The 56932-nt window shown below is 68.5% G+C and carries 49 protein-coding genes, 2 tRNA genes and 1 other RNA gene; 25 read left to right on the forward strand and 27 right to left on the reverse strand.

Going from position 1 to position 56932, the window contains the following annotated elements; genetic code table 11:
- The 5 genes from tnpC to ssrA all read right to left on the reverse strand — a co-directional run.
- Nucleotides 1-1090: IS66 family transposase (gene tnpC / locus BM214_RS12350; protein WP_143096325.1), on the reverse strand; the 1090-nt coding region annotated here is incomplete at its 3' end.
- A gap of 59 nt (nt 1091-1149) precedes the next feature.
- Nucleotides 1150-1515 carry an IS66 family insertion sequence element accessory protein TnpB gene (gene tnpB / locus BM214_RS01435; protein WP_090483432.1) on the reverse strand — a complete coding sequence of 122 codons (366 nt, stop codon included), beginning with the start codon at nt 1513-1515 and terminating at the stop codon, nt 1150-1152.
- Entirely contained in the window at nt 1512-1892 is a 381-nt protein-coding gene (gene tnpA / locus BM214_RS01440) for an IS66 family insertion sequence element accessory protein TnpA (protein ID WP_143096326.1), read from the reverse strand. The genes tnpB and tnpA overlap by 4 nt, the downstream gene beginning before the upstream one ends.
- A 368-nt stretch (nt 1893-2260) precedes the next feature.
- Nucleotides 2261-2608, reverse strand: a complete 348-nt coding sequence (locus BM214_RS01445) for an Arm DNA-binding domain-containing protein (RefSeq protein ID WP_244887803.1) — start codon at nt 2606-2608, stop codon at nt 2261-2263.
- A gap of 153 nt (nt 2609-2761) precedes the next feature.
- Nucleotides 2762-3116: a transfer-messenger RNA gene (ssrA, locus tag BM214_RS01450) on the reverse strand.
- A gap of 145 nt (nt 3117-3261) precedes the next feature.
- Here ssrA and purL point away from each other — a divergent pair.
- The 7 genes from purL to BM214_RS12915 all read left to right on the forward strand — a co-directional run bounded on the left by purL (nt 3262) and on the right by BM214_RS12915 (nt 16411).
- Entirely contained in the window at nt 3262-7137 is a 3876-nt protein-coding gene (gene purL, locus BM214_RS01455) for a phosphoribosylformylglycinamidine synthase (protein WP_090483434.1), read from the forward strand.
- Between the two features lie 11 nt (nt 7138-7148).
- On the forward strand, nt 7149-7799 hold the full coding sequence (locus tag BM214_RS01460; protein WP_177217546.1) for a TIGR04282 family arsenosugar biosynthesis glycosyltransferase: 651 nt from the start codon (nt 7149-7151) through the stop codon (nt 7797-7799).
- A gap of 32 nt (nt 7800-7831) precedes the next feature.
- A complete protein-coding gene (locus BM214_RS01465) occupies nt 7832-8563 on the forward strand; it encodes a glycosyltransferase (protein WP_090483436.1) in 732 nt (243 codons plus the stop codon).
- 184 nt (nt 8564-8747) lie between these two features.
- Nucleotides 8748-10205: a nuclease-related domain-containing protein gene (locus tag BM214_RS01470; RefSeq protein WP_090483437.1), complete on the forward strand. Its 1458-nt coding sequence runs from the start codon at nt 8748-8750 to the stop codon at nt 10203-10205.
- Nucleotides 10206-10348: 143 nt separating this feature from the next.
- Nucleotides 10349-10912, forward strand: coding sequence for an alkyl hydroperoxide reductase subunit C (ahpC, locus tag BM214_RS01475; RefSeq protein ID WP_090483438.1), 564 nt, complete (start codon nt 10349-10351; stop codon nt 10910-10912).
- A 113-nt stretch (nt 10913-11025) separates the two neighbouring features.
- On the forward strand, nt 11026-12582 hold the full coding sequence (ahpF, locus tag BM214_RS01480; protein ID WP_090483439.1) for an alkyl hydroperoxide reductase subunit F: 1557 nt from the start codon (nt 11026-11028) through the stop codon (nt 12580-12582).
- Nucleotides 12583-12691: 109 nt separating this feature from the next.
- A complete protein-coding gene (locus BM214_RS12915) occupies nt 12692-16411 on the forward strand; it encodes a sensor domain-containing protein (protein ID WP_090483440.1) in 3720 nt (1239 codons plus the stop codon).
- Between the two features lie 7 nt (nt 16412-16418).
- Here BM214_RS12915 and BM214_RS01490 read toward each other — a convergent pair whose 3' ends face one another.
- The 3 genes from BM214_RS01490 to BM214_RS01500 form a co-directional block, all read right to left on the reverse strand.
- A complete protein-coding gene (locus BM214_RS01490; protein ID WP_090483441.1) occupies nt 16419-16697 on the reverse strand; it encodes a type II toxin-antitoxin system RelE/ParE family toxin in 279 nt (92 codons plus the stop codon).
- Entirely contained in the window at nt 16694-16927 is a 234-nt protein-coding gene (locus BM214_RS01495) for a ParD-like family protein (protein ID WP_090483442.1), read from the reverse strand. Before BM214_RS01495 ends, BM214_RS01490 begins: the two co-directional genes overlap by 4 nt.
- 145 nt (nt 16928-17072) lie before the next feature.
- The gene (locus BM214_RS01500; RefSeq protein ID WP_090483443.1) at nt 17073-17720 is read right to left on the reverse strand and encodes a peroxiredoxin; all 648 of its coding nucleotides are present in this window, start codon (nt 17718-17720) and stop codon (nt 17073-17075) included.
- 228 nt (nt 17721-17948) lie between these two features.
- Here BM214_RS01500 and BM214_RS01505 point away from each other — a divergent pair.
- A tRNA-Arg gene (locus BM214_RS01505) sits at nt 17949-18025 on the forward strand.
- Between the two features lie 67 nt (nt 18026-18092).
- Here the strand turns inward: BM214_RS01505 and modD are convergent.
- The gene (gene modD / locus BM214_RS01510; protein ID WP_090483444.1) at nt 18093-18941 is read right to left on the reverse strand and encodes a ModD protein; all 849 of its coding nucleotides are present in this window, start codon (nt 18939-18941) and stop codon (nt 18093-18095) included.
- 277 nt (nt 18942-19218) lie between these two features.
- Between modD and modA the strand changes: the two genes are divergently transcribed.
- Nucleotides 19219-19995 (forward strand): molybdate ABC transporter substrate-binding protein, encoded by a 777-nt coding sequence (gene modA, locus BM214_RS01515; protein ID WP_244887804.1) that lies wholly within the window; start codon nt 19219-19221, stop codon nt 19993-19995.
- A gap of 91 nt (nt 19996-20086) precedes the next feature.
- On the opposite strand, the gene modC is transcribed toward modA, so the two are convergent.
- From modC to BM214_RS01530, 3 genes are all read right to left on the reverse strand, one after another.
- Complete coding sequence (gene modC, locus BM214_RS01520) at nt 20087-21154, reverse strand: molybdenum ABC transporter ATP-binding protein (RefSeq protein WP_090483445.1); 1068 nt, start codon at nt 21152-21154, stop codon at nt 20087-20089.
- Nucleotides 21151-21837 (reverse strand): molybdate ABC transporter permease subunit, encoded by a 687-nt coding sequence (gene modB, locus BM214_RS01525; protein ID WP_090483446.1) that lies wholly within the window; start codon nt 21835-21837, stop codon nt 21151-21153. Before modB ends, modC begins: the two co-directional genes overlap by 4 nt.
- A 183-nt stretch (nt 21838-22020) precedes the next feature.
- A complete protein-coding gene (locus BM214_RS01530) occupies nt 22021-23289 on the reverse strand; it encodes a glycosyltransferase (protein WP_090483447.1) in 1269 nt (422 codons plus the stop codon).
- 183 nt (nt 23290-23472) lie between these two features.
- On the opposite strand from BM214_RS01530, the gene BM214_RS01535 reads away from it, so the two are divergent.
- The 13 genes from BM214_RS01535 (at nt 23473) to BM214_RS01600 (ending at nt 35285) form a co-directional block, all read left to right on the forward strand.
- On the forward strand, nt 23473-24120 hold the full coding sequence (locus BM214_RS01535; RefSeq protein ID WP_090483448.1) for a cytochrome b/b6 domain-containing protein: 648 nt from the start codon (nt 23473-23475) through the stop codon (nt 24118-24120).
- 32 nt (nt 24121-24152) lie between these two features.
- Entirely contained in the window at nt 24153-24482 is a 330-nt protein-coding gene (locus tag BM214_RS01540; RefSeq protein ID WP_090483449.1) for a PepSY domain-containing protein, read from the forward strand.
- A gap of 5 nt (nt 24483-24487) precedes the next feature.
- On the forward strand, nt 24488-25831 hold the full coding sequence (locus BM214_RS01545; RefSeq protein WP_218149022.1) for an ATP-binding protein: 1344 nt from the start codon (nt 24488-24490) through the stop codon (nt 25829-25831).
- Nucleotides 25832-25851: 20 nt separating this feature from the next.
- Entirely contained in the window at nt 25852-26520 is a 669-nt protein-coding gene (locus tag BM214_RS01550) for a response regulator transcription factor (RefSeq protein WP_090483451.1), read from the forward strand.
- Nucleotides 26517-27452 (forward strand): YbgA family protein, encoded by a 936-nt coding sequence (locus BM214_RS01555; protein ID WP_090483452.1) that lies wholly within the window; start codon nt 26517-26519, stop codon nt 27450-27452. The genes BM214_RS01550 and BM214_RS01555 overlap by 4 nt, the downstream gene beginning before the upstream one ends.
- A gap of 28 nt (nt 27453-27480) precedes the next feature.
- On the forward strand, nt 27481-28953 hold the full coding sequence (thiI, locus tag BM214_RS01560; protein ID WP_090483453.1) for a tRNA uracil 4-sulfurtransferase ThiI: 1473 nt from the start codon (nt 27481-27483) through the stop codon (nt 28951-28953).
- A gap of 400 nt (nt 28954-29353) precedes the next feature.
- Nucleotides 29354-30220 carry a nucleotide-binding protein gene (locus BM214_RS01570; protein ID WP_090483455.1) on the forward strand — a complete coding sequence of 289 codons (867 nt, stop codon included), beginning with the start codon at nt 29354-29356 and terminating at the stop codon, nt 30218-30220.
- Nucleotides 30217-31116, forward strand: coding sequence for an ATP-binding protein (locus BM214_RS01575; protein ID WP_090483456.1), 900 nt, complete (start codon nt 30217-30219; stop codon nt 31114-31116). Before BM214_RS01570 ends, BM214_RS01575 begins: the two co-directional genes overlap by 4 nt.
- Complete coding sequence (locus BM214_RS01580) at nt 31113-31454, forward strand: NifB/NifX family molybdenum-iron cluster-binding protein (RefSeq protein ID WP_090483457.1); 342 nt, start codon at nt 31113-31115, stop codon at nt 31452-31454. Before BM214_RS01575 ends, BM214_RS01580 begins: the two co-directional genes overlap by 4 nt.
- Before the next feature lie 219 nt (nt 31455-31673).
- Nucleotides 31674-32639 carry a radical SAM protein gene (locus BM214_RS01585; protein WP_090483458.1) on the forward strand — a complete coding sequence of 322 codons (966 nt, stop codon included), beginning with the start codon at nt 31674-31676 and terminating at the stop codon, nt 32637-32639.
- A gap of 96 nt (nt 32640-32735) precedes the next feature.
- Nucleotides 32736-33701 (forward strand): substrate-binding domain-containing protein, encoded by a 966-nt coding sequence (locus BM214_RS01590; RefSeq protein ID WP_143096327.1) that lies wholly within the window; start codon nt 32736-32738, stop codon nt 33699-33701.
- A gap of 23 nt (nt 33702-33724) precedes the next feature.
- Nucleotides 33725-34462 carry an ABC transporter permease gene (locus BM214_RS01595; RefSeq protein ID WP_177217547.1) on the forward strand — a complete coding sequence of 246 codons (738 nt, stop codon included), beginning with the start codon at nt 33725-33727 and terminating at the stop codon, nt 34460-34462.
- Nucleotides 34455-35285 carry an ABC transporter ATP-binding protein gene (locus BM214_RS01600; protein ID WP_090483461.1) on the forward strand — a complete coding sequence of 277 codons (831 nt, stop codon included), beginning with the start codon at nt 34455-34457 and terminating at the stop codon, nt 35283-35285. Before BM214_RS01595 ends, BM214_RS01600 begins: the two co-directional genes overlap by 8 nt.
- A 40-nt stretch (nt 35286-35325) precedes the next feature.
- Here BM214_RS01600 and BM214_RS01605 read toward each other — a convergent pair whose 3' ends face one another.
- The 4 genes from BM214_RS01605 to glgB form a co-directional block, all read right to left on the reverse strand.
- On the reverse strand, nt 35326-35985 hold the full coding sequence (locus BM214_RS01605; RefSeq protein ID WP_090483462.1) for an META domain-containing protein: 660 nt from the start codon (nt 35983-35985) through the stop codon (nt 35326-35328).
- A gap of 43 nt (nt 35986-36028) precedes the next feature.
- Complete coding sequence (locus BM214_RS01610; RefSeq protein WP_090483463.1) at nt 36029-37027, reverse strand: calcium/sodium antiporter; 999 nt, start codon at nt 37025-37027, stop codon at nt 36029-36031.
- 137 nt (nt 37028-37164) lie between these two features.
- Nucleotides 37165-37240, reverse strand: a tRNA-Ala gene (locus BM214_RS01615).
- Nucleotides 37241-37258: 18 nt separating this feature from the next.
- Nucleotides 37259-39460, reverse strand: coding sequence for a 1,4-alpha-glucan branching protein GlgB (gene glgB, locus BM214_RS01620; RefSeq protein ID WP_090483464.1), 2202 nt, complete (start codon nt 39458-39460; stop codon nt 37259-37261).
- Nucleotides 39461-39729: 269 nt separating this feature from the next.
- On the opposite strand from glgB, the gene glgC reads away from it, so the two are divergent.
- Genes glgC through malQ form a run of 3 tightly spaced genes read left to right on the forward strand, consistent with a single transcriptional unit; the run spans nt 39730 to nt 44252 of the window.
- The gene (gene glgC / locus BM214_RS01625; RefSeq protein WP_090483465.1) at nt 39730-40995 is read left to right on the forward strand and encodes a glucose-1-phosphate adenylyltransferase; all 1266 of its coding nucleotides are present in this window, start codon (nt 39730-39732) and stop codon (nt 40993-40995) included.
- Nucleotides 40985-42727 carry a glycoside hydrolase family 57 protein gene (locus BM214_RS01630; RefSeq protein WP_090483466.1) on the forward strand — a complete coding sequence of 581 codons (1743 nt, stop codon included), beginning with the start codon at nt 40985-40987 and terminating at the stop codon, nt 42725-42727. Before glgC ends, BM214_RS01630 begins: the two co-directional genes overlap by 11 nt.
- A 37-nt stretch (nt 42728-42764) precedes the next feature.
- Nucleotides 42765-44252, forward strand: a complete 1488-nt coding sequence (malQ, locus tag BM214_RS01635) for a 4-alpha-glucanotransferase (RefSeq protein WP_090483467.1) — start codon at nt 42765-42767, stop codon at nt 44250-44252.
- Here malQ and BM214_RS01640 read toward each other — a convergent pair.
- The 11 genes from BM214_RS01640 to bchF form a co-directional block, all read right to left on the reverse strand.
- Nucleotides 44237-46951 (reverse strand): sensor domain-containing protein, encoded by a 2715-nt coding sequence (locus tag BM214_RS01640; RefSeq protein WP_090483468.1) that lies wholly within the window; start codon nt 46949-46951, stop codon nt 44237-44239. The genes malQ and BM214_RS01640 overlap by 16 nt on opposite strands.
- A 25-nt stretch (nt 46952-46976) precedes the next feature.
- Nucleotides 46977-48548 carry a mucoidy inhibitor MuiA family protein gene (locus BM214_RS01645; protein ID WP_143096328.1) on the reverse strand — a complete coding sequence of 524 codons (1572 nt, stop codon included), beginning with the start codon at nt 48546-48548 and terminating at the stop codon, nt 46977-46979.
- Nucleotides 48548-49153 carry a bacteriochlorophyll 4-vinyl reductase gene (bchJ, locus tag BM214_RS01650; protein WP_090483470.1) on the reverse strand — a complete coding sequence of 202 codons (606 nt, stop codon included), beginning with the start codon at nt 49151-49153 and terminating at the stop codon, nt 48548-48550. The genes BM214_RS01645 and bchJ overlap by 1 nt, the downstream gene beginning before the upstream one ends.
- 19 nt (nt 49154-49172) lie before the next feature.
- Nucleotides 49173-50045, reverse strand: a complete 873-nt coding sequence (gene puhE / locus BM214_RS01655) for a putative photosynthetic complex assembly protein PuhE (protein WP_090483471.1) — start codon at nt 50043-50045, stop codon at nt 49173-49175.
- A 208-nt stretch (nt 50046-50253) separates the two neighbouring features.
- Entirely contained in the window at nt 50254-50745 is a 492-nt protein-coding gene (gene puhC / locus BM214_RS01660; RefSeq protein WP_090483472.1) for a photosynthetic complex assembly protein PuhC, read from the reverse strand.
- Nucleotides 50742-51419 (reverse strand): photosynthetic complex putative assembly protein PuhB, encoded by a 678-nt coding sequence (puhB, locus tag BM214_RS01665; protein ID WP_090483473.1) that lies wholly within the window; start codon nt 51417-51419, stop codon nt 50742-50744. Before puhB ends, puhC begins: the two co-directional genes overlap by 4 nt.
- Nucleotides 51416-52243: a photosynthetic reaction center subunit H gene (gene puhA, locus BM214_RS01670; RefSeq protein WP_090483474.1), complete on the reverse strand. Its 828-nt coding sequence runs from the start codon at nt 52241-52243 to the stop codon at nt 51416-51418. Before puhA ends, puhB begins: the two co-directional genes overlap by 4 nt.
- A gap of 393 nt (nt 52244-52636) precedes the next feature.
- A complete protein-coding gene (bchM, locus tag BM214_RS01675; protein ID WP_425319144.1) occupies nt 52637-53368 on the reverse strand; it encodes a magnesium protoporphyrin IX methyltransferase in 732 nt (243 codons plus the stop codon).
- A gap of 27 nt (nt 53369-53395) precedes the next feature.
- The gene (gene bchB, locus BM214_RS01680; RefSeq protein ID WP_090483476.1) at nt 53396-54982 is read right to left on the reverse strand and encodes a ferredoxin:protochlorophyllide reductase (ATP-dependent) subunit B; all 1587 of its coding nucleotides are present in this window, start codon (nt 54980-54982) and stop codon (nt 53396-53398) included.
- Nucleotides 54983-54986: 4 nt separating this feature from the next.
- Nucleotides 54987-56273, reverse strand: coding sequence for a ferredoxin:protochlorophyllide reductase (ATP-dependent) subunit N (locus tag BM214_RS01685; protein WP_090483477.1), 1287 nt, complete (start codon nt 56271-56273; stop codon nt 54987-54989).
- Nucleotides 56270-56758, reverse strand: a complete 489-nt coding sequence (gene bchF, locus BM214_RS01690; protein WP_238619066.1) for a 2-vinyl bacteriochlorophyllide hydratase — start codon at nt 56756-56758, stop codon at nt 56270-56272. The genes BM214_RS01685 and bchF overlap by 4 nt, the downstream gene beginning before the upstream one ends.
- Between the last annotated feature and the right edge of the window lie 174 nt (nt 56759-56932).

The raw sequence follows: 56932 nt of genomic DNA on the forward strand, positions 1-56932 counted from the left end.
GGGCGATCTTTTCGAACGAGCGCCGGGCATGGGACCAGCAGGCACACCAGATCAGCGCCGCCTGGGTCCGTTCGGCATTGAGGTAGCCCGCATAGGCATCGGCTTGCAGATATCCCTGGTAGTCACGCAGGTGTTCCAGTGGACCTTCCTGGGATCGGTTGGTGGTGTAGTCGTAGAACACCGGGATGATGCCGTCCTCCCGCCCGCGACCCAGGTAGAGCCACAGGCGACAGGTTCGGGTTTGTCGTCGACCCTTCTCCAGTTGCGGCACCGTGGTGTCGTCGCTGTGCAACACCGGACTGGCCAGGGCATCCTGGCGGATGAGGTCGGCCAGCGGGGCCAGGACCGAGGCGGACAGCAGCACATAGTCGCACAGCCGCTGGCGGGGAACGTCATAACCATCCCGGGCCAGCTGCTGACTGATGCGGTTGAGCGGCAGGTGATCCGCGAACTTGCTGATCACGGTATGGGCCAGCAGGCTGGCACCCACCTGAGCGCCGGGGATCGGCGGCGAGGGCCGAGGTGGGGAGACGATGGTGCGCTCACCCTGATCACCCCGGATTGCATACTTGGGCACTTCATGGCGCTTGACGTACAGATGCCCGGGGGCGTACTCGAGGGTCTCGGTCACCTCGACGCCGATCTCTTCCAGCGGGCCACCGTTCTGTGCCTCCAGCTGGGCCCGGGTTTCATCGTCGTAGTCGTAGCGCATCGTCTCCCGGGGCAGTTCCGGTGGCAGGGCACGGCGGCCCCGGGGCGGTTGGGTCTTGCGCCGTTGCGTCGGCGCCTGGGCGGCGGCCTCTTCTTCGTCCTGCTCGGGGATTGGTGCCTCCAGCGGATGGAATAGATCCTCCTGGAGGTAACGGCCGCGTTCGGAGCTTTGCCCGAAGTGTTTGCGTTGTGCTTCAAGGACCTGATCCTTGAGGCGCTGCAGTTGTTCGCTCAGTTCATTGACCGTGGACTGCAGTTGAACGAGCTGCTGGGACTGCTGCGTGATGACCTCATCGCGCTCTGCCACGGCGGCGCGAAGTTGAGACTCGCGCAGGTTGGGAGGGGGCGTCGGCAGGCCTTGTGCAGCGGTGTTCGACATGCCCGCATTTTACCATTCATGGCGCGCTAAGCGGCTGACTTATAGATAATAATTATCTATTAACCGGTGGCGGTGGCAAGGCATCGTGGGGGCATTTCCAGGCGCCGCCAGTCGATGCCCTCGAACAAAGCCTGCAACTGGCTGCGGGAGAGTGGAACCTCCTCCTCTGCATCACCATCGGCGTGGTGGGGCCACTTGAAGCGCCCCTTCTCCAGGCGCTTGTAGATCATCACGAAGCCCTGACCATCCCAGTACAGGGCCTTGAGCTTGTCGCCGGCCCGGTTGCGGAAAACGAACAGCTCGCCGCTGAGTGGATCCCGCTCCAGCACCTCAACAATCTCGATACACAAGCCATCGAAGGCCTTGCGGAAATCCACAGGCGCCACTGCCAGGTGGATGGCCATCCCCGTGGGCCAGCCGATCATGCCTCCAGCACCTGCATGGCCCGTTTCAAGGTCTGCGCGCAGAACCCCGGATACAGTTCCAACCGTCGGCCATTGCCCAGCGCCACGACCACCGGTCCAACCCCAGGCTGCAGCGACAGGGCCACAGGATCGGGCTTGTCCTCCACCGTGCGGACCGCCAAAAACCGCTGCGGCACGGCTGTCGGCTTCGAAGGCGTGCGCCCTGGCTCAGCCTCGCCCAGCACCCACTCCGGGTACCGCGCCGCCCATTGCGATAACTGGCGGGGTGTGACCCCATGCTGACGGGCGAAGGCCGCCTTGCTCTGGCCTGAGGCCGCCCACTGCTGGACCAGATCCTTCCAGAAAGTGCGCTTGCGCTGTCGGATACCTCTGCTCATCCGCCACATCCCCTCTATTGCTTGAGATCGTACCGGTGACGATGGAGGATCAGTGGGGGCTATGGAATACGGGGGCTACCGGACAGGTACAAAATGGCTGCATAACGATGTGCTCTCAGGCGACAACCACCTTGACAGCCGCCGCGCCCAGCCTGCCGCGCCCCCGCACGGCGCTGCGCTTTGGTGCGCGCCAACCTTGGCGCGCCCCCTTCGGGCGCACTACGTGCGTCCAAATCCACTCCCGGCGGATTTGTCCCGCCCCCAATTGCCTGCGGCTTCGGTAAAGGTCCGGTGCGGCCTACTCAGCCAGGGTCGGTGGTCGGCAATGGAACATAATGCTGGAAGGGGTCGGGGCTCCTTCAAAGCGGTCAGGCGCTGCGGTTCTCGTGGAGGGAGGTCACCTTCGCGCCGGCCTCGAAGCTGTTCGCCACCCGGTCTTCCTTCGCGGCCTTCTGCGCTTGGCGGTGCTCGCTGGGGTCGATGTCGTTGGCCAGCAGCTTGCGCGCCTCATCGCGGCGCTCGCGGGCATCCTTCAGGGGCACATCGGGGTAGACGCCAAGCGAAAGCCGCTTCTCCTTGCCCCCGTAGCGGTACTTCAGTCGCCACCACTTGCCCCCGCTTGGGGCAACTTCCAGATACAGCCCGCCACCGTCAAACTGCTTGCGGGCCTTGTCGGCGGGCTTGGCGTTGCGGATGGCGGTGTCGGTCAGCGGCATGGGGGGAACTCCCTGCGGAGGCAACTCACTTGCCCCGAATGTTGCCCCCGGATGTCAACGAATCCTGTTGCCCCTTGCTGGATGGCCGGACAAAGAAAAAGCCCGCTTTTACGCGGGCTTGAGGACTTCGTTGGATGGTGCTGGATGTTGAATTGGTGGAGGCGGCGGGAATCGAACCCGCGTCCGCAGGACCTACGCCCTTGGTACTACATGCTTAGTCCGTCTTTTCGGTTAACGCCGCGGCCTCCGACGGACAGGATGCCTTGGCGCGAGCCCGCTCGGTTTTAACGGTTAAGACCCGGGCAGGTCCGCTCCGCGAGCTTGTGTGCGATGACCACCGAGTAGAACCCACAAGCAAGTCCCGTCGGTGGCTGACCGGTTTTTAAGCGGCCAGAGCGTAGTTGTCGTCGTTGGCAACTATTAGCGTTACAGCATGATTTACGAGGTAAGCTGTATCCTCGGCATGCACCTCAGGTTTCGCGACCCACGTCGAAGCCAGGTCGCCCCCGGTGTTGTTTCATTGGACAGGATACCCGCCCCGTGGTTCCGTGTCACCCATCCATGGGATCCGCTCGCCACGGGGGACCCGGGGGCGGGCGGTTTCCAGTATCATTGGGGCCTTTTCCCACCGCTTCAACCCCCGGGGTGACTCCATGCTGTCTCTTTCTGGTCCCGCCGCCCTCTCCGCCTTCCGTCGCGAGCGTCTGCTGCAGGCCCTGCGCCAGCGGGTGCCGGCCGTATGTGGCGTGGCGGCGCGCTTTGTGTACTTCGTGGACACGGAGCGGGAGCTGGACGAGGCCGAGCACGCGCTCCTGGAGCGGCTGCTGACGGAAGGGGAGGGGCCCGGTGCGGACGGTTGCGGGGCGGCCCTGTGGGTGGTGCCGCGCCTGGGCACCATCTCCCCCTGGTCCAGCAAGGCCACGGACATCATTCACCACTGTGGCCTGGAGGCGGTGCGGCGCATCGAGCGTGGTCGGGTCTATTGGATCGACAGCGAAGGGGCGCTGGAGGATGGGGAGCTGCAGGCGCTGCTGCCCCTGCTGCATGATCGCATGACCGAGACGGTGCTGCGCGGGGAGGAGCAGGCGGAGGGGCTGTTCGCCACCGCGCCGGCGCGGCCGCTGCGGGTGATCCCCCTGGGGGACGAGCCCCGCCGGTCCCTGGCGGAGGTGAACGCCGAGTTGGGGCTGGCCCTGAGCGAGGACGAGCTGGATTACCTGGTGGAGGCCTACGAGGCCCTGGGGCGGGATCCCTCGGACGTGGAACTGATGATGTTCGCCCAGGCCAACTCCGAGCACTGCCGCCACAAGATCTTCAACGCCAGCTGGATCATCGACGGCCGCCCCCAGGAGCGTTCCCTGTTCGCCATGATCCGCAACACCTACGATCAGGCCCCGGATGGGGTGCTCTCCGCCTACCGGGACAATGCCTCGGTGATCGAGGGCCACGTGGCCCGCCGCCTGATGCCCGATGCCGATACGGGGGAATACCGCCCGGTGACTGGCGATCTGCCCATCCTCATGAAGGTGGAGACCCACAACCACCCCACGGCCATCTCTCCCTTCCCCGGGGCGGCCACCGGCGCGGGCGGGGAGATCCGCGACGAGGGGGCCACCGGCCGCGGTTCGAAGCCCAAGGCGGGGCTCACCGGGTTCTCCGTGTCCAACCTGCGCATCCCCGGGTTCGAGCAGCCCTGGGAGCGGGATTTCGGCCGTCCGGGGCGCATCGAATCGGCCCTGGAGATCATGCTGGAGGGGCCCATCGGCGCCGCCGCCTTTAATAATGAGTTCGGCCGTCCGGCCCTGGCGGGCTATTTCCGCACCCTGGAGATGCAGGCCCCGGGGCCCGACGGCGAGGCGCTCAAGGGCTATCACAAGCCCATCATGATCGCCGGTGGCATGGGCAGCATCCGCCGCGAACACGTGGAGAAGGCGCCGCTGCCGGAGGGGACGCCCATCGTGGTGCTGGGGGGGCCGGCCATGCTCATCGGCCTGGGCGGCGGCGCGGCCTCGTCGGTGGCCAGCGGCGAGAGCGCCGAGGACCTGGATTTCGCCTCGGTGCAGCGGGGCAACCCGGAGATGCAGCGCCGCTGTCAGGAGGTCATCGACCGCTGCACCGCCCTGGGGACGGACAACCCCATCCTCTCCATCCACGACGTGGGGGCCGGGGGGCTGTCCAATGCCGTGCCGGAGATCCTGGATGATGCCGGCCGGGGCGGGCGCATCGAGCTGCGCGCCGTGCCCTCCGCCGAGGCGGATCTCTCCCCCATGGAGATCTGGTGCAACGAGGCCCAGGAGCGCTATGTGCTGGCGGTGGACGCCGACCGCCTGGAGCGGTTCGCCGCCCTGTGCGAGCGGGAGCGGGCACCCTATGCCGTCATCGGCACGGCCACCGCCGACCGCCAGTTGCTGGTGGGGGATGCCCAGGGGCAGAACAATCCGGTGGACCTGCCCATGGAGGTGCTCCTGGGCAAGCCCCCCAAGATGCTGCGGGACGTGCATCACCGCACCTTCCACCGCCCGGAGGTGGATGCCTCCGGGTACCCCCTGGAGGAGTTGGTGCGGCGGGTGCTGCGCCTGCCGGCGGTGGCCTCCAAGGAGTTTCTCATCACCATCGGCGATCGCAGCGTCACCGGCCTGGTGGCCCGGGACCCCATGGTGGGGCCGTGGCAGGTGCCGGTGGCGGACGTGGCCGTCACCGCCAGCGACCACGACGGCTACACCGGCGAGGCCATGGCCATGGGCGAGCGCGCCCCGGTGGCCCTGGCCCATCCCGCCGCCTCCGGGCGCATGGCCATCGGCGAGGCCATCACCAACATCGCCGCGGCGGCGGTGGAGGCCCTGGGGCAGGTGCGCCTGTCGGCCAACTGGATGGCCGCCGCCGGTCATCCCGGCGAGGATGCCGCCCTGTTCGACACCGTGCGCGCCGTGGGCGAGGCCCTGTGCCCGCGCCTGGGGATCTGCATCCCCGTGGGCAAGGATTCCCTGTCCATGCGCACCGTCTGGGAAGTGGACGGGGAGGAGCGGGAGATGACCGCGCCGCTGTCCCTGGTGGTGTCCGCTTTCGCCCCGGTGGCGGACATCCGCCATACCCTGACGCCGCAACTGCGCACCGATCTTGGCGATACGGACCTGATCCTCATCGACCTGGGCAAGGGGCACAACCGCCTGGCCGGGTCCGCCCTGGCCCAGGTGCTGGGGCAGGTGGGCCACCACGCCCCGGATCTGGACGATCCGGAGATGCTGGCGCGCTTCTTTGCCGTGATCCAGGACCTGCGCCGGGAGGGCCTCTTGCTGGCCTATCACGACCGCTCCGATGGCGGGCTTTTGGCCACCCTCTGCGAGATGGCCTTCGCCGCCCGCACCGGTTTGGAAGTGCACCTGGACGACCTGGGGGAGGATCCCGTGGCGGCCCTGTTCAGCGAGGAGCTGGGGGCGGTGATCCAGGTGCGCCACGAGGACACCGAGGAGGTCCTCTCCGCCCTGCAGGAGGCGGGTCTGGCCCACCACAGCCATGTCATCGGCCGCCCGCACGGCAGCGGGCGCATCGTCTTGCGCCACGGCCACCGGGAGCTCTTTGCCGAGACCCGCGCCGCCCTGCAGCAGTGCTGGGCCGAGACCAGCTACCGCATGCAGGCCCTGCGGGACGACCCGGACTGCGCCCGGGAGGCCTTCGAGGCCCTGGCCCGGGACGACGATCCGGGGCTGTCGGCCCGGCTCACCTTCGATCCCGCCGTAGACCCGGCGCCCCAGGTCCACACCGGTGCCCGTCCGCGGGTGGCCATCCTGCGGGAGCAGGGGGTCAACGGCCAGCTGGAGATGGCCGCCGCCTTCCACCGCGCCGGGTTCACCGCCGTGGATGTGCACATGACCGATCTGTTGGAGGGGCGCGTGCACCTGTCTGCGTTCCAGGGCCTGGCCGCTTGCGGCGGGTTCTCCTACGGGGATGTGCTCGGGGCCGGCGGCGGCTGGGCCCGGAGCATCCTCTTCCACGCCCGCCTGCGGGAGGACTTCGAGGCCTTCTTCCACCGCCCGGACACCTTCGCCCTGGGGGTGTGCAACGGCTGCCAGATGCTCTCCCGGCTCAAGGACCTGATCCCCGGCGCGGCCCACTGGCCCCGGTTCGTGCGCAACCGTAGCGAGCAGTTCGAGGCCCGCCTCTCCCTGGTGGAGGTGGTGGACAGCCCCTCCGTGCTGCTGCAGGGCATGGCCGGTTCGCGCATGCCCATCGCCGTGGCCCACGGGGAGGGGCGGGTGGTCTTCTCCGATGCGGGCGACGCGGCCTCCGCCGCCGTGGCCCTGCGCTACGTGGATCATGATGGGCGGGCCACGGAGCGCTATCCCTTCAATCCCAACGGCTCCCTCGGGGGCATCACCGGCCTGACCAGCGACGATGGCCGCGTCACCCTCATGATGCCCCATCCGGAACGGGTCTTTCGCAGCGTGCAGTACTCCTGGCATCCGCAGGAATGGGGTGAGGACGGGCCCTGGATGCGCCTGTTCCGCAACGCCCGGGCCTGGGTGGGCTGAAGGGGATGGCCATGCAGGAGCAGGGCATCCCCGTCCTCGTCTTCACCCGTGCCCCCGTGCCCGGGCGTACCAAGGTGCGGCTCATCCCGGTCATCGGCGCCGAGGACGCCTGTCGGGTGCACAAGGCCCTGGTGCGCCATACCCTCACCGTGGCCTGTGCCGCCGACTGCGGTTCGGTGATCATCCACGGGGCGCCGGATTCAAGGCATCCCTTCCTGCGCAAGCTGGCGGTGGACTACGGCGTGGCCCTGGCCTCCCAGGAGGGCGTGAACCTGCAGGCCCGCCTGCACGAGGCCCTGGAGCGGGCCCTGGAGTGCTTCCCCGCCGCCATGGTCATGGGCACCGACTGCCCGGAGACCACCGTACAGGATATCCGCGAGGCCGCCGCGCAGCTGCGCGCCGGGGCCGATGCCGTGCTCGGGCCCGCCCATGACGGCGGTTGCGTGCTGCTGGGGCTGCGCCGCGCCGATCCCGGTCTGTTCCAGGCCCTGGAATGGGGGTCGGACCGGGTGATGGCGCAGCTGCGCCCGCGCCTGCAGGCCCTGGGCTGGCGCTGGCACGAACTGCCGCCCCGGCACAACCTGGGTACGCCGCAGGACTGGGAGGCCCTGCGCGAGCATTACCCCTGGCTCAGCCCGGCGGCCCTGGCCCTGAACGAGTGACACCGCCGCTGCGGGACGCTACCCTCGAAGCCATGGGCGATCCCACCGAGGCCCCCGAGCTCTCCGTCATCCTCCCCGCCTGGAACGAGGCGGAGTGGATCGGTGGTGCCCTGGATGCGGTCTACGCCGCCTGTGCCGGGGCCCGGGTGCAGGCGGAGGTGATCGTGACCGACAACGCCTCCAGCGACGCCACGGCCCGCATCGCCCGGGAGCGGGGGGCGCGGGTGGTATACGAGCCCGAACGCCGCATCGCCCGCGCCCGCAATGCCGGGGCGGCCGCCGCCCGGGGCCGGTTCTTGCTGTTCGTGGATGCCGATACCTGGCCCGATGCGGAATTGCTGAACGCCACCTTGCGCGCCTTGCGCAGCGGGGAGGTCTGCGGCGGCGGGGCACAGGTGCGGCTGGACCAGCTGGACCGGGCCTTTTACCGCTGGGGGCAGGCGCTCTGGAACCACCTGTCCAGGGCCCTGGGCGTGGCCGCCGGTTGCTATCTCTTCTGCACCCGCGAGGCCTTCGATGCGGCCGGCGGCTTCAGCGAGCGGGTCTATGCCGGCGAGGAGGTGTTCCTCTCCCGCCGCCTCGCCCGCCAGGGCCGCCGGCGCGGCCAGGCGTTTCGCATCCTCGCCCATCCGGTGCAAAGCTCCGGGCGCAAGGCCCGCTGGTTCTCCCCCTGGCGGCACCTGTGGACCACCCTGGTGCTGCTGCTGGTCCCCTTCGCCCTGCGCTCCAGGCGCTTCACCCGCTTCTGGTACCACCGCCCCTGATCCCCCGCCAGCTGCAAAAGATTTATTGCAAGAGATGTGCCGAATTTTAAATAATAAGTAATTGATTGTGTGGGGGAAATATTTTACTTTTGGGTTAGTCCATCCCGATTGCAGGGTTGGGACACGGCGTTGCACCGGCGCCCCGGCTTTGCCCAGTCCATGAGCCGTCTTCAAGGAGTCTCACATGTTGATAAAACAACCGGATGATCGGTCCCCCCACCTGATGGAGCTTGAGCGCATCAAGGAGGCCTATCCCGATCAGGCGGGGTTGGTGGATTCGGAGATGCTGCGTATCTACCTGAAGGACGCACTGCACATGTTCGCCGAGTCGGTGGATCTGCATCTGGGGGAGCTCTCCGACGATGTGGCCGTGCTCCACGATCTGCGCCTGCCCTACGGCGAACAGGTGGTGGAGATCGATCATCTGCTCATCAACCGCAGCCTGCAGTTCACCTTGGTGGATTCCGGGTTCATGGGGGCCGAGCGGGTGAAGGTGAACGCCCTCGGCGAGGTGTTCGTCTGGTCCGACGAGGGTCAGGAATGGGTGGGCGTGCGCCGCGCCTTCCCCGAACTCTTCGAGAAGGCCGATCTGCTGGAGAAGATCCTGGCGGAGGAGCCCTGGCCGCGGCGCCTGGGGATGCGCCTGTCCCATTCCCTGGAGGTCTGCCTGGTGCTGGGGGATGACGATCAGGTGGACGTGGAGAACGTCAGCCGCTGGGGGGACCGGGTGTTCAAGCTCAGCGAGTTCGTGCGTCACTACGAACGCGAGCGCCTGAAGAAGATCTCCCTCTCCCAGGGGGTGGTGAATGCGGTGCAGGCGGCCTTCAATCGTGTGAGCCGGGAGACGCTGCAGAATGTCGCCCAGGGACTGGCGGACCTGCATGAGCTGGAGCCCTTGGACTATCTGGAACGCTGGGAACTGGATCAGATCCCGCCGCAGGCGGCTGCGGAAGAGGCGGCCCCCGCGCAGGGCCTGTCGGAGGCCCAGACCCAACCCACCACAGAGGCACCGCCCGCGGCCCCGGAGACGGCCGATACCCCAGCCCAGGAGGGCGGCGAGGGTGCCCCGGCCGGTAAGAAGGGCGGGGGCGGTCGATCCCGCCGCTCCCCGCGCAAGGGCAAGGGGGGCAGCGGACAGGGTGCGGCGCAGCCCGCCGATGCCCAGGCCCCCACCGGGGTGGGCGAGGCCCCGCCCGCATCCCCTTCCGGGGAGGCGGCCCCGGCCGCGGGGACCGATCCCGCCCAGGCGGGTGGGCAACCCCAACAGCAAGAAGGTGATCGTCCCGCCGCGGCCCAGGGCGAGGCGGAGGCCTCCACTGCCGCGCACAAGCCGTCCTCCGCCGGGGGCGGCAAGGCCGCCACCAGGGGTAAGGGCCGGGGCAGCGGTGGGCAGGGCAAAGGCCCGTCCCGCTCCGGCAAGGGCGATGCAGAGCTGCTCCCCTCGTCCCGCATCGCCAGTTCCCTGAAGATGAAGACCCCTGCGTTCCTGGAGATGATGCAGGAACGGGGCTTCCTGCAACGGGATGCCGAGGGGCATCTGGAGTTGACGGAGAAGGGGCGCCAGCATGGTGGCCGGGCCAGGGGCAAGGGCGGCAACCGCTCCTTCTCCTGGCCCCGGGAGATCCGGGACGTCCTGAAGTAGGCCCGTTCCAGTGGTACCTCCCGCGGCATGCTCCACGGGATGTACCACCATAAAAAATTCTTATTTGCCTCCCGGAAGCTGCCGTTTAGAATGCGTCTAGGTATCTGGCGTATCCTATTTACATGCAGCGAGGAGGTGATTCCATGTCCCTGATCCACACCCAGGTCAAGCCCTTCAAGGCCACCGCCTATCACAACGGTGAGTTCATCGAGGTGACCGATGAGAGCCTCAAAGGGCAGTGGTCCGTGTTCTTCTTCTATCCCGCCGACTTCACCTTCGTCTGCCCCACGGAGCTGGGGGATCTGGCGGACCAGTATGAGGAATTCAAGAGGCTGGGGGTGGAGATCTACAGCGTCTCCACGGACACCCATTTCACCCACAAGGCCTGGCACGACAGCTCCGCCACCATCGGCAAGCTGCAGTTCCCCATGCTCGCCGATCCCACCCTGCAGATCTCCCGGGATTTCGAGGTGCTCATCGAGTCGGACGGCCTGGCGGAGCGGGGCACCTTCGTCATCGACCCGGAAGGGAAGATCCAGATCGTGGAGATCAACGCCGGCAACATCGGCCGCAACGCGGAGGAGCTGCTGCGCAAGGTGAAGGCGGCCCAGTACGTGGCGGCGCATCCCAACGAGGTGTGCCCGGCCAAGTGGCAGGAAGGGGAGGAGACCCTGGAGCCGTCCCTGGACCTGGTGGGCAAGATCTGAGACCCGCCTTCTCCCCACCGTGGGGATCGCCACGACGCCCGGGTCCTCCCGGGCGTCGTCACGCCGGGGGCGCGCCCCCGCTACGCAGCATCACACGATGAGGTCCCGCCGGCATGCTGGATGCCCGACTCAAGGAACAACTCAGGCAGCACCTGGACAAGATCAGCCAGCCCGTGGAGCTGGTGGCCACCCTGGATGCGGGGCAGAAGTCCCGTGACCTGCACGCCCTCCTGCAGGAGATCGCGGAACTCTCGGAACGGGTGACCCTGCGCACCGACGGGGATGAGGCCCGGACCCCGTCCTTTGCCATCCGTCGTCCCGGGGAGGAAACGGGGGTGATCTTCGCCGGTATCCCCCTGGGACACGAGTTCACCTCCCTGGTGCTGGCCCTGCTGCAGGTGGGGGGGCACCCGCCCAGGGTGAGCGATGCGCAGGCACAGCGCATCCGCGCCCTGGACGAGGACCTGCATTTCGAGACCTATTATTCCCTGTCCTGCCAGAACTGCCCGGATGTGGTGCAGGCCCTGAACCTGATGGCGGTGCTCAACCCCCGCGTGCGCCACGTGGCCATCGACGGGGCCCTGTTCCAGGAGGAGGTGTCGGCGCGGGAGGTGATGTCGGTCCCCGCCGTGTTCCTCAACGGCGAGCCCTTCGACCAGGGGCGCATGACCCTGGATCAGATCCTGGCCCGGGTGGACAGCGCCTCCACGGCGCGGGAGACGGAACGCCTCAATGCCATGTCCGCCTTCGACGTGCTGGTGGTGGGGGGTGGTCCCGCCGGGGCGGCGGCGGCCATCTACGCCGCGCGCAAGGGGGTGCGCACGGGCCTGGCGGCGGAGCGCCTCGGCGGTCAGGTGCTGGACACCCAGGGCATCGAGAATCTGATCTCCGTGTCCCATACCCTGGGGCCGAAGCTGGCCGCCGACCTGGAGGCCCATGTGCGCCAGTACGACGTGGACCTCATGGATCTGCAGCGGGCGGTGGCCCTGGTTCCGGCGCAGGATGCCTCCGGCCTGCATGAGGTGCGTTTCGAGTCCGGGGCCTGCCTGCGCAGCAAGTCCGTGATCCTGGCCACGGGGGCCCGCTGGCGGGAAATGGGGGTGCCCGGGGAGCGGGAGTACCGGGGCCACGGGGTGGCCTATTGCCCCCACTGCGACGGCCCCCTGTTCAAGGGCAAGCGGGTGGCTGTGATCGGCGGAGGGAATTCCGGTGTGGAGGCGGCCATCGATCTGGCGGGCATGGCGGCCCAGGTCACCCTGGTGGAGTTCATGAACGAACTGCGGGCCGATGCCGTGTTGCAGGAAAAGCTCCGCGCCCTGCCCAACGTGCAGGTGATCCGCCATGCCCAGACCACCCGGGTGGAGGGGGACGGCAGCCGCGTGACGGGGCTGACCTATAAGGACCGGGATACCGATGCCGTGCATACCCTGTCCCTGGACGGGATCTTCGTGCAGATCGGTCTGGTGCCCAACACCGAATGGCTGCAGGGGGGCGCCGTGGAGCTCTCCGGGCGCGGGGAGATCGTCACCAATGCCCATGGCATGACCACGGTGCCCGGGGTCTTTGCTGCCGGGGACGTAACCACCGTGCCCTACAAGCAGATCGTCATCGCCATGGGGGAGGGGGCCCGGGCGGCCCTGGGGGCCTTCGATCATCTGATCCGCCGCTGACGCGGCCTCCCCGCCGGTGACCGCGGGGCATATCCCTGCCGCAAGGATGGCCATTGCCGCATCTCCAAGGCTATCATCTAGACTGATTTGAGGATCCCCCGGCCCCGGGATGCGCCCGGAAACGGGAGGGCCCCAGGCAGGCGGAACGGAGAGACCGGCGATCATCCTGCGCACGTCCAAAGCGAAGCAGTGGCCCACGCTCCTACCGTCCTCCCTGGCGGCCCGGGTCACCCTGCTGTATGCCGCCCTGGCCGGGGTGTGGATCCTCTCCTCGGGCCGCCTGCTGGCCATGGCGGTCACCGATCCGTCCCTGCTGGCCCGCCTGGAGCTGATCAAGGGGCTGGGGTTCGTGGTGGCCACCGCCGTGCTACTGTTCTTCCTCCTGCGCACCTGGCAGGAGCGGCAGCGCCCGGATGCAGCGGCGGTCGCCGCCCGCCCGCCCCGCTTTGCCCGGGCCACCGTGGGCCTTTCCCTGATCCTGCTCTGCCTGATGTTGCTGGCCCCGGCCCTGGGGGTGATGGTGCACCGCATCCACGCCCCCCAGCTGCTGCACGAGGCCCAGGACGACCTGGAGGCCCTGGCCTGGCAGAAGGTGCGCCACGTGCAGCAATGGGTGGGGGAACGGTACAGCGATGGGCGGGCCCTGGCGGGGCATCCCGGATTCGTGGCCCAGGCGGCCGCCCTGGCCGGGGAGACCCCGGGAAGCCTCCAGAGCCGGCGGGAGGACCTGCGCACGCGCCTGGAGGCGGTGCGTCGGCATTACGGCTACCGCGGTGTGGGGCTGCTGGATGCCGATGGGCGATGGCTACTGGAGACGGGGACCTGGGCCGCGGGGGTGGCGCCGGAGCTGTTGTCGCAGGCCACCCGCCAGCAGGCAGCGGTGCATGGACCTGCCAACCTGCCCGGGGCCTCCGCGCCCCATGCGGATTTCGTCATCCCCCTCTACCGGGATCCTCAGGGCAAGGATTCCCCGGTGGGATACCTTGCCCTGCGCATGCCCCTGCAACCGCTCCTGGAGGGGGTGTTGGGGGGGTGGTCCTCCCTGATGAAGCACGGGGAGACGCTGCTGCTGCGACCCCTGCCCGAGGGCGGCCGGCAGCGGCTGCATGCGGACGGGCGCGTCACCCTGGACCCCGCCCGCGACGCGGAGGACGGGCGCTGGTTGCAGGCGCAGCGGGGGGTGCCCGGCACGCAGTGGCAACTGCTGACCCGGGTGCGCCGGGACGAGGTGCTCCAGCCCCTGCAGACCCTGGTCTTCTGGATCACGGCCCTCACCTTCGGCGGGGTGGGACTCATCGGGCTGGCCCTGCTGCTGGTGTGGCGGCAGCAGGGACGCCTGCAGGACCTGGCCTTGCAGGCGCAGCGGGCCGAGTCGGAGCGGGCCGCCGAACAGGCCCTGCGGGAGAGCGATGCCCGCTACCGGGCCCTGTTCGAGAACAATCATACCATCATGATGCTGCTGGATCCGCAGAGCGGCACGATCATCGATGCCAACCCCGCCGCCTGCCGTTTCTATGGCTGGGACCGGCAGACCCTCTGCGGCATGGCGATCCGCCAGATCAATCAAGCCCCGCCCGGCGAGATCCAGCGCAAACTGGACCGGGCCCGGGCCATGGCGCAACACTATTTCGCCTTCCGTCACCGCAAGGCGGACGGCTCCGTCACGGACGTGGAGGTCTATAGCGGCCCCATCGTCTTTCAGGGTCGTACCCTGCTGTATTCCATCGTCCACGACATCAGCGAGCGCATGGAGGCGGAGCGCAAGCTGCGGGACCGGGAGCGGCTCCTGGGCATGGCCTCCCGCCTGGCCCATCTGGGGGGCTGGGCCATGGACCTGCCCGACGGGGCCCTGGAGTGGTCCGACGAGGCCTGCCGCATCCACGGTCTACCGCCGGGGACGGAGATCAACCCGGAGACGGCCCTGGACATGGTGGACCCTGCGGACCGGGAGCGGTTGGAATCGGCGCTGCGGTCCTGTGCGCAGTCGGGCCGGGTCTGCGACGAGGAGGTGCGGGTGCACACGGCCCGGGGCCATACCCTCTGGGTACGCACCCTGGCCCAGGCGGTGCGCGACGAACAGGGGCGCATCACCCGCCTGCAGGGGGCCTATCAGGACATCAGCGAGCGCAAGCGCAGTGAGGAGAGCCTGCGGCAATGGGCCACGGTGTTCGAGGCCACCAGCGAAGGGGTGATCATCACCGACGCCCATGCCCGTATCCTGGCGGTGAACCGGGCCTTCACACGCATCACCGGCTACACCGAGGCGGAGGTGGCGGGGGGCACGCCGGCGCTGCTGCGCTCGGGTCGCCATCATCGCCTGTTCTACCGCCGCCTGTGGGATGAGATCAGCCTCCATGGCGATTGGCGCGGGGAGATCTGGAACCGGCGCAAGAACGGAGAGGTCTATCCCCAGTGGACCGTGATCAACGCCGTGCGCTCGGAGACGGGCCAGTTGACCCACTTCGTCGGGGTCTTCTCCGATCTCTCCGACATCCAGCAGAGCCGGGAGCAGATCGACCGCCTGGCCCACCGCGATGCCCTCACCAATCTGCCCAACCGCCTGCTCTTCCAGGCCCGCCTGGAGCAGGCCCTGGGCTGGTGCCGTGACCACCGGGGCGAGTTGTCGGTGGTGCTGGCGGATCTGGATGGCTTCAAGCACATCAACGACAGCCTGGGCATCGGCGTGGGGGATGCCCTGCTCATGGAGATGGCGACCCGTTTCCGGGGGGTCCTGCAGGGCAACGAGGTCCTGGCGCGTCTGGGCAGTGACGAGTTCGCCGTCCTCTTGCAGGAGGAGGAGGGGGGCAGATGCCGGGCCGATCTGGTGGCGGAATCCATGCGCCAGGTGGTGCAGACCCCGGTCCAGATCGGCGAGCATGAGATCTTTGTCACCGCCAGCATCGGCATCGCCGACTTCCCCCGGGATGGGCGGGACATGCGGCAGTTGCTGCAGTTCAGCGATGCCGCCATGCACCATGCCAAGGCCCTGGGCGGCAATACCTATTGCCACTACACCGAGGATCTCACCGACTATGCCCGGGAGCGGGTCACCCTGGCGGCCGAGCTGCGCAGGGCCCTGGAGGGGAACGAACTGGTGCTGCACTACCAGCCCCAGGTGGATCTCATCGACGGCCGGGTGGTGGGCCTGGAGGCCCTGGTGCGCTGGCACCATCCGGAGCGGGGCATGATCTCCCCGGCCCGTTTCATCCCCATGGCGGAGGAGACGGGGCTCATCCTCCCCCTGGGCCGCTGGGTGCTCACCGAGGCCTGCCGTCAGGCCCGGGCCTGGGCCGAGACGGGTCTTGATTTCGGCAGCGTGGCCGTGAACGTCTCCGGGGTGCAGGTGCAACGCAGCGATATGGTGCAGACGGTGGCCGATATCCTCTCCGAGACCGGCCTGGATTCAGAACTCCTGGAATTGGAGATCACCGAGACCTTCGTCATGGACCGGCGCCGGGGCGCGGCGGGCTTCCTGCGGGAACTCAAGTCCATGGGGGTGCAACTGGCGGTGGATGACTTCGGCACCGGCTATTCGTCCCTGTCCTATCTCAAGGGGCTGCCCTTCAACACCCTGAAGATCGACCAGGGCTTCATCCGCGGCATCCCCGGCGATCACCACGACATCGCCATCGCCCGGGCCATCACCACCCTGGGGGAGAGCCTGGGCATGGAGGTGCTGGCGGAGGGGGTGGAGACGGAGGCGCAGCGGGAGGGGCTTCTGGACATGGGCTGCCACCGGGCCCAGGGCTATCTCTTCAGCCGGCCGGTGCCCGCCGCGGAGATCCCCGCACTGCTGGCGGCCCGCAGTGGTTTGCCGGCATCCCGCTGACCCCGATTCAGCGTTTCAGGTCCCGGTAAAAATTCTCATGCGGGCCTACGGCCTCAAGATAGATCAGCCGTAGGCCGCTATCCCGGGTATAGCCCAGCAGGTAGTCTTGATTCAGGCAACGGAATTTGTAAACCCGCAATGCGGCGAGGTCGCCCTTTTTCCTCTTCCCGATATCGGGATTGCGCGCCACCTCTTCGATGGCCGCGTCCACATGGACTACTACATTGTCGTGCAGTTTCTTGTAGGAACGGGCAAAGCGACGGGTTTGGCGAATGCCCCAGGTCACGTTTGGTTTGCTGAGCGGGGCACGAAGGGCATGCTCTCATCCCGGGGTTCGGCCATGCTCATGAGGCTCTCGGCGATGAACGAGGTGGGCAGATCGGGATTGTCCATTGCCGCCCGGCCCAGCCTGGCCCAGAACTCCAGTTGACCCTGTACGGTGCGAAACTCCGCCTTGGCCGTCGTGCGGGCGGCCTGGATCAGCTCTTCATCAATCCGCACGGAAACCGTGCCCATGCCATTATCCTCCTGTTGCAGAGGACTACAATTGTAGTCATCGGATGCGGCGAGTGCGAGCAGAAAAAAGCCCCCCGCCGCTCGCGGCAGGGGGCCTGGGTCGTGCGCACCCTCAGGGTGCGCACGGTTCGGACAGGACCCCGGGTTACAGGGACTTGCGGGAGAAGTACCAGTCCACGTAATCGAAGCCTTCGTTCTCCCGGGCCTTGGCACCTTCGGCGGTCTTGGGCGGCGGCACGATCACCGGCTGGCCGGGGCACCAGGCCTCCGGGGTGGCCACGCCGTGGGCGTCGGAGGTCTGCAGGGCGTCCAGCAGGCGTACGAACTCATCCACGCTGCGGCCGTTGCTCATGGGGTAGTAGACCATGGCCCGCAGGATGCCTTCCGGGTCGATGAGGAAGGTGGCCCGCACGGCGGAGGTGTCGGCGGCACCGGGGTGGATCATGCCGTAGGCCCGGGCCACCTCCATCTTCAGGTCCTCGATGATGGGGAAGGGGATCTCCACATTGAACTTCTCCTGGATGTTGCGCGTCCAGGCCAGGTGGGAGAAGACGCTGTCGATGGACAGGCCCAGCAGTTCACAGTTGCGCTTGGCGAATTCCCCGGCCCGTTCGGCGAAGCCGATGAACTCGGTGGTGCACACGGGGGTGAAGTCCGCCGGGTGGGAGAACAGCACCAGCCACTTGCCGCGATAGTCCTCCAGGGCGCGTTCGCCGTGGGTGGTCACTGCCCGGAAGTGGGGGGCCGGGGCGTTCAGCTGGGGGAAGCCGGGGGTCTGTTCCTGGTTTTCCATGTCGTGCTCCTCGATGGGATGTTGTGGGTGATTTGCGATCTCGACGGAACTAAGACTAATTCCATTCTTAAATCAGGTCTAATTGTATGTTGCGATGCGAAGGATAGTCAAAGGCTATTGATTGATATATATCAATAGCGCGTATCCGGGATGCGCCATGCTGCGATGCGGCGGCTCAGGGGGTTGACGCCGGGGGCGTGGATCAAGATAATACGCGCTTCCAATGCAGCGCCCGTAGCTCAGCTGGATAGAGCATTCGGCTACGAACCGAAAGGTCGGAGGTTCGAATCCTTCCGGGCGCGCCATATTCATCGAGAGGCCCGCATCTTCCTGAGAAGGTGCGGGCCTTTTGCGTTGGGGGGGTGCGCGGCCTCAGTCCCCGGGGGTGAGGCGTACGCTGACATCCCGGGGCGGCGCGGTGTAGGGGGCCGAGGTGACCAGGATCCGCGCCCCGGCGTGGACGTGATCGGCGGCATTGTCGGCATGGATGCCCCCGGCGGCGGCCAGGCGAACCCCGGGAAAATCCCGCAGGGCATGGGCCAGTCGGGCCAGGGCCTCCAGGGGAAACTTCTCTGCCTGGATCACATCGGCCCCGCCCCGGGCCGCCTCCAGGGCCTCTTCATGGGAATCCACTTCCACCACCACGCGGCGCTCGGGGCAGCGGGTGCTGAGCCTGCGGATCTGCACCGTCAGCCCTTCCTGCGGGTCGGCCAGGTGTCGGTGCTCGGGGAACAGGAGCAGCGTGTCCGAGAGCCCGGTGCGGTGGATCTCGGCGCCACCGGCGGTGATGGCCTTCAGGGACAGGGCGCGGGTTCCGGGTACGGTCTTGCGGGTGCATGCCACCATGGCCTCGGGGTCGGCCATCCGGGCGGCCCGGGTGATCCGTGCGGCGGCGGTGCTGATGCCCGAGGCCCACTCCACCAGGGTTTGAGTGACCTTCCAGCCCAGCAGCAGGGCCTCAGCGGGGCCGCGGGCCTCCAGGAGGCGGGCGTCCGCCGGCACTGCGTCACCGGAGCGGGCCCGGAGCGTGACACTGCACCCCAGGAGTTCCAGCAGGCGGGCGGCCTCCTCCAAGCCACAGGCCGTCATGGCGTACCGGGCCGTGAAATGCATCCACGCACTTCCATGGGGGATCTCCAGGGCCCGTGTGGTGAGGTCACCGTAGGGGGCATCTTCTCGCAGCAGGTCATGGAGGTCGTCGTCGCTCTGTACTCGCATCATGGAGGTTTCCTGGTTTGGGTTTGAGGTCCCCGAAAGGGGGGGATGGATTCACGCAAGATGGGGGCCCTTCACAGAAGCGCCCAGCGGAGGGGATGGCCCAGGATCCCATGGCGTTTTCTGTACACGGGGTATGGGTAATGTGGCCTTTTGGACATCCCTTTTATACGATCGGACGGGCATGCAACACAGGCATGGAATGTGCAATGAGCCTGGGGACGCCGGAGCGGAACGGTCTGCGCTGGCGGTCTCTCACGCAAAACCTCAAAAGGAGATCGGGATGAAACGCATGTTCATGGGCTTGTTTATGTGTACAGGGGTCCTGCTGGCCCCGGCGGTCTCGGCGGAGGAGATCCGTGTGGCGGTGGCCGCCAATTTCCTGGGCACCCTGGAGCGCCTGGTACCGCTTTTTGAGGAGGAAAGCGGCCATGATCTGTTGCTGAGCGCCGGATCCTCCGGGGCCCTCTATGCCCAGATCGTCAATGGCGCCCCGTTCCATGTCTTCTTCTCCGCCGATGACCGGCGTCCCAAGGCCCTGGTGGACGAGGGGTTGGCGGTGCCCGATTCCCGACAAACCTACGCCATGGGGGTGCCGGTGCTCTGGTCCGCAGGGGAGATGGATATGGAAGACCCCCGGGCGCTGCTGACCGAGGGGGACTACCGCTTCCTGTCCGTAGCCGATCCGCGCAATGCCCCCTATGGTGAAGCGGCCCGGGAGATCCTGCAGTCCATGGGGATGTGGACGCGGCTGCAGGAGGAGGGGCGTCTGATCCGGGCCCGGTCCATCGGCCAGACCCACAGCCAGGTGGCCTCGGGCGCGGCGGAGCTGGGTTTCGTGGCCCTCTCCCAGGTGCGCCGGCCCGACGGTTCGGTGTCCGGCAGCCAATGGATCCCCCCGAAGGCGTTCTATGCCCCCATCGAGCAGCAGCGGGTGCTGCTGCAATCGGCGGCGGATTTTGCCCCGGCCCGGGGGTTTCTGGAGTGGATGACCTCGGACACCGCGCGGCGGGAGATCGAGGCGGCGGGCTACGCCATACCGGACACCGGCTCCCCCTGAGGCGTCCATCCCCAGCGGCTGGCCCCAGGATCCTGCATGGCCGCCCTGCGGGCCAACGGGGAGGCGCGATGCCTCCCCTTCCTCGGCGCCTTCAATCCAAGGCCACGCCCTTGATCAGGGCATGTACCGCCATGCCGGGGGCCAGCCCCAGTTGCTCCCGTGAGCGGCGGGTGATGCGTGCCAGCAGGGGTTGGCCGCCGGTATCCAGCCGCACCAGGACATGCCCCGGGTGGGGGTCATCCAGGATGGCCGCCACGGTGGCCGGAAGGTGGTTGAGGATGCTGGTGTCCCGGGGTGGGGTCAGGGCGAGGGCCACGTCCCGGGCCGGGATGCGCAGGCGCAGGGTGTCCGTGACGGGCGGCGCTGGCCGGGGCATGAGCAGTGTGCCACCGCCGCAGGCCAGTTGCGTGAGCTGGTGCGCCGGGTCGTGGCCGCGCACCGTGGCCCGCAGCACCGAGGCGGCCCCCTCGGATCGGCCAAAGGGCAGGTCGGATCGGGCCAGGAGCTCCGGCAGCGGGCCCCGGGCGCGGATGCGGCCGTCCTCCAGCAGCACCAGGTGGTCCGCCAGGCGTGTCACCTCGCCCACGGCATGGCTGACGTAGATCACGGGGATGGAGAGTTCATCCCGCAGGCGCTCCAGGTAGGGCAGGATCTCCTGTTTGCTGGTGTCGTCCAGGGAGGCCATGGGCTCGTCCATGAGCAACAGGCGGGGGCTGGTGAGCAGGGCCCGGGCGATGGAGACCCGCTGGCGCTGCCCGCCGGAGAGGGCATCGGCGGGACGCCCCAGCAGGTTCTCCAGACCCAGCAGGCGCACCGTCTCCTCGAAGGCCACCCGCCGCTGGTCCCTTGGGATGCGTCTTTGCCCGTAGGTTAGGTTGCGGCGCACGTCCAGGTGCGGGAAGAGGCGGGCCTCCTGGAAGACGTAGCCCAGGGGGCGGCGGTGCACCGGGAGTTGCCAGTGGCCGTCCTGCCAGGTCTCGCCGCGGAAGGTCAGGTGGCCGCTGTGGGCCGCCTCCAGGCCCGCCAGGCAGCGCAGCAGGGTGGTCTTGCCGGAGCCGGAGCGGCCGAACAGGGCGGTGACCCCGGTGCCCGGGATCTCCAGGTCCACGTCCAGGACGAAGTCCCCCCGGTCCACATGAAAGGCGGCGCGGATGCTCATGCCGCCGCCCCCACCACCTTGAAGCGCCGGTTCAGGGCGTACACCGCCAGCAGCAGGGTGAAGGAGAGGACCAGCAGCACCAGGGACAGGCGATGGGCCGCGGCGTAGTCCATCGCCTCCACGTGATCGTAGATGGCGATGGAGGCCACCTGGGTCTGCCCGGGGATGTTGCCGCCGATCATGATGATGACCCCGAATTCCCCCAGGGTGTGGGCGAAGGAGAGTACCGCGGCGGTGAGAAACCCTCGCCGTGCCAGGGGCAGGACCACCGTGAGGAAACGGTCCAGGGGCGAGGCCCGCAGGGTGGCCGCCGCCTCCAGCAGGCCGCGGCCCGTGGCCTGGAAGGCGTTGGTCAGGGGCTGCATGACAAAGGGCAGGGAGTAGATCATGGAGCCGATCACCAGCCCGGTGAAGGTGAAGGCCAGATGGTTCAGCCCCATGGACTCCAGGCTACCGCCCACCCAGCCCCTGGGGCCCAGCAGGATCAGCAGGTAAAAGCCCAGCACCGTGGGGGGCAGCACCAGGGGCAGGGCCACCAGGGCCTCCACCAACACCTTGCCGCGCCAGCGGCTGTGGGCCAGCCACCAGGCAGCGGGGGCGCAGACCACCAGCAGGATGGCCGTGGTGATCAGGGCCAGTTTCACGGTGAGCCAGAGGGCGGTGGCGTCCTGGGGCGTGAGCATGGTTTCTCCTTTTCCTGGGATCGGCCAGGGACCGGGCCGATCCATCTTTTCCATGAAATGCAAATTTAATGCCGTATCCCTGGAGGGCCGTGCACAGGCCCTCTTGGGACCCGGATCGGGTCCCATCGGGTGGGATTGGCCCCATTTTGGTGCGGTAATGTCCGTTTCCCAACAGGGAAGGGATCAGGGTCGGGCGCCGTCCCAGGCCCCCTCCCCACGGCGTTCGGGCCGGGCCCGGGCGGCGGGGCGAAGATCCAGGGCCCCGGCGTAGAGGGCCAGCAGCCGCTCCAGGGTCTGATCCCAGGCGTAGCCGGCCTCCAGGACATAGCGCCGCGCCGCGGCCCCCAGTTCCCGGTGCTGGCCGGCCACCTCCAGGATCTGTCCGGCCAGGGCAGCGGCGTCCCCCACGGGGGCAAGGCGACCCCGGTCGGGGCGCACGTGCTCCCGCAGGGCGCCGGCATCCACCCCCACCACCGGCAGGCCGCTGGCCTGGGCCTCCACCACCGACAGGCCGAAGGTCTCGTGGGGGCCGGCGGTGACGTAGATGTCGGCGCTGGCCAGGGCGCGGGCATAGGCGCTGCGGTCCGTCTCGTAGTCCAGCAGCAGCAGCCCCGGCAGCTCCCGGGCCCGGGCCTCCAGGGCCGGGCGGTGCGGTCCCGCGCCCATGAGGGCCAGGACGAAATGTGGCGCGTCGGCGGGGAGGCGTTGCTGCAGGAGGGCGAAGGCCAGGGCCAGGGTGAGCACGTCCTTCTCCCCGTCCAGACGGCCGCAGTAGAGTAGCAGCAGGTCCTCCGCTGCCACCCCCAGCTCCGCGCGCCAGTCCGGGTCCCGGCGCCCGGGATGGAACCGTGCGGTGTCCACCCCCAGGGGAAGGATATGGGTGCCCGTGATGCCGTATTGCCGCAGCCGGTCGGCCTGCTGCGCCGTGGCCGCCAGGGTGAGGTCACAGCGGCGGAAGACCCCACCGAAGAGCCGCCGGGCCGCGGCCTCCGCCAGGCGTCCCATGCGCCCCCCCCATTCCCCCGGCAGCCCGGTCAGGGCCTGGGCCACCGGTGCGCCGGCGTAGGCGTTGGCGATGTCCGTGTGGAAGTAGGCCGATACCACCACGGGCCGCCCTGCGCGCCGCTGGGCGGCGCGGTAGCGGAAGGCGGCCCAGGGACAGGTGAAGAAACTCCCCAGTTCCACCGTGTCCGGGGCGGTCTGGCGTAGCGCCTGCAGTACCCGGTGGGGGCGGGTGAAGAAACGGTAGGGATGGCAGCCGGGGATGAGGGGGGAGCGGATCTCGATGCGGGTGAGTCTTCCCTCCCGCTGGATGCGGTCCTGGGGGCCCGGCACGATGAGCACATGCTCGTCCTCGGTGTGCTGCTGGATGTGCCTCCGCTTGGCGTCGATGTAGGTGCGGATGCCGCCGCTGGTCTCGGTGTAGGCCAGGGTCAGGTCGCAATGGCGCATGGGGCGTTCCGTGGCTGGGTTGGATGGAGCGGCCGGTGGCCGGACCCGGTGATCCTAGCGGAACCGGGCCCGCCGTCCCATAGCCGCCGGGGTGTTTCCCGCTGTTTTCAGCTTCGTTTCAGTTTCACCCCGCACAATGATCCGCGTATGACAAACCCACAAGCAAGAGAGGGAGTACGGGAGATGAATGCGACCACAGAGCAACGGGTCTGGGATCCGCTGGTGCGGGTGTTCCACTGGGGGCTGGCGGCGGCCTTCGCCGTGGCCTGGTTCACGGAACACCAGCCCCACGTATTGGCGGGCTATGCGGCCCTGACCCTGGTGGCGGTCCGTGTGGTATGGGGATTCATCGGCCCCCGACATGCCCGCTTCAGGGATTTCGTGCGTCCCCCGGGCGAGGTGATGGCCCATGTCCGGGAGATGCTGCAGGGTCGGATGAAACGGGAGGCCGGCCATAACCCCCTGGCGGGATGGGTGTATGTATTCCTGTTCCTGAGCCTCATCGGATTGACCGTCAGTGGCATGGCGACGCTGGCGGCCGAGGAGTCGGCCGGGCCTCTGGCTGGAATGGTGGCCGGCGAACAAGAGTCCACATCTCTATACGAAGACGATGAATACGAAGAACATGAGGAAGAGGGCCACGCCGAGTCCGGTGGCCGGGATTGGGAAGAGATCCACGAATTCTTCGCTAACCTTACCCTGGCCCTGGTCCTGCTCCATCTGGCCGGCGTACTGCTGGGCAGCCTGATGCAGGGGCAGAACCTGGCGGCCGGGATGATCACCGGGCGCAAGCAGGTGGACAACGAGGATACGCAGGAGGAACGGTCATGAATCGGTTTCAGGGATCCGCTGGAGGAAACGCCATGCATACCCCGTGGATTGCGGGGATCCTGCCCCTGCTGCTGATCACGGCCCTGGTCTTTCCTGCTGTGTCCCACGGGGATGACCGCAGGGAGCACGACCGCATCCTGGAGCTGCGTGCCAGCGGGGAGATCCTGCCCATGGCCGAGATGTTGGAACGGGCGGGGCAGGTGGTCCGGGGCGAGTTCATCGAGGCGGAACTGGAACGGGAAGGGGGCCGCCACGTCTATGAACTCAAGATCCTGGACGCGGACGGGGTCCTGCACAAGCTCTACATGGACGCTGGCACCGGCGAGCTGCTGCAGCACCGGCGCCGCGGTCCTCGTGACTGATCACGGTGCGCAGGCTCTCCCTACGGCTGAAGCTGACCCTGCTGGCCGCCGCCGGTCTGCTGGCCCTGGTGCTGGCCCAGGCGGCGGTCCTGCGGGTCACCCTGTCCACCCTGGTGCAGGGGCATGTGGTGGAGGGTCTGGAGCACGACCTGGATACCCTCTACGCACGGCTTCTGGAGAGCGAACGCCCCCCCGCCGAATTCGGGGCGGCCTTGGGGTTGGTCTATAGTGCCCCCCTGTCGGGGCACTACTTCCGCATCCAGGGCCCCGGCGGGGTGGTGCGCTCCCGTTCCCTCTGGGATGAGGATCTAAAGACGCCGGATGTGCCCGTGGGCCATCGGCGGATCACCCGCGCGCCGGGACCCCTGGACCAGCGCCTGGTGGTGCTCTCCCGGGGATACCGCATCGACGGGGATCGGGTAACCCTCTCCGTGGCCGAGGAGGTGGGGCCGCTGGCGGATGCCGTGGCCCGCTGGCAGGGCCGCTTCCTTTGGGCCACCCTGGTGGCGGTGGCCCTGGTCCTGGGGCTGCAGCTTTGGGTGATCCGCCGCTCGCTGCGTCCGCTGGACGCGGCGGTGGCTGCCTGCCGCCGCCTGGAGACGGGGGAGGCCCGTCCGGTGGATGATCGCGGCCCCCGGGAAATCGCCCCGGTGCTGCAGGCGGTGAACCGCCTGGTGCGCCATCACGGCCTGCGCCTGAACCGCAGCCGCCGCGCCCTGGGCAATGTGAGCCATGCCCTGAAGACCCCGCTGGCGGTCCTGGGGCAGCTGGCGGATGACCTGGATGCAGGGGGGGATTCGGCAACGGCCCGGGCCCTGCGCACCCAGGTGAGCGCCATGACGGGTACCGTGGAGCGGGAGATGCGCCGCGCCCGTCTGGCGGGCAAGGACCACCCCGGGGCCGGCTTTCAGGTGCGCGGGGAACTGCGGTCTCTGGCCGAGGTCCTGGAGCGGATCCATGGCGGTGGCGTGACCCTGGATCTGGAGGCCCCCGATGGGGTGTTGCCCCTGGATGGCGAGGACATGCTGGAGCTCTTCGGCAATCTCCTGGACAACGCCTGGCGCTGGGCCGCATCCCGGGTGCGGGTGCGGCTGTGGGTCTCGCCGCGGCACACCCTGGAGGGGATCATCGAGGACGACGGCCCCGGTCTGCCCGCCGAACGCCGCGCCCGACTCGGGCAGACCGGGGCGGTGCTGGACGAGGGGGGGGGTCATGGCCTGGGGCTGGGCATCGTGCAGGACATCGTCGATCAGTATCGCGGAGACATCCGCTACCACGGGTCCGTGGACCTGGGGGGGTTGCGGGTGGAGTTCACCCTGCCCCTGCCTGGATATGGCGAAGATCCCTGACGTGTTGGAGGAGGACCTGGGTGCGCGTGTTGATCATCGAGGATGACCCGGAACTGGGGCCGCGCCTGCGGGCACGCCTGGTGCGGGAGGGTCTGGCGGTGGACTGGGTGGACAACGGGGTGGATGGTCATCACCTGGGGGCCGAGGAGGCCTTCGACCTGATCGTCCTGGACCTGGGGCTGCCGGACCGCCCCGGTCTGGAGATCCTGCAACAGTGGCGGGCCGCGGGGAGGACCGTGCCCGTGCTCATCCTCACCGCCCGCAGCGGCTGGCGCGAGCGGGTGGACGGGCTGCGCCGCGGTGCCGACGACTACCTGGGCAAGCCCTTCCATGTGGAGGAGCTGCTGGCCCGGGTGCATGCCCTGCTGCGCCGCGCCGCCCCCGCCCGGGAGACGGTACTGCGCCTGGGGCCCTGGTGCCTGGATGAGGCCCGCCAGATGCTGGTGGCGGCGGAGGGGGACGGCAGTCTGCCCCTCACGGGCACGGAGTTCCGGCTGCTGCGTTATCTATTGCGCCACCCGGGACAGGTGTTGTCCAAGACCCGCCTGGCGGAACACCTCTACGAATACGAGAGCGAGCGGGACAGCAACGTGGTGGAGGTCTACATCGCCCGCCTGCGGGAGAAGCTGGGACCGGGGTGGATCCGCACCCGCCGCGGCCAGGGCTATGTCCTGGAGACCGATGCATGAATCGGCCGCTTCCCAGGGTGGGGGTCTCCCGCTGTCTCCTGGGGGAGGCCGTGCGTTACGACGGCGATCACCGGCGGCAGGACTGGATCGTTTCCCATCTGGCGGCGCATGTGGAGCTGGTGGCGGTCTGCCCCGAGTTCTCGGCGGGGCTCGGGGCGCCCCGGGAGCCGGTGCACCTGGCGCGCACCCCCGCAGGTGGCCTGCGGGTGCGGGGCAATGACTCGGGCCGGGACTTCACCGCCGCCCTGGAACGAGGCGTGGCCTGCAGCCTGGAACGGTTGCGGCAAGGCCCCCTGGACGGCTGCCTGCTCAAGGCTCGCTCCCCCAGCTGCGGATTGGCCGTGGAGGTGATGGGGGGCAGGGAAGCGGTCCCGGGGGTGTTCGCCGCGGCCCTAAAGGCCGAGGCGCCCGAGGTGGTGAGGGCGGAGGCGGACGCCCTGGAGGATCCGGCGGCGCGGGAGGCCTTTTGCATCCGTGTCTTCGCCCGGGCCCGGCTGCGGGCGCTGTTCTCCGGGCCCTGGACCCGGGGGGATCTGGCCGCCTTCCACGCCCGGGAGAAGATGCTCCTGCTGGTGCATGGCAGACCGGCATATACCCGCCTGGGGCGCTTGGTGGCCGAGGCGGGCCGCTGGCCCCAAAAGGCCCTGGCCGGGGAGTACACCCGCCGCTTCATGGCGGCCCTGGCGGGCCCCACCACCCGGGGCCGGCACGTGGACGCCCTGCAGCACCTGGCCGGTCACCTGCGGGGACCACTGGATCCCTTGCGCCGGGCGCAGGTGCGCGAGACCATAGAGGATTACCGGCACGGCCGGTGCCCGAGACCGCGGGTGCTGGCGTGTCTGCGCGCCCTGGCCGATGAGCTGGAGCTGGCCTGGGTGCGGCGGCAATCCTATCTGGATCCGTGTCCCCCGTCCCTCCTGTCCCGGGGCTGATCCCGGGGCGGCAGCCATGCCGATCCATATGACCGAAAACGCACTCCCCATCATCATCCGTCAGGCACCGGAGATGCATCTCAAGTCCTGGCGCACCCGGCGCAAGTTCCGCAACGCCCTGCGGCGCAACCTGCGCGCCGCCCTGGCGGACATTCCCCATAGCCTGCGGGTGAATCAGGGGCGTCTGCTGCTGCGCACCCCGGAGCCGGAGGCGGCCGCCGAGGTGCTTCCGCGCATCTTCGGCATCAGTTCCTTCTCCCCGGTGGAGGCGGTGGTGCAGGGGGAGGTGGAGGCCATCTGCCGTGTCGCCCGGGAGCGCTTCACCGAGGTGGTGCAGGGGCGCACCTATGCGGTGCGCTGCGTGCGTCAGGGAGAGGCGCGCTTCTCCACCCAGGACATCGAGCGCCGCGTCGGCGCGGCGTTGGACGGTCCCGGTCAGGTGAACCTGGACCACCCGGAGGTGGTGGTGGGGGTGGAGCTGCAGCCGGATGGGGCCCATCTGCACGCCCGCCGTATCCCCGGCGCCGGCGGCCTGCCGGTGGGGGTGCAGGGGCGGGCCCTGGCCCTCCTCTCCGGCGGCTTCGATTCGGCGGTGGCGGCCTGGTACGCCATGCGCCGGGGGGCGGCGGTGGATTTTGTCTTCTGCAACGTGGGCGGGGCCGCCCATGAGCACCTGGTGGTGCAGGTGGCGCGGCTGCTGTCGGAGCGCTGGGCCGCGGGCACGCGACCGCGCCTGTTCGTGGTGGATTTCCGGGAGCCGGTGGAGGATCTCAAGTCCCGTCTGCCGGCGGAGTTGTGGCAGGTCCTCATCAAGCGGCTCATGTACCGCGCCGCCTGCGGCATCGCCCACCGCATCCAGGCCCAGGCCCTGGTGACCGGGGAGGCCCTGAGTCAGGTGTCCTCCCAGACCCTGTCCAATCTCAACAGCATCGATGTGGCCTCGGACCTGCCGGTGCTGCGCCCCCTCATCGGCTTTGACAAGCAGGAGATCATGGATCGGGCGCGGGAGATCGGCACCTTCGCCCTCTCCGAGGGGGTCCCCGAGTTCTGCGCCCTGACCCACGCCCGCCCGGCGGTGAGCACCCGCCGGGACCGCATCGACCACCATGAGTCCCGGCTGGACGGGGCATTGCTCCGCCGGGCAGTGGAGGCGGCCCGGGAGCGGGATCTCCTGGCCCTGTCCGACGAGGAACTGGTGGATCCGGGGATCTTCACGGATACCCTGCCCGCGGGGGCCCGCATCCTGGATTGCCGCCCCCGCAGCCAGTACCGGGAATGGCACCTGCCCGGTGCCGAGAACCATCCCGCCGATGAACTGGCCGAGGGATTCGGGCGCTTACCCAAGGAAGATCCCTATCTCCTCTACTGCAGCCGGGGCACCCAGGCGGCGGTGCTGGCCGAGCGGCTGCAGGCCGCCGGCTACCGCGCCCAGGCCTTTCGCGGTGATCTGGCCCGATTGAAGCGGACCTGGACCCATAGCGGGGCGGATACCCCCGCCTGAGGTCCACTCCTGCCGGATCCCCTGTCCCTGCCGTGGGCGCCCGGGTTCCGTGCGCTTGACGATATGGACATATGTGCACTAACCTCCTTGAGCAATGCCGGGCAAGGTCCCGGCGGCAGCGTCCAGTCGAGGAGGTGAACGTCATGCCAAGAGGAGATGGAACCGGTCCGGCCGGTACAGGCTACGGTCGTGGGCGGGGCCTGGGTGCGGGCCCCGGCGGTCAGCGGCTTGGCCGCAACGTGGGCGGGGCCTTCGGCCCGGGCGGTCAGTGTGTCTGCGCCAAGTGCGGCACACGGATCCCCCATGAGCAGGGGATGTCCTGCACCCAGGTGAAATGCCCTCAGTGCGGTCACACCATGATCCGCGAGGAACTGCTGAACGAGAAGCGCCAGGGCCGGTCATGAGGGTGGCCATCGCCAGCGGCAAGGGCGGGACCGGAAAGACCACCGTCTCGGTGAACCTGGCAGACCTTCTGGCGCGGCACCGCCCGGTGGTGCTGGCGGACCTGGACGTGGAGGAGCCCAATTCCGGTCTCTTCGTCCAGGCCGAGACGGTGCATGAGGAGGCGGTGCACCGCATGGTCCCGTCCTGGGTGGCGGATCAGTGCACCTTCTGCGGGGTCTGTCAGGAGGTGTGCCAGTTCAATGCCCTCATCGAGACCGGCAGTGAGGTGATGGTGTTCCGGGAGCTGTGCCACAGCTGCTACGCCTGTTCCGAGCTCTGCCCGGTGGAGGCCCTGCCCATGACCCCCATGAAGATCGGGGATCTGTCCCATCGCCGCAGCGGCAGTCTGGACCTGGTCCAGGGATGTCTGGACATCGGACAGGAACAGGCGGTGCCCCTCATCGCCCACACCCTGGACTATCTCGGGGCGCGTTTCTCCAAAGATACCCTGATCCTCTGCGATGCCCCGCCCGGGACGGCGTGTTCCATGATTGAGGCGGTGAAGGATGCCGATTTCGTCCTGCTGGTGACCGAGCCCACCCCCTTTGGTCTGCATGATCTGAAGCTGGCGGTGGAGACCGTGCGCGGGCTGGGGCGGCCCTGTGCCGTGGTGATCAACCGCCATGGTCTGGGCAATGCCGATGTGGAGGCCTATTGCCGCCAGGAGGGGATCCCCGTGGCGGCGCGCCTGCCCCACAGTCGCGAGGCGGCCCAGTGCTATGCCCGGGGGCAATTGATCCATCCCCATGTCCCGGAGGTGGCCGCCCAACTGGAGGCGGTGGCGGGATTCATTCAACGCATCGAGCAGGAGGGGGCGGCATGAAAGAGATCGTCGTGATCTCCGGCAAGGGGGGCACGGGCAAGACCTCCATCTCGGCCAGCTTCTCCCTGCTGGGGGGCGAGGACGTGATCACCGCCGACTGCGATGTGGATGCCGCCGACCTGCATCTGCTGCTGGCGCCGGATTTCGACCACGCCGAGGACTTCTACAGCGGCCTGCTGGCGCGCATCGATCCCTCGCGCTGCGACGAATGCGGGATCTGTGCCCAGGTGTGCCGGTTCGATGCCGTCCATGTGGTGGACGGGCATCACCACATACGGGAATTGGACTGCGAGGGCTGCGGCTACTGCGCCCGGGTGTGCCCGCAGCGGGCGGTCCAGCTCCAGGAGCGCAAGGTGGGGCAGTGGTACCGCTCCCGTCTGCGCACCGGCGGCACCATGGTGCATGCCCGTCTGGACATCGGCGCGGAGAACTCCGGCAAGCTGGTGGCCAAGGTGAAGCAGGAGGCCCGGGAGGCGGCCCGCGAGCAGGGTCGGGAATGGATCCTGGTGGATGGGGCCCCGGGCATCGGCTGCCCGGTCATGTCCTCCCTCTCCGGGGCGGATGCCGTGGTGTTCGTCACCGAGCCCACGGTCTCGGGCTTTCATGACCTGCGGCGTGTGTATGACCTGGTGCGCCGCTTTGACATGGCCACCGCCTGCATCGTCAACAAGGCCGATCTGAACCCGGAGATGACCCGCAGCGTGCACGCCTTTCTGCAAGAGGCGGGCATCCGCCATCTGGCGGACCTGCCCTACGACGAGGCCTTCACCGAGGCCATGGTGGAGGGCTGCACCGTGGTGGAGAAAGAGGGTACCCCCCTGGCCCGGGCCCTGGAGGAGAGCTGGACCAGGCTGCGGACCCTGCTGGGAACGGAACGTACAGGAGATCACCCATGAAGATCGCATTCACCAGTCAGGGCACCACCCCCGATGCCCCCATGGACCCGCGGTTCGGACGGACCGCCTTCCTGCTCGTGTATGATGAGGAGAGCGGGCAATATGAACACTGCGACAATCGACAGGTGGAGGGCGTGGCCCACGGCGCGGCGGTGCAGACCGCGCGCAGGCTGTTCGAGATGGGGGCGCAGGTCCTGGTGACCGGCAACGGACCCGGCGGTAATGCCGCCTCCGTGCTGCAGCGATCCGGTGTGCAGACCTTTATCGGCGCCGGTGGCATGACCGTGGAACGGGCCTATGCGGCCTGGAAGTCGGGCAAACTGCAGCGTTTTGAGTGAAGGGGGCGTTCCGGGGCCAAAACCCAGGGCGTTTTATGGGATATCCCTGGGCCATTTACCAGGGGTGTGTTCCTGGGGGGCGGGTCCCCTGCGGCGGGACGCCGTGAATACGTCCCTGCCCGCAGGCATGCGGTGACAGGCCGTTGCCAGCCCCCGCACCAGTCCCATGCCGAGGCCGTGCGGGCGATGTCGCTCCACCCCCAGCTACACGAGGTTTGCATGTACAAACACCTGTTCGGCCCCGTACCTTCGCGCCGCCTGGGCATGTCCCTGGGGGTGGACTTGGTGCCCCCCAAGGTCTGCAGCTACAACTGCATCTACTGCGAGTGCGGCAAGACCACCACCCCCACGGCGCAGCGGGATGAATACGTGCCCGTGGATGAGGTGTTGGCGGAACTGGGGCGTTTCCTGGAGGAAAACCCCGCACCCGACTACATCACCCTCTCCGGCTCCGGCGAGCCCACCCTCAATTCCCGCATCGGCGAGGTGATCCGGTTCATCAAGTCCCAGTCCCGGGACATCCCTGTGGCGGTGCTCACCAACGGCAGCCTGCTGTCGGATCCAAAGGTCCGCAGGGAACTGCTGCCGGCGGACCTAGTGCTCCCTTCCCTGGATGCCGCCACCGAGGCCACCTTCCGGCGCATGGACCGGCCCGTGCGCGCGGTGCGTCTGAACGACTGCATCCAGGGCCTGGTGGACTTCCGCCGGGAATTCTCCGGGCGCATCTGGGTGGAGGTGATGCTCCTGGCGGGGTACAACGACAACCCCGAGGACCTGGCGCGGTTGCGCGAGGCCCTGGTGCGCATCGCGCCCGACCGCATCCAGCTCAACACCCTGGATCGCCCCGGTGTCCTTGCCGATCTGCAGGCGGTGTCCCCCGAGACCCTGGAACGCATCCGGGAGGACTGGGGCCTGGACCACGTGGAGATCATCGCCGCCGTGGCCCGCCGCCAGGGCCCGGCCTATCGCCGCGATACCGAGGCGGCCATCCTGGATACCATCGCCCGCCGCCCCTGCACCGTGGAGGACCTGCAGGGCATCCTGGGGCTGCACGCCAATGAGGTGAACAAATACCTGGGGGCCCTGGAATCGGATGGCCGCGTGGAACCGGTGCGCCTGGCGCGGGGGGTGTTCTACCGGCTGCGCCGCAGCGAGGAGGTAGAGCCGTCCGGAAGCGGCGGGTGAGGCGCGGTCCACGGGCGAGCCCTGTTATAGTGCATTGACGTCTCCCTGAAAAGCGTTATCATTTTCATCTAGATATCAGCAATTCAGGGAGTTCTGATGATGCGTCCCCTACGATGGATGCGCATGGCGCTGTTGATGATGCTGCTGGGCGGGATGTCGTCTGCCCTGGCGGCGGATCCCATCCGCGTGGCCATGCCCCCCGATCCCAACGCCCTGCCGGTCTTCGTCCTGGCCGAGTACCAGGAGCGCTTCCTGCCAGGGCACGAACTGCAACTGGTGGCCAATCCGGCGGGGGACCCCTCGGCCATGCGCGCCATGATGGTGGGGCAGCGCATGGACTTCGCCTTCTTCAATCTCGTGGGGGGCGTGCGCTTCCTGCAGGGCGGTCTGGAGGGGCTGCAACTGGTGGGTCCCTGGGTGTGGCAGGGCATCTATCTGCTGGTGCCCGAGCAGAAGGAGGACCTGGCGGGGCTGGACGGGCAGCGCGTGCTGGTGGCCCCGGGGCTGTCCACGCCGCCGCATATCGTCACCGAAAAGGCCCTGGCACGCCAGGGGATCGAGACCCGTTTCGGCAGCAGCGGCGGCGGCATGGCCCTGATGGCGCAGATGCGCGCCCCCGGACGGGCCCCGGCGGCGGTGGCCGCGCCGGAGCCGTTGGTGAGCCTGATCCTGCATCTTCAGGAGGAACAGGACTGGGGGCAGCGCTGGCGTGTGGGTCTGGACCCGGCCGAGGCCCTGGGCGGAGAGATCCCCCTGGGGGCCCTGTGGCAGGTCCATGACGAGGTGTCTCCCGAGGCGCGGCAGGCCCTGGTGCGGGCCCTGGAGCAGGTCACGCAGTGGCTGCAGGATCCGGCCCATCACGCCGAGGCGGCCCGCATCGCCGCGCAGGGGTTTAAGGAATTCTTCAACATGCCCGTGGAGGCGGCAGCCCTGCAGGATATGCTGTCCCGGGAGCGGGTGCGATGGGATCTTCGCTCCCCCCGTGAGCAGCGCGAGTCCATGGAGGGGTATCTGGATTCGGTCTTCGGTATCCGGGCGCCGGAGGCCCTGTTCGACCGATGAGCCTTCCTTCCACGTGGAGGCGCTTGGCGCCCCCGGCGGCGGGGCTGTCCGGACTGCTGCTCCTCTGGGGCCTGGCCAGTCTGCAATTGCCCGCCGCCATCCTGCCCACCCCCTGGGACGTGGCCGGGCGGCTCGGTTCCCTGCTGGGGGAAGGGGCGCTCTGGGCCGATACCGCGGTCACCCTGCGCAATGTGCTGCTGGCCTTCTTCCTCTCCCTGCTGGGCGGGGTGTTCCTGGGGCTTGGAGTGGGGCGCTGGCCCGCCCTGGGCCGGGCCCTGCATCCGGTGGTGGTGGTGGTGGAGGCCGCGCCCCACATCGCCTGGCTGGTGCTGGCGGTGCTCTGGCTGGGGATCGGGGCCGGCCCCCCCGTGCTGGTGGGGGTGAGCATGGCCCTGCCGCTGGTCTACATGGCCACCGCCCATGGCCTCTCCCAGGTGGACCAGGGGTTGCTGGATATGGCCCATGTCTATCGCCTCTCCCGCTGGACGCGGGTGTGGTACATCTTCCTGCCCCATCTGGCCCTGACCCTGACGGGGGCCGCCTCCAGCGCCCTGTCGGTGGCCTGGCGCAGTGTCATCATGGCCGAGGCCTTCTCCAGCGACGCCGGTCTGGGGCAATCCCTGTGGGGCGGGTATCTCTACGGGGCCATCGACGACGTCTACGCCACCATCCTGTGGATCGTGCTGCTGGGGCTGGCCCTGGAATACCTGCTCATCGACCCGGTGCGCCATCGCATCGAGAGGCGCTTGCGACATGAGTGATCTGCAGACCGAATTCCGCTGTCCCTTCGAGGACTCGCCTTCCGATGCGCCGGACCTGCTGACCCTGGAGGGGGTGACCCGGATCTTTCCCGGCGGTCAGGGGGTGAAGGGGGTGGATCTTGTGGTGCGCCGCGGCGAGGTGGTGGGGATCTGCGGCGCCAGTGGCTGCGGCAAGTCCACCCTGCTGCGTCTGGTGGCCGGGCGCGAGCACCCGGACGAGGGGGGCATCCGCCGCGACTATCACCGCCTGGGGATGGTGTTCCAGGAGCCGAACCTGCTGCCCTGGCTGACGGCGCTGCGCAACGTGGAACTGGTGCTGTCGCGACGTGACCGGGTGCGGGCCCTGGAGGCGCTCCATGCCGTGGGCCTGGAAGGGGCGGAGGCACAGTATCCCGCGCGGCTCTCCGGCGGCATGCGCCAGCGCGTGGGTATCGCCCGGGCCCTGGCCATGGAACCGGATCTGTTGCTCATGGATGAACCCTTCTCCAGCCTGGATTATTTCACCCGCACCGATCTGCTGGAGCTGGTGCGTACCCGGGTGCGCGCCCTGGACCTGGGGGTGATCTTCGTCAGCCACGACGTGCGCGAGGTGGCCCACCTCTGCGACCGGGTGCTGGTCATGGGGCGGACCCCCGGACGCACCCTGGCGGAATTGCGCAATCCCGCCTCCGGCAAGCAGGGGCGGCGTCCGCCGGGGCTGGTGGCCCGCTTCGAGGAGCGGGTGCTGGAGGCCATCCGCGGCGGACATCCCTCGGCCGCCTGTCCGGCCTCCTCCGAGTCCTGTCCGTCCCTGCGCACCCCTCCTGAGGAGACCCTGCCGTAAGGCCACCTGATGTAATGCGGTCTGTGCCCTCGTACCCGGCCTATGGCCGCCTGGCCGTCAGCAGCGGGGTGTCTCCGGATTCTCCCATGAGGCGCAGGGCCCCGGTGGCGTCCCGGTCGAAGCGGCGCACCGCCTCCAGCGCCTGCAGGACGCGGCGCTCCTGGTCCATGAGGGCCTGTGGGCAGGCCATCATGGTGGTGGCCAGGGGGCCGAGGGTGCGTGCACCGTAGTCGGTCACCACCTGCACCCGCTGCGCACCCACGTCCACATGCCAGCCGGGTTCGTTGCCCGAGGCGCGGTAGGGCGGGGGCCGATCCGCGCGGGTGCACTCGGGCAGATGCCGCCCCTGGAGCCTCAGCATGGCGGCATCCCTCTTGGACCAGAACAAGGTGTCTTCCCCGCCCTCGGCCACGTAGCGTGCCCCCGAGGCGGCCTTCAGCGTCCCCGACACACCCGGCGGGAAGGATAGGGTGAACGGCAACGGCACCTGGGCGCCCCCCGTCGCCTTGCGGTATTCCCCCAGGCGGGTCCCCAGTGCCCCCTGGGCGCTTACCTCCACCTCGGCCTCGGGGGGCAGGGCGATGCGTGGCCGGTAGGTGAGCGCACCCGTGACCTCGCGCTTTTCCATGGGGGCGCAAGCGGGCAGCAGGGCCAAAAGGGCCAGGAAGATGGCCGGGGCAGGGCGGGGTAGCGGGATCATGGGGGATCTCGTGGGGTGTGAGCTGCCCCCATGATCTCCCATCTTAGGGTCCCGGGATAGCGGCAGGGGCGGTTCCCCCCAGGGCGATGGAGATCAGGTAGCCGGTGTAGATCACGTACACCGCCAGCAGCAGGCCACCCTCGATGCGATTGATGCGGCCCGGGCCGCGAAAACCGTAACCGAAGAGGAATAGGGAGAGGGTCAGGCCGGCCATCACCAGCATGTCGCGGGAGAAGACCTCGGGCCCCGGGGCGATGGGGGCGATGACCCCCGCCAGCCCCACCACGGCCAGGGTGTTGAACAGGTTGGATCCCAGGATGTTGCCCAGAGCCATGTCGTGTTCCCCCTTGCGGGCGGCGGCCACGGAGGAGGCCAGTTCCGGCAGGGAGGTGCCCACGGCCACCACCGTGAGGCCGATGATCAGGTCGCTCACACCCAGCCCGTGGGCGATGTCCACGGCCCCCCAGACCAGGATGCGTGAGCTGGCGACGAGCAGGATCAGCCCCACCCCCAGCCAGGCCAGGGCCCGGCCCAGGGGCATGGGGTGGCTCTTCAATTCCTTGGTGAGGTCGTCCGCCCAGGGATCGGGCCCTTTGCGCATCCCCTGGCGGATACTCCAGCCCATAATGCCCACGAACAGCAGCAGCAGGATCACCGCCTCCCAGCGGGTGATCTCACCGTCCCAGACCTGCCAGGCCGCCACCGCCGTCACCGCCGTGAGCAGGGGCAGTTCCTTGCGCAGCACCTGGGAATGCACGGCGATGGGGCCGATGAGGGCCGTGATCCCCAGGATCAAGGCGATGTTGGTGATATTGGAGCCGTAGGCGTTGCCCAGGGCGAGACCGGGGTTGCCCTGCAGGGAGGCCAGGACCGAGACCACGATCTCCGGGGCCGAGGTGCCAAAGCCCACCACCACCATGCCGATGAGCAGGGGGGGCATCCCCAGATGCCGCGCCGTGGCCGAGGCCCCGTCCACGAAGCGGTCGGCGCTCCACACCAGCAGGATCAGGCCCAGGAGGACGGCGAGGGAGGGGGTGAGCATGTGGATACGGTCCTTCGGGTTCAGGCGGTGCGGCTACTGCCTTGGCTTATGGAGGGTGTCCCGACGGGAGGGGCCCCATACGCAGAAGGCCCCGCGCACTGCACGAGGCCTTCCGGATCGGGTCACCGATGTGGTTCTGGTGGAGCGGATGGGAGTCGAACCCACGACCTCAGCAGTGCGATTGCTGCGCTCTCCCAACTGAGCTACCGCCCCGATGCGGCGCATTATAGATCAGTCCTCACCGCCTTGGCCAGAGGCATCCATGGGCCTGAGGACGATGCCCGCCAGGGGGGGTAGGGTAAGGACCACGGAATAGGGACGGCCCATCCAGGGGATGTCCTCGGCCTCGGCCTCCAGGTTGCCCAGGTTGCTGCCGCCGTAGTACCGGGAGTCGGAGTTGAGCACCTCCCGGTAGCGGCCCGGTGCGGGCACGCCGATGCGATAGCCCTCCCGGGGCACGGGGGTGAAGTTCATGGCGCAGACCAGGACATCCGCCGGGTCCGGTCCCTTACGCAGGTAGCTGAGCACCGACTGCCCGGCATCGTGGCAGTCGATCCATTCAAAGCCCTGCCATTCGAAGTCGAAGTGGTGCAGGGCGGGTTCCCGGGTGTAGAGGGCGTTGAGGTCCCCCACCAGCTGGCGCACACCGGCATGAAAGGGGTATTGCAGCAGGTGCCATTCCAGCGCCCTGGCGGCGTCCCATTCGTTGCCCTGGCCGTATTCGCAGCCCATGAAGAGCAGCTTCTTGCCCGGGTAGGTCCACATGTAGGTGTACAGCAGGCGCAGGTTGGCGAAGCGCTGCCATTCGTCTCCGGGCATGCGGTAGAGCAGGGAGCGCTTGCCGTGCACCACCTCGTCATGGGAGAAGGGCAGGACGAAGTTCTCGGTGAAGGCGTAGAGCAGACCGAAGGTGAGCTGGTCGTGGTGGAAGTGGCGGTGTACCGGGTCCTTCTTGAAGTACTCCAGGGTGTCGTTCATCCAGCCCATGTTCCACTTCAGGGCGAATCCCAGCCCCCCCAGCCAGGTGGGCCGGGTCACCTGGGGCCAGGAGGTGGATTCCTCGGCGATGATCAGGGCCCCGGGGTGGCGGCCCTGAACGGAGCTGTTCAGGTCCCTGAGGAACTGGATGGCGTCCAGGTTCTCGTTGCCGCCGAACTTGTTGGGCAGCCAGTCGCCCTCCTCCCGGGAGTAGTCCAGATAGAGCATGGAGGCCACGGCGTCTACCCGCAGGCCGTCGATATGGAACTCCTCCACCCAGTACATGGCGCTGGAGATGAGGAAGTTCTTCACCTCGTTGCGGCCGTAATTGAAGATCAGTGTGCCCCAGTCCCGGTGCTCCCCAAGGCGCGGATCCTCGTGCTCGTAGAGGGCGCTGCCGTCGAAGCGGGCCAGGGCGTGGGCATCCCGGGGGAAGTGTCCCGGGGCCCAGTCCAGGATCACGCCGATGCCGTGCTCGTGGCAGTGGTTGACGAAGAAACGGAAATCGTCCGGGGTGCCGAAGCGGCTGGTGGGGGCGTAGTAGCCGGTGGTCTGGTAGCCCCAGGAGCCGTCGTAGGGGTGTTCGGTGACCGGCAGCAGTTCCACGTGGGTGAACCCCGTCTCCCGTACGTAGGCCACCAGGCGCCGGGCCAGCTCGCGGTAGTTCAGGAAGTGGCCATCTTCATCCTGCTGCCAGGACCCCAGGTGGACCTCGTAGACGGACATGGGCCGGTGCAGCCAGTCCTCTGCAGCCCTCCGGTGCAGCCAGTCCTGGTCGGCCCATGCAAAGCCGCCGGGCTGGGGCACGATGCCGGCGGTCTGGGGGCGCAGTTCGAATTGCTGGCCGTAGGGGTCGGTCTTGAGCAGGACGGCGCCGCTGTCGCGGTTGCGGATCTCGTATTTATAGAGACTGCCGGGGGGCAGGTCCGGGAGGAAGAGTTCCCAGACGCCGCTGCCGCCGCGCACCCGCATGGGGTGGCAGCGCCCGTCCCAGCGGTTGAAGTCCCCCACCACGGAGACCCGCTCCGCTGCCGGGGCCCAGACGGCGAAGCGCACGCCGGGGACGCCGTCCACGCTGTGGGGGTGGGCGCCGAGGAAGCGGTAGGCATGCCAGTGCCTGCCCTCGTTGAACAGGTGGATGTCGAAATCCGGGAGTTGCGGGGCCTCGAAGCTGTAGGGGTCGTGCTGCTCCCGTTCGGCGCCGTCGTGATCCCACCAGCGGATGCGGGGACGGCGCGGCAGGCGTTCGGCGCTGCCGCGCCATTCATACAACCCGTGCGTGCCCAGGGGGGTCATGGGTTCGTCCAGGTCGGCCACCCGGGCCTCCCGGGCATGGGGCAGGTGGACGCGCAGCACCGCCTCCCCTGCCTCCTCCCGCCGCCCCAGGATCTGGAAGGGGTCGTGGTGACGGGCCTCGAGGATCCGTGCGAGGTGTTCTTCGATGCTTGCCGGCATGGGGATTCCTTGGGTCGTTTCAGGGTCCGCAGGGGACGGGCGCTTGAACCGGATCGCCCGTTCCCGTTTCAATGGGGGACCGGTCCGGCCGCCAGGGGCCTTTCCGGAGAGCGTCCATGCCAGGGGCATGGGGAAATGTCATAGAATCGAAACCAAACCGTCGCATGATGCGGGGCAGGGTCCCGGGGTCGTCCGTTTGACCCCGGTTCAGGGAATGATCCCACGCGCCCATCACCATGCACCCATCACCCGGGTCAGGGCAGGTCCGCATGAAACCAAAATCCCAGCGTTTTGTCAGTCGTCTCACCCGCGATACCCTGGCGTTGATCCTGGCCGGAGGCCGGGGTTCCCGCCTCAAGCAGCTCACCCTGTGGCGCGCCAAGCCGGCGGTGCCCTTTGGCGGGAAGTTCCGCATCATCGATTTTCCCCTGTCCAACTGCATCAATTCTGGCATCCGCCAGGTGGGGGTGCTGACGCAGTATAAATCCCACTCCCTGATCCAGCACATCCAGCGGGGCTGGAGTTTCCTGCGGGGGGAGTTCGGGGAGTTCATCGAACTGTGGCCGGCGCAGCAGCGCATCGAGACCTCCTGGTACGAGGGCACCGCGGATGCCGTCTATCAGAACCTGGACATCATCCGCGACCATAACCCGGAATACATCTTGGTGCTGGCCGGCGATCATATCTACAAGATGGACTATGGCGACATGATCGCCCATCACGTGGAGTCGGGGGCCGACATGACCGTAGGGTGCCTGGAGGTGGACCTGGAGACGGCCCGCTCCTTCGGCGTCATGGCCATCGATGGCGAGGGCCGGGTGCGTCGCTTCGACGAAAAGCCCGATCAGCCCCAGCCCATGCCCAATAAACCCGACCGGGCCCTGGCCTCCATGGGCATCTACGTCTTCAGCCGGGACTTTCTCTATGATCAACTCGTGCAGGATGCGGATACCCCCGGGTCCAGTCACGACTTCGGCAAGGACGTGATCCCGCAGGTGATCGAGCGCTGCCGGGTGATGGCCTATCCCTTCCGCGACGTGCAGAAGGGCACCCAGGCCTACTGGCGGGACGTGGGCACCATCGATTCCTACTGGAACGCCAACCTGGAGCTCATCGGCGTCACCCCCGAGCTCAACCTTTACGATGAGGAATGGCCCATCTGGACCTATCAGGAGCAGCTCCCCCCGGCGAAGTTCGTCTTCGACGACGACGACCGCCGGGGCATGGCGGTGGATTCCATGGTCTCCGGGGGCTGCATCATCTCGGGCTCTACAGTGCGCCATTCCCTGCTGTTCTCCAATGTTACGGTCAACTCCTATGCCAGCCTCAGCGACTCGGTGGTGCTGCCGGACGTGGACATCGGCCGCAACTGCAGCATCCATCGGGCGGTGATCGATCAGGGATGCCGCATCCCCGAGGGCACCACTATCGGTGAGGATCCCCAGGAGGATGCGAAACGATTCTATGTCTCCGAGGGGGGCGTGACCGTGGTGACCCCCGAGATGCTGGGCAGTCCAAGCCGCCATGTGCGCTGATCCCGCCGCCGAACGTCCCGCGGTGAAGCTGGTGCTGTGCTGGCACATGCATCAGCCCGAGTACCGTGATAGCCGCACCGGGAACTACGCGCTCCCCTGGACCTATCTCCACGCCATCAAGGACTACGTGGACATGGCCGCCCATATGGAGGCGGAGCCCCGGGCCCGGGCGGTGGTGAACTTCGCCCCCATCCTGTTGGAGCAGATCGAGGACTATGCCGGGCAGTTGAAGGCCTTCCTGCAGGAGGGTACCCGTCCGCGGGATCCCCTCCTGGACCTGCTGGCGGCAGAGCACCCGCCCCGGGACCCCGACCAGAGGCTGGAACTGGCCCAGGCCTGCGTGCGGGCGAACCGCAGGCGCTTCATCGAGCCCCATGCCCCCTACCGGGTCCTGGCGGAGATGGTGACCTGGCTGCGGGAACACCCGGAGTACGTGGACTATCAGGGGGACAACTTCTTCTTCGATCTGGTGACCTGGTACCACCTGGTATGGCTGGGGGAGACGGTGCGCCGCGGCGATCCCCGCATCCGCTCCCTGCTGGAGCAGGGGCGGGATTTCACCCCGGCCCAGCGCCGTCTGCTGCTGGAGGTGATCCAGGGGCTGCTGGAGGGCCTCCTGGGCCGCTACCGCCGCCTCGCCGAGGCAGGCCGGGTGGAGCTGGCCTTCAGCCCCTATGCCCATCCCATCCTGCCCCTGCTTTTGGACATGAACAGCGCCCGCGAGGCCATGCCCGAGGCCGCGCTCCCCGAGGCCGGAGACTACCCCGGGGGCGAGGCCAGGGCGCGTTGGCATCTGCAGCGGGGGATGGAGGTCTTCGAGCGCATCTTTGGACAGCGCCCCCGGGGCTGCTGGCCCTCGGAGGGGGCGGTGAGCGATGCCGCCCTGCACCTGCTGGCGAAAGAAGGCCTGCGCTGGGCCGCCAGCGGCGAAGGGGTGCTCACCCATTCCCTGCAGCGTCAGGGGGAGGAGGACCTGAGCGGCAGCCGCCGCTGGCTGTACCAGCCCTACCGCTTCGATGACAGCGACCTGACCCTGTTCTTCCGGGATGACGGCCTCTCCGATGCCATCGGCTTCCGCTACGCGGACTGGCATGGGGACGACGCCGTGGCCAACTTCATCCATCACCTGGAGGAGATCGGCCGTGCCTGGGAGCAGGACCACGCCGGCGAGGACCGCAGCGCAGTGGTGAGCGTCATCCTGGACGGGGAGAACGCCTGGGAGCAGTACCCCGCCAATGGCTATCACTTCCTCAGCGCCCTCTACCGCCGCCTGGCGGAGCACCCCGAGATCCAGCTGACCACCTTCAGCGGGTGTCTCGCAGGTCCGCCGCGCCAGTCCCTGCCCCATGTGGTGGCCGGTAGCTGGGTCTATGGCAACCTGGAGACCTGGGTGGGGGACGCGGACAAGAACCGGGGCTGGGACCTGCTCATCCGGGCCAAGCAGCGGGTGGACGAGGTGCGCCGCAGCGGGCGCCTCTCCCGGGAGGAGGAGGCAGCGGTGCTGCGCCAGCTGGCGGTCTGTGAGGGCTCGGACTGGTGCTGGTGGTTCGGGGACTACAACCCGGGCGGTACCGTGGGGCTCTTCGACCGCCTCTACCGGCTGCACCTGGCGCGCCTGTATCATCTCCTGGGGGAGCACCCGCCACGGGAACTCTCCCAGGCCATCAGCCGGGGCGGCGGCGATCCCGCGACAGGCGGTGTCATGCGTCCGGGGCACAAATCCGGGGATTGAGACGCCACGGCGTGCAGTCCCCCATACGGGAGGTCATGTGACCGACGACAATCCCCGGGACAATCCCATCCTGGACCGGCGGCGTGCCGGCCTGCTGCTGCATCCCACCTCGTTGCCGGGTCCGGACTGCCGGGGCGCCATGGGCCCGGAGGCCCATCGCTTCGTGGAGTTTTTGGAGGCCTCGGGGATTACGGTGTGGCAGGTGTTGCCCCTGAATCAGCCCCATGACGGCGGATCCCCCTACCAGTGCATGTCCGTGCATGCCGGCAATACCCAGCTGATCTGCCTGCGGGACCTGGCCGGGCGGGGCTGGCTGGAGGACTGGACGCCGGAACCGGAGGCGCGGGATCCGCTGCATTGTGACGTCCTGCGCCGGGCCCATGCCGGTTTCCGTACCCATGCCAGCCAGGCCGATCATGAGGCCTTCGAGGACTTCAAGGCCCGCCAGGGCTTCTGGCTGGAGGACTACGCCCTCTATCTGGCCCTGCGCGCCGAGCATGGCCGTGCCCCCTGGTGGGCCTGGGCACCTCCCCTGCGGGACCGGGAGCCGGCGGCCCTGGAGCAGGCCCGCTCCCGCCATGCCCAGGCCCTGGAACAGTACCGCTTCGAGCAGTTCCTCTTCCGCCAGCAATGGGCCGCGGTCAAGCGCCACGCCAATGAGCGGGGCATCCTCCTGTTCGGTGACATGCCCATCTTCGTGGCCCATGACAGCGCCGATGTCTGGGCCCACCGCCCCCTGTTCGACCTGGACGAAAGCGGCCGCCCCGGCTGCGTCGCCGGGGTGCCGCCGGACTATTTCTCCTCCACCGGGCAGCGCTGGGGCAATCCCCTGTACCGCTGGGACACCATGGCTTCGAGGGGCTTTGCCTGGTGGATCGAGCGCATCGGCGGCGCCCTGGAGATGGTGGACCTGATCCGCATCGACCACTTCCGCGGCTTCGAGGCCTCCTGGGCCATCCCCGCCCAGGAGGAGACGGCGGTCCATGGCCACTGGCGGCCGGCCCCGGGGCAGGCCCTGTTCACGCGCCTGCGGGAGCACTTCGGCGCGCTGCCGCTGGTGGCGGAGGACCTGGGGGTGATCACCCCCGAGGTGGAGGCCCTGCGGGATGAGAACGGCCTGCCGGGGATGAAGATCCTGCAGTTCGCCTTCGAGGGCGGGGCCTCCAATCCCTATCTCCCCCACCAACATGTGCCCAATTGCGTGGTCTACACCGGCACCCACGACAACGACACTACCCTGGGGTGGTTCAACACCTGCGGGGAGGCCCTCCAGGAGCGGATCCTGGACTACCTGGGCCAACCCGGCGAGGCCATGCCCTGGCCCCTGGTGCGCAGTGCCCTGGCCTCCGTGGCCCGCCTGGCGGTGGTCCCCATGCAGGATGTGCTGGCTCTGGACGGGCGTCATCGCATGAACGTCCCCGGAACCACCGGGGACAACTGGAACTGGCGCTTTGATTGGGATCAGGTGCCCGCCGATCTGGCCGGGCGTCTGCGGGGGATGATGGCGCTTTACGGCCGGGTCTGATCCCCTTTCGACCTGTCTTCAGGGCAGCTCGAAGGGGCGGGACGGTGCGCCGCGCCGATGCGCAGCTGGGCCTCGATCTCCCCGGCGGGCCTGGGCCGGTCGAACATGAACCCCTGTCCCAGGGTGCAACCCTGGCGCAGCAGGAAACGGCGCTGGGATTCGTTCTCCACCCCCTCGGCGATGACATTCAGCCCCAGGTTGTGCCCCAGGCCGATGATGGCCTTGACGATGGTGGCATCGGCCCCCGCCTCGTGCCGGGGGTCGCTGATCTGGGCGACGAAGGACTGGTCGATCTTCAGCCCCTGCACCGGCAGGTTGCTCAGGTAGCTCATGGAGGCGTAGCCGGTGCCGAAGTCGTCGACGGAGAGGGTGAATCCCATCTTGTTGAGGCGCCCGAGGATGTGGATGGCCTCCTCCATGGAGCGCATGGCGGTGCTCTCGGTGATCTCGAACTCCAGCAGTTCCGGCGGCAGGTCCGCCGCTTGCACCCGCTGCTGGATGTGCCGCGGCAGATCCTCGGTGTAGAGCTCCTGGGTGGAGAGGTTGATGGCCACCGGCACCGTGGGCACGCCCCGGGCCCGCCAGTCCTGCAACTGCCGGCAGGCCTTTTCCAGCACCATCGGGCCCAGGTCGAGGATCAGTCCGGTGCTCTCGGCCACGGGGATGAAACGTCCGGGCAGGATCAGGCCTTCCCGGGGATGCCGCCAGCGCAGCAGGGCCTCCAGGCTGACGATGCGCCCCGTGCGCAGGTCCCGGCGGGGTTGGAAATACAGCAGCATCTCGTCCCGCTCCAGGGCCCGGCGCAGGGACTGCTCCAGGTGGAAACGCTCCGCCAACTGGGTGTTGAGGGCGGCGGTATAGAAGCGATAGGACCCCGGCCCATCGGCCTTGGCGCGGTGCAGGGCGGTGTCGGCGCGGCGCAGGAGTTCGTCGGTGTCTTCGGCATCCTCCGGGTAGAGGGCGATGCCGGTGCTGGCGGTGACGGTCAGGGCATGACCGTTCACCTGGAAGGGCTCCTTGAGCTGGCCGTGGATGCGTTCGGTGATGCGCAGGGTCTCCTGGGTCTGCTCCAGCCGGGCGGCCAGGATGACGAAATTGTCGCCGCCGAATCGGGCCAGGCTGTCCTCCTCCCGCAACAGGGTTTGCAGGCGCTGTGCCACCCCCTGCAGCAGGCGGTCCCCGGTGGCGCGGCCCAGGGAGTCGTTCACCAGCTTGAGACCGTCCACATCCACCGAGAGCAGGGCCATGCCGTATCCTTCGCGGCGTGCCGAGGCCAGGGCCTGTTCGACCCGTTCCCGCATGAGGAGCCGGTTGGGTAGCTCGGTGAGGGGGTCGTAGTGCACCAGGAAGCTGAGCTGCCGGGACAGGTCCTTGCGGTCGCTGATGTCCTCGGCCATCTTGACGAAGTGGGTGATCTCCCCACGGGCATCCCGCAGCGGGGTGATGCGGGCCTCCTCCCAGAGGGGGTCCCCGCCGCGGGTGCGGATGCACAGTTCCCCCTGCCAGTCGTGTCCACGCCGCAGCCGGCGGCGCAGGCGGGCGTATTCCCGCCGGGGGGTGTCGGGGGTGCCCAGGGCCGAGACGGGCCGTCCCTGGATCTCCGGGCGGGTGTAGCCGGTGCGCCGGCAGAAGCGGGTGTTGACATAGCGGATGATGCCGCGCCGGTCGGTCATGAGCACCAGGCTGGGGCTTTGTTCCACCACCAGGGCCAGGGTGCCGATCTTCTCCTCCCGGCGCCGCTGCTCGGTGATGTCCGTCAAGCCGCCGTAGAGCCGGCGGCCGCCCGCCTTGGGATCCTCCAGGCAATCGCTGGTGGCGCGCACCCAGCGGATCTCCCCGTCCCGGTGCCGCAGGCGCAGTTCCACGCTGGAGGCATGCCCCGGCTCCAGGGCCAGGATGTCCCGGTCGAACAGGGGCCGGTCCTCTTCCACCACCAGGGGGCGCAGGCAGCCCTGTCTCAGCATCTCCTCTGCGTTGTGGCCGGTGACCCCCCGGATGGAGTCGGTGATCCAGTCCAGGCGGTATTCCCCGCCGGGTGGGGCGATGCAGGCGTAGGCCACGTCGCTGGTGACGGCGCTGACGTGACGGTAGCGGGCCTCACTGACACGCAGCCTTTCGTGGGCCTCCAGCAGGCGGTCGTGCTGGGATCGCAACTGGGTCTGGTCCACCACGTTGCAGATGTATTCGCTCTGCTGGGAGTCCTCGTGGTGGAGATGGATGATCTTCAGATCGGCGATCAGCGGCCCGCCATCGCGGCGGCGCAGGCGGATCCCCTCGCAACTGGCCCGCCCATCCTGGGTGGCCCGGTGCAGGGCCTGGGTCAAAAAGAGTTGGTGGGGACGCTGCGCCAGCTGGGAGAACAGGCGGTGGTCCAGGGCGAGGAGGCGGTGGGCGGCGCTGTTGCCCTCCTGTACGAAGCCGCTGCGGTCGATGCGCAGCACCGGGATGGGGAGCTCCTGATAGAGGGCGGTGAAGCGGTTGAGGGCCTCTTCCGCCGCGTAGCGGCTCTCCCGCAGGGCATCCTGCTGCAGGCGCAGTTCCGCATGGTAGATGTGCAGTTCCTCCAGCAGCCCCTCCAGATCCAGTTCCCCCTGCTGGAAGGTGTCCAGGGTCTGCTGGAAATGGTGATCCCGCAGGATCTGCCGGGCCCGCTGGCGCAGCCGGGCGAGTTCGTTCTGCTGGTCGTGGTCCGTTGCCATGGGTTTTGGTGGGGTGTGGCGCCGCTCAGTGCCCCAGGCCGCGGATGCCGGGGAGGTCCGCGGGCCAGCTGATGGTGTAGTCGAAGTGCAGGGTGCGCTCCCCCCCGGGTGGGAGCTCCAGGTCCCAGGCCACCACACCGGGACGGCCCTCCAGGTCGCGGCGTGTGGGTGGGGTGGCCTCGGGGCCGGGCTCTACCCGGATGCGCTCGTCCCGGGATACCGGCATGCGGTCCAGGATCACCACCGGCATGGTGAAATCGTGGCCGTTTTCCACGCGGATCCGGTGCTCGCGGCGCAGGGTGTGGCGCGGCCGCAGGTGGCCCTCCTGACCCCGCAGGTCCAGCTCCCGCCGGTAGGTGATGGCGATGCGGTCGTCGCTGCCAAAATCCAGTTCCAGTCCATCCCCCGGGCGCACCATCTCCAGCCGGTCCTGGCGCACCAGGGCGTCGTCCTGGAACAGGGCCAGGGGGCCGGGGGGGAGGGGCGTTGCGCCCTCGAAGGGGGCCTGGGCCTGGAGATGGGCCCGGGGCAGCAGGGCGGGCACGGCCCGGGCGCGCAACGTGGCCTGCAGGGGATGGCGGGCCAGCAGGTAGCGGTGGGGGCGGTTGTCCGAGGGGAGGGTCACCGTGCCCGGTACCCGGAAGCGGGTGGTGAAGGCGGTCTGCTCCAGGGCCGCATCGGCCTCCCGGGCCTGGCTCAGGAGGACCGGGGCCTCGCTGCGGGCCAGGGTGCGCTCCGCCGTCTCCCCGGGAGCGGGCAGGACATCCAGGTACCAGGGTACGGGGTCGGGGACGGCGCCCGTATCTGCGCGGGCGGTGGTCAGGGTCAGGTGCACCCCGTTCCAGTCCTGGCCGGTCCCTTGCCATACCCGGGCCCGTTGCAGCAGTTCCAGTACGCCATCTGTGGTGTTGAGCCGGGCCTCGTAGACGGGTTCCCAGCCGGCCCCCGCCACGGTGTAGGTGGCCGTCACCACGGCATCCCCCGCCTCGGGGGCCTCGTAGTGGATGTGGGCCTGCGTGCGCTCCCGGCCGCTGTGCTGCCATGTGGCGAGGCGTTCCTCCAGGCGCTGGATGCGCCCGTCCACATCGCCCTGCTGCGCCTCGGCCTCGCGGATGGCCTTCAGGGCGGCGGCCGCGCCGGCGGCCACCGTCTCCCAGGCCCGGGGCCATTCCTCGGGGGGGATGCCGGGGTCGCCCCCCGGTCCCATGCGCTGGATGAGGTCCAACTGGATCTGCTGTGCGCGGATGCGATCCTCTAGGGCCCTGCGCTGGGTCTTCAGCCCCTGGATCTCCTGGGACAGGGCGCGGGCCCCGGGATGGGTGAGGGTGTCCCCCAGGAGGCGGCGGGTCTCCACCGCCAGGATGCGCAGATCGCGGGGCCCCCGGGCGGAGACGTGCAGGCTGTCCGGGTCCAGGTTCGCGGGCAGCTCCTCAAGCTGGATGCGGCCCTGTCCCGCCTGCAGCCGGATCTCCTCCTGCACCGTCACCCGGGCCCGGTCCGGGTGCACGGTCACGGCGGTCACCTGCAGCCCATGGGCCTGCAGTGGCAGCAGGCCGGCCAGCAGCAGCCCCAGGGCGGGCAGGAGGGGGGATCTCATCACCGCCAGCTGACCTGGAAGACGCAGGCGGGGGCCCCGGTGGCGGTGCACTGTACCTCCGTGACCCGGGTGTCGGGGTGCACCAGCACCTGGAACAGGCGCTCGAAGCTGGCGGCATAGTAGTGGCAGACGGGCCGCTCCCCCTGGAGTCGGCGTGGGATGGGGGTATGGGTGAGGGTCAGCTGCAGTTGCGGGCGGTGGCGCACCTCCAGGCTGCCGCTGCCGGTGAAGGTCCAGGCATTGCGCTGGATGGCGGTGAGCAGGATGCGGCTGGCCGGTCCGGCCGGGAGCCATTTGAGCAGGCGCTGCACCGGTTTGGGGATGCGATGGGCCAGCAGGTAGTCCCCCGTGAGGCGGCCCGCCTCCATACTCACCTCCCGGGCCTGGTCGGGGCTCAGGTGTTGGTGCAGGGCCTGGTGCAGGGCGCTGACCCAGGTCTCGTCCACCATCTCGGTGGGCGGTTCCAGGAGGGCCTCGGTGAGGCCCGCGCTCTCGAAGACCTGCTGCGTGAGGGTCTCCGAATGCTGGTGCCGCAGGGCCTGGGCGATGCGGGTGATGGCGTTGGGGCCGATGGTGCCGGAGGGGTTCGGTTGGTTTTGGGTCATGGCGCGTGTGTTGTCTGGGTCAGGAACGGACCCGTCCCGGGCGGATGCCAAATCCCGGTGCCGGGGTGTTCTTGTCCGGGTCGTTGGCTGCCTGGATGGGCGGGTAGATGGGACGGAAATAGGCCTCCTCAGGCTGGCGGGAGCGCATGGCCCACTGCCACAGGGCCTGGGAGGGCAGGGGCAGCACCAGGAACCAGTGCTCCAGGATGGCCAGGATCATGAGCGTGGCCAGGAACAGGGCCCCTGTGACCTCACCGCTGCTGGCCAGGGGGTCCAGGGCCCGGTCCAGGATGAGCACCGCCGCCACCGTGGAGAGGGTCACCGAGACGGGGAAGAGCAGGTTCATGGGCCGCTTGCGGAAATAGCTCTCCAGGTAACGCAGGTGGTCCGGCAGCCATTCCTCGTTGAGATTGCGCACGCCGAGAAAGACATTCAGCTTGGTGCTGGTGCGCATGATCCAGAGGATGAGGAAGGTGTACAGGCCGGTCTTGTCCGGGGCGCCCCATGTGGCCAGGAATACGGTGGCGGCGGCGGCCACCAGGGCGAATTCATGGTGCAGGATGGCCTGCAGGGCATAGATGAACCGCCGCATGCCTTGGGCCCCTTGCGGGCAGCGATCCCTGCGGGGGCCGGTGATCAGACCCATGAGGAAACTCATTTCCACCCATCCCCAGAGGATGATGGCGGCGGTGAAGGCCATGCAGGTGCCGGTCAGGGTGTCCATCCGGCTGGCGTGGATCAAGCCATAGAGGGCCGCGCCCCCGAGGAGGGTGGCGCCCAGCATGCTCCAGCGGTAGGTGTGCCGGGGGAGACCGTCCAGGTACAGGATCAGCCCGGTGCTGAACCACCAGAGAAAGACCACGTAGAGGATGGGCAGACCGAACTGAACCACGGGTGCTTCACCGCATCCGGGTGGAGGAGGGGACCGGGGGGAGGATGCTGTGGCTGTGCAACGTACGCTGGCACTTCACGGGGTTCTCCTCAGTCATCCGGGCGGGACAGTTCGGCTTCCGGAACGCCCCGCGGGTGGGCGGGGTGGCCCGGTGGCTCGGACCTTTACGGGGTTTCGTAAGCGGGACTGCCGGCACCACCGGGATGGGTCAGGAGCCCCGGGCCGCCTTGAACAGCCCCTCGAAGGCGTCTGCGTTGGTGGACCCGAAGGCCTGTAGGTCTTCGTAGCGGGTGCCGGTCACGGGATCCTCCAGGGTCAGGGTGCCGTCGGACCAGCGCACCAGACGCAGGGGGGTGTCGCTCTCCTGCTCCCGGTCCATGGGCAGGATGCGCAGCACGGTGCGCATGAAGCCATCCCCCGTGGGGTCCAGTTCCCTGAGCACCTTGCCGGTATCGGCGTCGATCACCGCCACGTAGCCCCCAGGGCGCGACTCGGTGCGCAGGTGCAGCACCGTCTCCGGCGTGGGTTGTTGGCCGGAGCCGGAGCCGGCCGTCTCCCCGGCCGGGGCCCCGCGGGGTGGTGCGGTGGCATTGCGTCCCAGCAGCGAGAGGCCCAGGACGAGGGCCAGGAGCAATGCCGCGCCCACCAGCAGCGGTGTTCGCCAGCGGCGCGCACGGGGGTTGGATTCGGGTGCGTTCATGAGGTGGTGGCATCCCCGAGGGTGTGATGCGGATCATCGCCGGTCGCCGCATCGCTGGCGGTCCGGGTGGATGCCGCGCCCTCCTGTTGACGGTGGTGCGCGGTCATGGCCTCGGAGAGGATCTCGGCGACCCGGCGTGCGTTGGGTACGCCTCGGAGCATGGGTTGGGGCACCATCCAGCGCCAGGGACGCACGTGGGGCCACATGATGAGATAGGACACCTTTTCCGGCGGTTCGAGTACCAGGGGGATGTCCCCCGTGCCATCCCGGTAGAGCTTCACCGAGGCGGACTGAATCACGGTGTAGGGCAGGTTCACGCTCATCTGCAGGGCCACGCCGAAGCGCAGGACGATGCGTCGGTCGGTGATGGTGTAGACCGTGGCGCGGGCCATGAGCCAGGCCAGCAGCAAGAGCAGGCCGATGGCGGTGATGGAGAGCGTGACGAGGAAACTGGTGGATCCGAGGGCGGCCGTAAGGGATTGGGTGCCGGTCCAGGTGTATCCGGCCCGCACCAGGATCAGTAGGGCCAGGTAGAAGATCACCTTGCGTACATGAAAGGCCCGGACGGCCAGGGTGCCCCAGTGGGGGGCACCCTGCCAGAGGATGCGCTCCCCCCGAGGGGGGAGCTCCGGCAGACCACGGATCGGTTCGACGGCGTGGTCGTCGTGACTCACAGCCAGGCTTCCCTGCGCTCCGGGGTGGCGTAGAAGTGGCCGCCACCGAAGTAGGCCATGATGCGGTCTTCCTCGAGGCGGGTGATGGCCTCGGGGTTCTTGGTGCCGGGGGCGTTACCGAACTGGTGCCCCATGACGGATTCCACGCGCACCTCGAAGGGACGGCCGTCCTTGAGCCGCTGCTGCATGGGCAGGCTGGGATCGGCCTTCTTGGCGCGGCTGACCTTGGCCAGGAACATGGGCACGAGCACACGGCGGCTGCTGCCCTTGACGTCCACTTCCAGGTAGCGGGGCATGGACTCGGAGCGGTCCACCCAGATGTCGCGCACGGTGCCCACGGCGGTGTCGTCGGCGGTGTAGACGGTCAGGCCGCGGGGATCGGGATCCTTCTGGTTGACCGCGAAGCCGTGCTTGGTGGTGCGCATGGGCACGATGCGGTTCTCGCCGGTCATGGTGACGTCGGGTTCATCGGCCCGTTCCGCCCAGGAGCAGGGGCCCACGCCGTCCGCCATGGGATCGCCGGTGGGGTCCAGCGGGGCACCGGGGAAGGGCCATGCGGGCTTGGCGTGGATCTCGCGGGTGTCCGGGTTGCCGTTGGCGACGATGAAGCAGCCGCCGTCCATGGTGGGATATTCCTTGGGGCCGGGGGCGGCCGGATAGCCCTGGACGGTGATGTACGGGGAACGGTCGGATTCCAGCGGATAGCCTTCCCGCTTGTTTTCCCGGTGTAGATACCAGACCAGGCCCGCGAAGAAGAACCAGAAGACGTAGAGGGTGACCTGCGCGACGTCTATGTACTCTGTGATGGCACCGATGGTTGGCATTGCATTTCCTCCAAGTTTCGGGTGGGTCAGGCGGGGTTTGTATCGGCCTTACCGAACCGCGATGAACACAGCGCCCGGTGCGCCCCGGTTTCCGGGAACACGCCGGCCGCGATGGATGTTGCCAGCGGCAACGATTGCTTCTGATGGTAGACCAGAACGGCACGAAATGCCGGGCCCGGAAGGGCCGCAGCCCCGTCCCCTGCGGGGGATCCCCCGGACATGTTGCAGACTCGGGTCAAGCTTCACGACCGTGCTCCTGGTGCTATCCGCGGGACTGCCAGCCCCATGCATAATCTTGCCAGACATTCCAGGCCTTGGCCCTTGGCAGGTGCGCCGTGCATGATCTGGATCAGATTTCGACCCGGACCCTGGGACCGTGCCCCGGATCCGTCTTCAGGACCCGGCGCTGCCCCCCGTTTCCCCGGGATTGGCCAGTTCCATGGCCTGGGAGATATAGAAGCCCTTGGCGATGCGCCGGGTGCGTACAGGGGTCCAGCCATCCAGGGTGGGTTCCGCGTCGATGAGCCGCAGCAGGGTGCCCTCGGCCACCGGCTCGATGGCCGGGGAGCGGTCCCCCTTGGGGAAGAGCTTGCCCGTGGCGTGCATCAGGGTCAGCATCGGGGTGCGCGGCGCGATGGTGAACAGGATGGAGGCATGGGTGCGCTGCGACAGCCGGGAGAGCACATTGACGATGTCGGCGGAGCGGTAGTGGATGAAGGAGTCCATGGCCACCACGTAGTCGAATTCCCCCAGGGCCGGATCCAGGAAGTCGCCGACCCGGAAGTCGATCTCGCCATCCCCCAGGTCCATGCCGGCGGCCCGTTCCCGGGCCATGTCCACCAGATTGCCCGCCAGGTCGATGGCCACCACCCGGGCCCCGCGCCGGGCCGCCTCCGTGGAGAAGGTGCCGGTGCCGCAGCCGGCGTCCAGTACCCACTTGCCGTGGAGGTCGTCGGGCAGCCAGTCCAGCAGGGTGTTGCGCATCTGCTCGCGACCGGCCCGCACCGTGGCGCGTACCCGTCCCAGGGGGGTGTGGTCGGAGGTGAGCTTCTTCCAGGCATCGGCCGCAGTGCGGTCGAAATAGTTTTCCAGCTGGCTGCGGCGTTTCTCGTAGGAGGAGGTCATGATGCGGCTTCCGTTGGTGGCTGCGGGTCAGCGGCTGAAATACGCCTTGGCTTCGTACAGGGTCTCCACGGTGATGGGGTGGATATCCCGTTCGGCCGCGTAGCGTTCGGTATTGCGCCGCGCCTTGCCCCGGACGAAGAAGGGGATCTTGCGCAGTTCCTGCTCCGCCTCGGGGGTCCATTGTGGGCCGTCCCCGGGGGCGGCCGCTTCCATGTCGTTGCCGGCGCTCTCCCCGGCCGGAGCCTCGGGGGAACGGCTGCGCTCGCTGCCGGTCCCCCCCAGGTGGGAGGGAGCGGCCTCGGCATGGAATTCGAAATCCTCCCGGAACATCCCCAGCAGGTGTTCCTCCAGCCCCATCATCAGGGGGTGGACCCAGGTGTCGAAGAGGACATTGGCCCCTTCGAAGCCCATCTGCGGGGCATAGCGGGCCGGGAAGTCCTGCACGTGCACGGGGGCGGAGATGACGGCGCAACCCACGCCCAGGCGCTTGGCGATGTGGCGTTCCATCTGGGTGCCCAGCACCAGTTCCGGTTGCAGTTCGGCCACCCGGGCCTCCACCTCCAGATAGTCGTCGGTGATCAGGGGCTCCACCTCGTAGCGGCGGGCGGCCTCACGCACCTCGCGGGCGAATTCCCGGCTGTAGGTGCCAAGGCCCGCCACCTGGAAGCCGAACTCCTCCGTGGCCACCCGGGCGGCGGCCACGGCATGGGTGGCATCGCCGAAGATGAAGACCCGCTTGCCGGTGAGATAGTTGGAGTCCACGGAGCGGGCGTACCAGGGCAGGCGGGTGCCCTCGTCGGCCAGCACCGGCTCGGGATCCACCCCCGCCAGTTCCGCCACCTCGTGCACGAATTCCCGGGTGGCGCATACGCCGATGGGGACGGTGCGGGTGTAGGGCTGGCGGAAGGTGCGCTGCAGCCACTGGGCGGTGGCGGCGGCGATCTCGGGGTAGAGCACCACGTTGAAGTCGGCTTCCCCCAGGCGGGCGATGTCCGCCGGGGTGGCCCCCAGGGGGGCGGTGACGTGTACGTCGATGCCCAGCCGGTCCAGCAGAGCGGTGATCTCGCGCACGTCATCGCGATGGCGAAAGCCCAGGGCCGTGGGACCCAGCAGATTGCAGCGGGGCCGGCGCCCCTCGCGGGCGGGGCGGTCGCCGCCGGGGGCCGGGGCCTGGGGCCCGGCCAGGGTGCGCGCCAGCTGGTACAGGGTCTCGGAGGCCCCCCAGTTCTCCTTGCGGGAGTAGGAGGGCAACTCCAGGGGGATGACCGGCACCGGCAGGTCCATGCCGGCGGCGAGTCCGCCGGGATCGTCCTGGAGCAGTTCCGCCGTGCAGGAGGTGCCCACCAGCATGGCCTGGGGCTGGAAGCGCTCCTGGGCCGCGCGCACCGTGTCCATGAACAACTGGGCCGTATCCCTTCCCAAATCCCGGGCCTGGAAGCTGGTGTAGGTCACCGGCGGGCGGCGGTCGCGGCGCTCGATCATGGTGAAGAGCAGGTCCGCGTAGGTGTCCCCCTGGGGGGCGTGGAGGACGCAATGGGTCCGTTCCATGCCCGTGGCCACGCGCATGGCCCCCACATGGGGCGGACCTTCGTATGTCCAGACCGTCAGTTGCACGGATTCAGACCCTCAGCTTGGCCCGGCGGATCAGGGGCCGGGCGAACAGTTCGGCGAGATCGGCCGCCTGGTCGTACCCCTGTACCGGGGTGAAGACCAGCTCGATGGACCACTTGGTGGTCATGCCTTCGGCCTCCAGGGGATTGGCCAGGCCCAGGCCGCAGACCACCAGGTCGGGATGGGCCTCGCGGCAACGATCCAGCTGGCGGTCCACGTCCTGCCCCTCGCTGAGCACCGTATCCGCGGGGAGCTGGGCCAGTTCCGGCGCCATGTGCTCCCGGTGCAGGTAGGGGGTGCCCACCTCCACCAGTTCCATCCCGGCCTCCTGGCGCAGGAAGCGGGCCAGGGGGATCTCCATCTGGGAGTCGGGGAAGAAGAAGATGCGCCGCTCATTCAGGGGTTCGCAGGTACGTTCCACGGCGGCGCGGGCGCGCTCCACGGCGGGGGCGGTGACCTCATGGAAACGGGGCTCGTCCACACCGAAGGCCGCGGCGGCGGCCCGCAGCCAGGCGGTGGTGCCTTCCACCCCCAGGGGGAAGGGGGCCTCCAGGCGGCGTGCGCCCCGTTCCTCCAGGGCCCGGGCCGTGCCCCCAAGGAACGGCTGGGCCAGCAGGAAGCGGGTGCCGGGCCCCACCGCCGGCAGGGCATCGGCCTTGCGCGCGGGCAAGAAACGCACGTCCTCGATCCCCATGGCCCGGAACAGCCGCGTGAACTGGTCCTCGACGATGTCCGCCAGGGAACCCACCACCAGCAGGGAGGGGGCCGATCCGGTGTCGGCGGGCAGTTCCGGCACCAGGCTGATCAGGCACTGGTCCTCCCCCTGGGTGAAGCCGGTTTCCAGGCCGCTGCCGGTGTAGCTCAGCACCCGCACCCGGGGGGCATGGGCCTGGGACAGGCGGGCCGCCGCCCGCTGCAGGTCCAGCTTGATCACTTCGGAGGGGCAGGAGCCCACCAGAAAGAGCATGCGGATGTCGGGTCGGCGCTCCAGGAGGCGGGCGACGACGCGGTCCAGTTCCTCGTTGGCGTCGGCCAGACCCGCCAGGTCCCTCTCCTCGATGAGGGCGGTGCCAAAGCGGGGTTCGGCGAAGATCATCACCCCCGCCGCCGATTGCATCAGGTGGGCGCAGGTGCGCGAGCCCACCACCAGGAAGAAGGCGTCCTGGATCTTGCGGTGCAGCCAGATGATGCTGGTGAGGCCGCAGAAGATCTCGTTCTGGCCGCGTTCGCGGATGATCGGGAAGTCCACAGGGCGATCCGCTGGTTGGGTTGGTCGTTGCGGGGACGGGGTCATTCCGCGCTGGCGGTCCCGGCCCGTTGCTGCTCCGCCTCGGCCTTTTCGCTCAGGCGGGCGGCCCGTAATTTAAGCAGAAACTGGGTGGCATTGACCACGTAGACGGCATAGGCCAGCAGGGTCAGATACATCTGTTGTGAGGTGCTGAGAAAATCCCAGAACAGGGAGGCGAGATAGATGGTGTGCAGCACGATCACCATCATGCTCACCACGTCCTCCCAGAAGAAGGCCTTGGCGAAGAGGTAGCGTCCGAACACCACCTTCTCCCAGATGGCCCCCGTGACCATGATGGTATAGAGGATGAAGGTCTTGACCAGGATGGAGGCATGGGCGGCCCACAGGCCTTCATCGGTAAGCAGGTAGCGCACCACCAGCCAGGTGCTGACGATGAAGACCAGGAACTGCAGCGGGGCCAGGATGCCCTGCACCAGGGTCCAGCGGGTCCCGTCCCGGCGGCGGCGCTGCTCCGGCGTATAGAGAGGCATGCGTTTCCCGGCTCCGGTATGCGGCATGGACAAGGTTCTCCAGACGAACGCGTCAAGGCGCGGTGAGTGTGTACAAGCCCCCTGACTTTGTCAATTAAACTGGACGTCAGTCTCGGTTGACATTTCCCAGGAGGATAACCATGATCCTTTTGGGACAAAAAGGACGGTAGCCCT

Origin of the sequence: Ectothiorhodospira mobilis, assembly GCF_900114895.1 — a bacterium.
GTDB classification, from domain to species: domain Bacteria; phylum Pseudomonadota; class Gammaproteobacteria; order Ectothiorhodospirales; family Ectothiorhodospiraceae; genus Ectothiorhodospira; species Ectothiorhodospira mobilis_A.

Bases quoted from the DNA above. Each gene is read 5' to 3' on its own strand.
- bchM (WP_425319144.1), bottom strand. From the start codon at position 53,368: ATGACCTCCTCCTACGAGAAACGCCGCAGCCAGCTGGAAAACTATTTC.
- puhC (WP_090483472.1), bottom strand. From the start codon at position 50,745: ATGAACGCACCCGAATCCAACCCCCGTGCGCGCCGCTGGCGAACACCG.
- thiI (WP_090483453.1), top strand. From the start codon at position 27,481: ATGACCGAAAACGCACTCCCCATCATCATCCGTCAGGCACCGGAGATG.
- BM214_RS01645 (WP_143096328.1), bottom strand. From the start codon at position 48,548: ATGAGATCCCCCCTCCTGCCCGCCCTGGGGCTGCTGCTGGCCGGCCTG.
- tnpB (WP_090483432.1), bottom strand. From the start codon at position 1,515: ATGATCGGCTGGCCCACGGGGATGGCCATCCACCTGGCAGTGGCGCCT.
- BM214_RS01630 (WP_090483466.1), top strand. From the start codon at position 40,985: ATGTGCGCTGATCCCGCCGCCGAACGTCCCGCGGTGAAGCTGGTGCTG.
- BM214_RS12915 (WP_090483440.1), top strand. From the start codon at position 12,692: ATGCGCCCGGAAACGGGAGGGCCCCAGGCAGGCGGAACGGAGAGACCG.
- BM214_RS01465 (WP_090483436.1), top strand. From the start codon at position 7,832: ATGGGCGATCCCACCGAGGCCCCCGAGCTCTCCGTCATCCTCCCCGCC.
- glgB (WP_090483464.1), bottom strand. From the start codon at position 39,460: ATGCCGGCAAGCATCGAAGAACACCTCGCACGGATCCTCGAGGCCCGT.
- BM214_RS01495 (WP_090483442.1), bottom strand. From the start codon at position 16,927: ATGGGCACGGTTTCCGTGCGGATTGATGAAGAGCTGATCCAGGCCGCC.
- bchF (WP_238619066.1), bottom strand. From the start codon at position 56,758: ATGCCTCTCTATACGCCGGAGCAGCGCCGCCGCCGGGACGGGACCCGC.
- modB (WP_090483446.1), bottom strand. From the start codon at position 21,837: ATGCTCACGCCCCAGGACGCCACCGCCCTCTGGCTCACCGTGAAACTG.
- BM214_RS01685 (WP_090483477.1), bottom strand. From the start codon at position 56,273: ATGACCCCGTCCCCGCAACGACCAACCCAACCAGCGGATCGCCCTGTG.
- puhA (WP_090483474.1), bottom strand. From the start codon at position 52,243: ATGCCAACCATCGGTGCCATCACAGAGTACATAGACGTCGCGCAGGTC.
- BM214_RS01610 (WP_090483463.1), bottom strand. From the start codon at position 37,027: ATGCTCACCCCCTCCCTCGCCGTCCTCCTGGGCCTGATCCTGCTGGTG.
- BM214_RS01590 (WP_143096327.1), top strand. From the start codon at position 32,736: ATGATGCGTCCCCTACGATGGATGCGCATGGCGCTGTTGATGATGCTG.
- BM214_RS01445 (WP_244887803.1), bottom strand. From the start codon at position 2,608: ATGCCGCTGACCGACACCGCCATCCGCAACGCCAAGCCCGCCGACAAG.
- BM214_RS01600 (WP_090483461.1), top strand. From the start codon at position 34,455: ATGAGTGATCTGCAGACCGAATTCCGCTGTCCCTTCGAGGACTCGCCT.
- glgC (WP_090483465.1), top strand. From the start codon at position 39,730: ATGAAACCAAAATCCCAGCGTTTTGTCAGTCGTCTCACCCGCGATACC.
- BM214_RS01575 (WP_090483456.1), top strand. From the start codon at position 30,217: ATGAAAGAGATCGTCGTGATCTCCGGCAAGGGGGGCACGGGCAAGACC.
- BM214_RS01540 (WP_090483449.1), top strand. From the start codon at position 24,153: ATGCATACCCCGTGGATTGCGGGGATCCTGCCCCTGCTGCTGATCACG.
- BM214_RS01460 (WP_177217546.1), top strand. From the start codon at position 7,149: ATGCAGGAGCAGGGCATCCCCGTCCTCGTCTTCACCCGTGCCCCCGTG.
- purL (WP_090483434.1), top strand. From the start codon at position 3,262: ATGCTGTCTCTTTCTGGTCCCGCCGCCCTCTCCGCCTTCCGTCGCGAG.
- BM214_RS01555 (WP_090483452.1), top strand. From the start codon at position 26,517: ATGAATCGGCCGCTTCCCAGGGTGGGGGTCTCCCGCTGTCTCCTGGGG.
- BM214_RS01585 (WP_090483458.1), top strand. From the start codon at position 31,674: ATGTACAAACACCTGTTCGGCCCCGTACCTTCGCGCCGCCTGGGCATG.
- modC (WP_090483445.1), bottom strand. From the start codon at position 21,154: ATGAGCATCCGCGCCGCCTTTCATGTGGACCGGGGGGACTTCGTCCTG.
- ahpC (WP_090483438.1), top strand. From the start codon at position 10,349: ATGTCCCTGATCCACACCCAGGTCAAGCCCTTCAAGGCCACCGCCTAT.
- modD (WP_090483444.1), bottom strand. From the start codon at position 18,941: ATGATGCGAGTACAGAGCGACGACGACCTCCATGACCTGCTGCGAGAA.
- BM214_RS01605 (WP_090483462.1), bottom strand. From the start codon at position 35,985: ATGATCCCGCTACCCCGCCCTGCCCCGGCCATCTTCCTGGCCCTTTTG.
- modA (WP_244887804.1), top strand. From the start codon at position 19,219: ATGAAACGCATGTTCATGGGCTTGTTTATGTGTACAGGGGTCCTGCTG.
- ahpF (WP_090483439.1), top strand. From the start codon at position 11,026: ATGCTGGATGCCCGACTCAAGGAACAACTCAGGCAGCACCTGGACAAG.
- BM214_RS01570 (WP_090483455.1), top strand. From the start codon at position 29,354: ATGAGGGTGGCCATCGCCAGCGGCAAGGGCGGGACCGGAAAGACCACC.
- BM214_RS01640 (WP_090483468.1), bottom strand. From the start codon at position 46,951: ATGGCAACGGACCACGACCAGCAGAACGAACTCGCCCGGCTGCGCCAG.
- BM214_RS01530 (WP_090483447.1), bottom strand. From the start codon at position 23,289: ATGCGCCATTGCGACCTGACCCTGGCCTACACCGAGACCAGCGGCGGC.
- bchJ (WP_090483470.1), bottom strand. From the start codon at position 49,153: ATGACCCAAAACCAACCGAACCCCTCCGGCACCATCGGCCCCAACGCC.
- BM214_RS01500 (WP_090483443.1), bottom strand. From the start codon at position 17,720: ATGGAAAACCAGGAACAGACCCCCGGCTTCCCCCAGCTGAACGCCCCG.
- BM214_RS01470 (WP_090483437.1), top strand. From the start codon at position 8,748: ATGTTGATAAAACAACCGGATGATCGGTCCCCCCACCTGATGGAGCTT.
- tnpA (WP_143096326.1), bottom strand. From the start codon at position 1,892: ATGAGCAGAGGTATCCGACAGCGCAAGCGCACTTTCTGGAAGGATCTG.
- BM214_RS01535 (WP_090483448.1), top strand. From the start codon at position 23,473: ATGAATGCGACCACAGAGCAACGGGTCTGGGATCCGCTGGTGCGGGTG.
- BM214_RS01580 (WP_090483457.1), top strand. From the start codon at position 31,113: ATGAAGATCGCATTCACCAGTCAGGGCACCACCCCCGATGCCCCCATG.